A 55,052-nucleotide genomic window follows, 5' to 3' on the forward strand; every position below is an offset into this window, starting at 1 on the left:
TCGGTCTGACGGTTGATTACCAGATCGTCGACAACTTCTACGCCAAGGCTTCGGTTCAGTACCTCGATCCGGATGATGGCGACGACTCCACGACGGGCTACTTCCGTCTGCAGCGTTCGTTCTAATCCACGTAATGATGCTCCCGGTTTTCGGACCGGGAGCACTCAATCAGTTTCTGATCTGAGTGACCTCCGATCAGCTACGGGGACGTGTCCGGTCTTCCCTGCCGGACCGTCCTTGCGGCGTTTTTAGGTGTGTCGTCTTCAGAGTAACTTTCTGAATACCCTTTTCCACGTGAGCCCAACCGGCACGTTGCGTGTTGCACGCCGGTATCGTGTGTGTGTCTCTCTCCAGCGACATGGCGCTTTCTATTTTCAAGCGAACTGGTTCGACCGGCGGGTTTTGCGGCAACACGTCGTGAAAAGAAAATGCAATGCCGACAATGTGATCACAGCTTTTTTGGAGATGGCGATACAACCCTTGAAGGGGTTGGCATTCATTTCTGCTCTCGGATAGCTTGTTTTTCATGGATGATCTCAACGACTACATTATTTCGCCGCTGTCGTTTCCAGCGGCGGTTTTGCTTCCGCGAGTCGCGATCTCAAGATACCGCGTTCCAAACTGAGCAGGCGGGTCAGCCGGCTCGAGGAAGGGCTTGGCGCAAGGCTCATCGAACGCTCGACGCGTCACTTCCGGGTGACTGAAATAGGCCAGGCTTTCTACGAGAGATGCCAGACCATCCTTCAAGAGGCCGATCGCGCCAAGTCGATCGTCACCGAGGCTCAATCCGACCCGCAGGGTGTGGTGCGGATGGGTTGCCCGCTCGGCCTGGTCGATATCTCCGTCGGAGGCATCTTGCCCGAATTCCTGGAGCGCTATCCGAAGATCAAGCTGCAGATCATCGGCTCCGACCGGCGAGCCGACCTCATCAATGAACGCATCGATCTCGAGGTGAGGGCGACCAATGAGCCGGAGACGCAAACCAGCCTGACGATGCGCAAGCTCGACCGTGCGCGGCGCGTCCTTGTCGCCAGCCCGTCTCTCGTCGAGCGTGTCGGGGGCGTGAGCTGTGCGGATGATCTTGCCGATCTGCCGACATTGGCGATGACATCATGGGTGTCGTTTCATACTTGGGAATTGATCGGTCCGAACGGCGCCAAACAGGTGATTCGGCATCAGCCGCGCCTCACCTGCCGCAGCATGACCGCCATCCTCGATGCGGCTCGGGCCGGGCTCGGTTTCGGACTTCTGCTCGAAAGCGCCTGTGAGGCCGATCTTCAGGCCGGTAAGCTGGTGAGGGTGCTGCCGGAGTGGCAGTCGGAGGAAAGCCAATTCTATATCGTCTTCACGACGGCCAAGGGCATGCCGCCGGCCGTGCGGGTTCTCATCGATTTCCTGGTCGAAAAATCCAGGCATCATTGACGACAGAGCATGATGCCGAAAAGTGTAAGCGGTTTTCGGGCGACATCATGCTCTAACTCCTTAATTTAGAACGGGATTCAGATTTTAGGCCGACTCGGCCTAAAATCATTCGTTCTAGGGCGGGGAGCCTCGCCCTTCGTGCCTGACAGAGCGGTTTCCCGCGGGACGGCGTATCGGGAATGCGGCAATCCGGGGAGATTGCTTTCTCTATTTCAGCCGCTCCAGAAGTTTTTCACTGGCGAGTTCCCTGACGGCATCCTTGCCGATCCATCGGGCGGTTTTATCGTGGCTTTCCCCCAAACTCTTTGCGAGTGCCAGCGCCGGCGCATGGCAGGCGCGGTTGCGTTTGCCAATGTTGCGCAGCGCCCAGTTGACCGCCTTGCGCACGAAATTGCGGGGATCGCAGGAATGAGCTTCGATCAGCGGCAGCCAGGCTAGGTTGGCAGCGTCCGGGTCATTTTTCCGATGGAAAGCGGCGCCTGCTATCATGGCGAAGGCGGTGCGGCGGACGAATTCGCGCTCGTCGGCTGCGAATTCCCGGATGAGCTCGTCCAGCCCTGCCTCGACGAAGAGATCGGCAGCGCAATCGACGACCTCCCAGGAGTTGAAGTCATTGGCCCAATGGCGGGCTTCTTCCATCGTCAGCCGCTTCGGCTCTGTTGTAAAGAGGGCGAGCAGGCGGGCTTCGCGGATGTCGCTTTGCCAGAGTTCTCTAGCCCTGAGCTGATCTTTCTTCGCCCTCCTGGCCACCGCCTTGACATCGGGATTGGAGATGCCAAGAGCGCCTGAAGTGACGATACCGAAACGCGCCATGGCAGCGACGTTCTCCTCCGAGCGCAGCGTTTGCAGATGCGCGATCAATTCGGCTGCGCTGGAGGAGGGGCCGATCATCTTTCGAGGCGCGCGAGCAGCGAGGACGTGTCCCAGCGATTGCCGCCCATCGCCTGGACGTCGCCGTAGAACTGGTCGACAAGTGCGGTGACCGGCAGCTTGGCGCCGTTGCGGCGGGCTTCGGTGAGCACGATGCCGAGATCCTTGCGCATCCAGTCGACCGCGAAGCCGAAATCATATTTTCCGGCATTCATGGTCTTGTGGCGGTTTTCCATCTGCCAGGAGCCGGCAGCACCCTTGGAGATCACCTCGACGACCCTCTCGATGTCGAGGCCAGCGCTTTTGCCGAAATGCAGGGCCTCGGCAAGTCCCTGGACGAGGCCGGCGATGCAGATCTGGTTGACCATCTTGGTGAGTTGGCCGGAGCCGACCGGCCCCATCAGGCCGACCATGCGGGCATAGGCCTCGATTACGGGCCGGGCGCGTTCGAAAACGGCCTCGTCGCCGCCGCACATGACGGTCAAGATGCCGTTTTCGGCGCCGGCCTGTCCGCCGGAGACGGGAGCGTCGATGAAATCGACGCCTCTTTCCTTTGCTGCCGCATAAAGCTCGCGGGCGACCTCGGCGCTAGCAGTGGTGTTGTCGATCAGGACCGAACCCGGCTTCATGCCGTGCAGGGCGCCATTCTCACCCGATGTCACCGATCGGAGATCTTCGTCATTGCCGACGCAGACGAAGACGAAATCGGCCCCGGTGGCGGCCTCGGCCGGGGTAGTGGCCGATTTGCCCGAAAATTTCTCGGCCCAGGCGGCGGCCTTGTCGGCCGTGCGGTTGTAGACGGTAACATCGTGGCCGCCCTGAGTCTTCAGATGGCCCGCCATGGGAAAGCCCATGACGCCGAGACCGATGAACGCGACTTTTGCCATATGTCTATCCTTTTCCTCAAATGCAGTCCGAGGATTAACCGAAACGGTGGGAGCAGAAAAGCCCGGGAAGGCGGACTTCCTTTCGATTGCAGCATATGAGGTTTGCCGCTGCTGGCCGAGCCCCAGGCGTGTCGCGACCCTTCAGATTCGCCTGCCACGCTTTAGATCCCCGGTTTGAGCATGTCATGATCGCAAAACCGCTGCACATTTTTGCAAGACATGCTTTAGATTGCAAGAAGCCACAATGTTTCCGGGAGGTGACATGAGTGAGATTCCGACGATCAAGCCGCGGCGCAAAGGCCGCAGCGGCATGCAGGCAATGCTCATTCCATCGCAGAACATGGTCTCAGAGCAGATCCGATCGGCGCCGGAGGGCGTCTTCACCGACGCCGGCGTTCTTCGCCGTAGTCTCGCTGCCCAATATGGCGCGGATGCCTGTTGCCCCGTGACCGTACAGCGGCATTTGCGTGCGATCGCCGAACTGTCTTTCGGTGCGCTGGAGAAAGGGGAGCCGGTTTCGACCGTCACGCCCTATTGGCGCATGGTTGATCCTTCGAGCCTGTTTGCAAAACGTCTTGCAGGCGGTCCCGCCTTCATTCGCGAACGGCTGGCCGCCGAACGCCAGGAGGGATAGAGGGCCGATTGCGCGAGGCGGCATAGGGAGGGCCCTCGCAGCGCCGAACGGGGTAAATTATTCCTCGAAGCAGCTCATAATCGCAAATCGATATTATCGATATAATCGGTAGTCTATGTCAGTATTCCTGTGATCGAACCGGCTTCGGAGGGCGTTCGCCAACCGCCATCGATCGACAGGATATTTCAGATGCTGACGCCCAGACAGAGCCCCGGCTTTTCCACCGCCGCCACCGCGATCCTCCCAAGCATGCGGGCGGCGGCGGTGCACGGGCGGACGTTCTGTGTCAGCCGCGCGAGCTGATAATCGAATTTCGCAGCAAAGGACTGTTTTCCATGACCGCAACATCCGAAACCATCAATTTCCTCTGGTTCATCCCGACATCGGGCGACGGCACCTATCTCGGGTCCTCCGAACTCAACCGCGCGCCCGAGATCGGCTATCTCACGCAGATCGCCCAGGCCGTTGACCGGCTCGGCTATTCCGGCGTGCTGCTGCCGACGGGGGTTGCCTGCGAGGAATCCTTCGTGACAGCCGCCGCGCTCGCGGCCAAGACCGAGAAGCTGCAGTTTCTGGTGGCGATCCGCCCTGGCACGGCATCGCCTGCCTATTATGCGCGTCTCGCGACGACGCTCGATCGGATTTCCAACGGCCGCCTCTTGCTCAACATCGTCGTCGGCGGCAGCCCGGCGGAGCTTGCTGGCGACGGCATCCATCTCGAGCACGACGAGCGTTATGCCCATGCCGAAGAGTTCTTCACCGTCTTCGAGGAGTTGCTGGATAAGGGTACGGCGAGTTTCGACGGCAAATATATCAAGGCGACCAATGCGCGCCTCGGCTTTCCCTCGGTGCAGAACCCGCGCCCGCCGCTCTATTTCGGCGGTTCCTCGGATGCCGGCATCGATTTCTCGGTCGGCCGCGTCGACAAATACCTGACCTGGGGCGAACCGCCGGCGCAGGTGGCGGAGAAGATCACCAAGGTGCGCAAGGCCGCAGCCGAGCGCGGTCGCGAAGTGACCTTCGGCATCCGCCTGCACTTCATCGTGCGTGAGACCGACGAGGAGGCATGGGACGCGGCCGAGCGGCTCATTCGTCACCTCGACGACGAAACGATCCGCGAGGCGCAGGAGCGCTTCGTTCACGAATCCGACTCGGTCGGTCAGAAGCGCATGGCTGCCCTTCACGGCGGCCGCCGCGACAAGCTCGAGGTCTCGCCGAACCTCTGGGCCGGCGTCGGACTGGTGCGCGCCGGCGCAGGCACGGCGCTTGTGGGTTCACCAAAGACGGTGGCCGCGCGTCTGCGCGAATATCAGGAGATCGGCATCGACACCGTGATCGGCTCCGGCTATCCGCATCTCGAAGAGGCCTATCGCGTTGCCGAGCTGCTCTTCCCCGAGCTCGGCATCACCCGCGAACAGCAGCGCCTGGCCTTCAACAACGAGTTTGGCAGCAAACCGGTCTTCGCAGGCGGCAGCCATGGCGGCAATCTAAAAGTCGTCTCCGGCTCCTGAGTTCAAGCAAAGGCGCAGAGCAGCCGGAAGCCGCTTACGGCTTCCGGTGTTGTGGTGTTGCATGAGTAGATGGTGAGGCATCTTGCTGAGAATGTTCCCGGGTAGGGAGATAACTTCCCCATTCCCCAATATTCGATTTTAGATTCCCTGAAGATGAGCCGGCTATCTTTATGTGTTGAGAGGCCGTGAGCCTACGGAGGCGGGAGCGCATCGATGCATAGCCGAGGAGCTATACTCAATCCTAAGATGGTGTCTCGCAATCAGCGCATATTTCCTGTTCGGCAATGCTCCGACGACAGTCAGAACGTATTCTCGGCTTGACTTATCCATAGCTCGATGGCTATAGATTAACCCATAGTTGGATGGCTATGGATTTCGATGTCGAACGCTCAAGATATGCTCTTCAGAACGCTTGCCGATCCCACGCGGCGAGCCCTTTTCGAGCGGCTGTGCCGGGAAGGGGAGAAGACGGTCGGGGCGCTGACGGAGCGAGCCGGGGTTTCGCAGCCTGTTGTCTCGAAGCATCTCGGGATCCTGAAGCGGGCCGGGTTGGTGCGTGACCGACATGAAGGACGCCAGACGCATTATAGCGCGCAGCTCGGTGCGCTTGCGCCGCTCGTCGACTGGACAAGCGAGATGGCGAGCTTTTGGCAAAGCCGTTTCGACGCTCTCGAAGATTTGCTGAAGAGGATGGATCAATGAGCGATATCTCGACCGAAACACGTTCCGTCGTCATCGAACGGGAGATGCCTTTTCCCGCCGAGAAGATCTGGCGGGCGCTTACCCAGCCGCACCTGATCCAGGAGTGGCTGATGAAGAGCGACTTCAAACCGGCTGTCGACCACCGCTTCCATTTTAACGCCGATTGGGGCTCGGTCGACTGCCGCGTTCTGGAGGTCGAGCCGAACAAGACCCTTGCCTACAGCTGGGGTGCCTATGGTCTCGAAACCGTCGTCACCTGGACGCTCACTCCGACGGGCACGGGAACGCATCTGCGCATGGAGCAGGCGGGCTTCCGGGCGGATCAGCGGCAGGCTTATGGCGGCGCAAGGACCGGTTGGCCGCAATTCTTCGACAAGCTGGAACAGGTGCTGGCGCGGACAGAGTGAGAGTGCTCCGCGCACTCAGCCCGTCGTCGGGGCTCATTTTGAGGAGGAGGTCGCATTGAACTGGAACAACTGGTTTCGGCAGGTCCACCGTTGGCTGTCCATTGCCTTTACCGTGGCCGTTATAGTCAATATCATCGCCATGGTGCAGGAGAAATCGGCCGTCTGGGTAGGGCTCTTGGCGCTGCTGCCGCTCGGCCTGCTTCTCGTTACCGGTCTCTATATGTTCGTGCTGCCCTATGTAACGAAGCGGCGCGATGCGGGACGCACCGGCGGATAGGAGGAAACGCTATGGCGGGCGGAACGTCGACGACGGCGGGGAAGGTTACAAAGAAGACTGCCGCCAAACCGACCGCTGCGGAGCCAACCCTTCTTTCGGGAGGCAACCCTCAGATAGCCAAGGGTTACGGCGACGCTCCCGTGCAGGCCTATATCTCCGCCATGCCGGGCTGGAAAAGCGATATCGGACGCCGACTGGATGCGCTGATTACCCACGCCGTGCCCGGCGTCTCCAAGGCGGTCAAATGGAACTCGCCCTTCTATGGCATGGAAGGGCAGGGCTGGTTCCTCGGCATCCATTGCTTCACGAACTACGTCAAAGTGGCTTTCTTCAAGGGATCAGCACTCAATCCTCTGCCGCCGGGTGCGTCCAAACAGAAGGAAGTGCGCTATCTCGATATCCGCGAGGACGACCCGTTCGACGAGGCGCAGATAGCCTCCTGGGTGGAGCAGGCGAGCCAGTTTGCGAACGGATGTGAGAGAGTCGAGGCCGAGTGATGGGAGAGATAATGATGAAGAAGGCGACGGCAACCATGAAGAAGAACGATACTGGGGAAGAAAACGAGGAGGCCTCACCTTCTCGGTTGATCGATGCGAGGATCGAAGAACTCAGCGATTGGCGCGGCGAAATGCTCGCGCGTGTCCGAGCGCTCATCAAGCAGGCCGAACCTGATGTCGTCGAGGAATGGAAGTGGCGAGGGGTTCCGGTGTGGGAGCGCGGCGGCATCATTTGTACCGGCGAAACCTATAAGAGTGCGGTAAAGCTGACCTTCGCCAAGGGAGCATCGCTGGAGGATCCCGCAGGCCTTTTCAACGCCAGCCTCGAAGGCAACACCCGGCGTGCCATTGACTTCCATGAGGGTGATAAAATCGACGAAGAGGCGCTGAAAGTACTTGTTCGCGCCGCCGTTGCGCTGAACATGTCTGTGCGGAGCGCCGGCTCTCGGAAGAAATCAGGCGGTACTTGAGGCGATCCAGATCGCCTAGTGAATCGGGCTCGTCTCGCGCTCAAGAAAAAGTTCGAGATTGTTCAGGCCGATCTCGGTGCCTTGAAGGCGGGCGCCGTTGTCGGCGTAGCCGTCGAGGAAAACCACCTGCTCGGTGAAGACCATCCTGGTGCCGCCGCCGGGTTGGGCTTTGAAGGCGACGGTGGCGAGCGAGGCGGATATGCGGGTTTCGCCGAGCTTCATCTCATAGGCATAGATGATGCGGGAATCGGGCACGATATCGATGTAATGCGCGTCATAGGCATGCAGCAGTCCATCGGTATCGGCGACATAGTTCTTCTCCGCGCCGCCGGGACGAAAATCGAGCGCATATTCCAGCGACGCCCAGTCGCCGTGGCAGGCGAACCATTGGCGCTTGGATTCGGGGCTCGACCATGCGCGGAAAACGCGGGCGACCGGCGCCTTCAAGCGGCGCTCGATGACGAAGGTCGTATGTTCGGCGGATCGTATCGTCATTCGGGAAGGGCCTCCGTTTCATCGGCGAGAAGTTGGTCCATTCTGTCGAAGGCGGCGGTCCAGCGGGTCTTTCGCTGCTCCACCCAGCGTTCGACGGCGGCAAGCGCGTCCTGCTGCAGGCGGTAGGTTCGCACCCGCCCGGATTTTTCCGACAGCACGAGGCCGCTCTCCTCCAGTACCTGCAGATGTTTCATCACCGTCGGCAGGGCAACGGCGAGGGGCGCGGCAAGCTCGGTGACGGAGGCCGGGCCGCGGCCGAGCCGATCGATCATGCCGCGGCGGCTACGATCGGAAAGCGCGTGGAACATACGGTCGAGATGCACCTGGCTTTCGATCATTCCGCTGCATCCCGGAAGCGGGCAGGGAGCTTTTCATGGTAGGGATAGGACTTGAAATAGGGGCGGGCCTCATCCAGCACCCTTGCAAAGGATGGACGCGCTAGCAGCCTGTTGTAATAGGCGCGAAGCTTCGGCTGATCTGGAGAAAACGGAACAAGCGTCTCGGCATAGAAGAGGGCGGGAGCCGCGGCGCAATCAGCCATGGTGAAGTCCTCGCCCGTTATGTAAGGGCTTTCGCCCAGCTGCTTTTCGATCATCGCATAGGCGGTGGCGAGCGTCGTTCTGGAGGCCGTTATTTCGATCTCGTCCGCGGTGCCGTCAGGGCGTCGACGATTGCTGACGAGCGCCTGCATCGGCACCTGGACATAATGGTCGAAGAAGCGGTCCCAGAGGCGAACCTGGAGGGCCCGGTCGATTTCCAGCGGCAGCAGACGCACCGGTCCGGGATAATAGTGATCGAGATATTCGATGATGATCGACGTCTCGGGAATGGTTCTGTCGCGCGCCTCGTCCCTGAGCAGCGGCATCTTGCCGACCGGCCAGAAGCGGAAAAGATCGGCGCGCGACGTCTCATCTGAAAGATCGACGATGCGGTTTTCGAAAGGGGTCACGTTTTCATAAAGCGCGATCAGCACCTTGTGGCAGAAGGAGGCAAGCGGATGCCCATAGAACACGAGCGACATCAGGCGACCTTTCTATTGTTGCGAAAAACTTTACCGATCAACTAAGTATCAGGTCAGCCGATATTGCGCAACAAATACTTCGCCGAATGCGCAAGTATCGCCGTCAGCCGATGTGCCGGGCGAACACCAGATGGCCGGGCGTCGGCTGGCCGTCTTCCATGCGCACGTTGATATCCGATATCTCCAAGAGTTCGAAACCTGTGGCCGCCAGGCGCTCCCTCACATAAGCGTCGGCATGGGCGAAACGCTGGTGCGGACCGACCATGTAGGCGCGGCCGGCGAAACTTTCCTCAGGCAGGGTTTCGGAGGAGAAGATGAAGAGGCCGCCCGGCATCAGATTCTCGGCGGCGCCGAAGAACAGCGGTTCGAGCGCGCCGAGATAGGGCAGCACGTCGGTGGCGGTGATGATGTCGAAGGCTTCCTCGTCGTTGTCCTCAAGGAAGTCCTCGACTTCGGCGACGAAGAGCGTCTCGTAGAGGTCCTTTTCATGAGCGATCTCGACCATCTTCTCTGAAATATCGATGCCGGTCATATCAGCACAGAGATCGCGCAGTGCGCCACCGGTGAGGCCCGTGCCGCAGCCGAGATCGAGTAGGCGCTTGAACGGCCCGAGTTTCAACGCCTGCAGGCGCTGACGCACCAGCATCGGCACGTGATAGCCGAGCTGCTCGACGAGCACATCCTCGAAGACCTCGGCATGCTGGTCGAACAGGGTTTCGACATAAGCGTCGGGCGCCTTGACCGGGGTTTCGCCGCGGCCCATCGCGGCGATGCGCACGGCGGCACCGCCGTGATCGTCGGGATCGATTGCCAGGACTTCCTCATAGGCTGCCACCGCCGCGTCGACATCGCCGGCCTTTTCCAGCGCCAGCGCCCGGTTATAGGCTTCGCCAAGGGCTTCTTCGTCGATCTTCTTTGCCATCGCCGTCCATTGTCCTTCTGTTTCAGGGCATGGCTCTAAGGCGGCTTTCGATGTTTTGCAATGGCGTGGCGACAGGCGCAGAATGGCTGAAAAGAAGACGAAGGGAGGAAAAGCCATGAAAATGGAACAAGATGGAATGCTATCGGCAAGGGAAAGCGAGGGCGCGCGAACCTCGCTGCTACCCGGTACGCCGAGCGAGGTCACCAATACGCTCATTCATTATTACCGCGGCGAACTCGGACGGATGACGAGCTGGCGCGACCGCATCGACCGGACGTCCAACTGGGCAATTACCGTGGTGGCGGCGTTGCTTTCGGTATCGTTGTCGACGCCGAGCTCGCATCACGGCGTGCTCTTGTTCGGGATGATGCTGGTGACGCTGCTTCTGATGATCGAGGCACGGCGCTACCGCTTCTTCGATATCTATCGCGCCCGCATCCGGCAGATAGAGCGCTGCTATTTCGCACAGATCCTGGCGCCCGATGCCGCCGCCGGCAACGAATGGGCCGGGGTGATCGCCAACAGTCTGCGTCATCCGCGTTTTCTGCTCAGCTATTCCGAAGCGATGCACCGGCGCCTCAAACGGAATTACGGCTGGATGTATTTCATCCTGTTTCTCGCCTGGTGCCTGAAGATCTCGACGCCGAAACTGCAGACGGAGGGTGTGCTGGCGCTGCAGGCGCACTCATGGAGCTATGTCATCGACAATGCGGTACTCGGGCCGCTTCCCGGCCTTGCGGTCATTGCAATCGTCGTCGTCTTCTACCTCGGCATGCTCGGTTTCGCCCTGCGTCCGGATCGCGACGAAGGCGAATTCGGCCACGGCGAGGCGCATGTCTGATCAGAGCATGATGCCGGAAAGTGTGAGCGGCTTTCGGACGACATCTCCAGCGCTTTCTAGTGCAAGATGAATTCGCCCTTCAGCGCCCGCCACTCGCTTGCCGAGATCAGCTTGCGGTGGACGTAGCGCACCGAATGCAGCGGCCCGTCGAGCTTTTCCTGCCAGAACTTCAGGAAGCCGCGCATCTCGGGAAAGTCCGGGGCGAGGTCGTAATCCTGCCAGACGTAGGTCTGCAGAATCGCCGGGTGGTCCGGCAGGTGGTAGAGGATCTGGGCCGTCGTCAGACCATAGCCCTGCAATTGCTTTTCCATGTCCTTGTGCATCGTATTCAGCTTCTTCTCGTTCCCACTCGCGCTTTTATTAGCGCTACATGAAATGAAACCATGCGAGTGGTTAACGGAAGCTTAACAGATAGGTTGCAAAGGATATATTCTTTTTGTTTTCAATGGCTTGGCAGCATCGCTTGGCGAGTGCTGCCAGCCGGCTTTTGTCTAATAATGCGCGCCGTTATCCCGAACCGCGACACGCTTTTGGGCGTCATGCATCAGCGCTTCAGATGCCGGGTCAGGCGGCGCTCGATCCAGGCCCAGAGATGGCGCAGCGCCTCGACGATCGAGAGGTAGAAGATCGCCGCCCAGAGATAGGTCTGGTAGTCGAAGGTGCGGGAGAAGGCGTAGCGCGTCTCGCCCATCAGGTCGAGCACGGTGATGATGGCGACGACCGCCGAGCCCTTGATGAGCAGGATGATCTCGTTGCCGTACGGCCGCAACGCCACGATGAAGGCCTGCGGCAGGATGATCTTGCGGAAAGCGATGATCCTGTGGATGCCGAGTGAATCGGCCGCCTCGCGCTGGCCATACGGCACGCTTTCGATGGCGCCGCGCAGGATTTCCGCCTGATAGGCCGCGGTGTTGATGGTCATCGCGAAGACGCCGCAAAACCAGGCATCGCGGAAGAACCACCAGACACCGACCGATTCCAGCTGCGGCCGGAACGCACCGAGGCCGTAATAGACCAGGAAGAGCTGGGCCAGCAGCGGCGTGCCGCGGAAGAAATAGATGTAGCCGTAGGCGAGCCAGTTCAGCAGGCGATTTTTCGACATGCGCGCCATGGCGAGCGGCAGAGACAGCACGGCGCCGCAGACGACCGAAATGCCCACAATGCTGAGCGTCATCCACAGGCCATGCAGATAACGCGGCCCGTAGCGGGTGAATTTCTCCGGATCCCAGCCATTGATGACGGTGTAGATCAGGAGTGCGGCAAGCAGCGCCCAGAAGGCCACGAATATATAGCCGGCGAGGCGTGAGGCCGTCATCGGCTTTGCCACCGCACGGGGTGCCGGCTGCGGGGGGATCAATGTTTCAGCATAGCTCATCGACGGACCTCCGAGCGCTTGGCCCAGCGGTCGACATAGACGAGCAGGAAAGAGGAAAGGATGGCCAGCGCCAGGTAGAGACAGCAGGCGATACCGTAGAAGAAGAAGGGTTCCTTGGTCACGCGCACGGCGACACTGGTCTGGCGCAGGATATCGGCAAGGCTGATGATCGACACATAGGACGTATCCTTCAGCAGCACCATCCAGAGATTCGTCAGACCGGGCAGGGCAATTCGCACGAGCTGGGGCAGAACGATGAGGCGCAGCGTGCGGCCGCGATGCAGGCCAAGCGCGTCTCCCGCTTCATATTGTCCCTTGGGAATGGCGCGGAAGGCCGAGAGCAGCACTTCCGAGCAATAGGCGGAAAAGACGACCGACAGCGCGATGACACCGGCGAGGAAGGCGTTGATTTCGACCGGCGGACCGCTATAGCCGGCGAAATCCAGCAGATTCTGGATGAGGATCTGCATGCCGTAATAGATGATGAAGAGCGTCAGAAGCTCCGGCAGCCCGCGAAAGATCGTGGTGTAGACGCCGGCCGCCAGGCGCAACGACTTTTCTTCCGATTGCTGGCCGAGCGCCACCAGAAATCCGATGACGAGGCCGATCGGCAGGGTGACGATCGCAACCGATACGGTGATCTGAAGGCCGACCGCGATCTCATCGCCCCAGCCGGTGTCGCCACAGGCAAGAATCGTCGACTGACCTAACCAGGTGAAGATGCCGACGGGCCCGCATAGCGGATCGAATATGTGCACAAGTGAGCTCCAGAAGGAGCCAAGCGCGGAAAATAATCCGCCCATGCGAGAATTCCCCTCACGGCTTTTGCCGTTTTGATCTTGCCACCTTTGTCAGACAAAAATGGCGGAAGAGCAAGCCTCCCGCCATTACGTTCATCGGCCAGACACCGAATTTCTTATTCGCCGTAAACGTCGAAGTCGAAGTACTTGTCCTGGATCTTCTTGTACTCGCCGCTGGCGCGGATCGCGGCGATCGCCGTGTTGAGCTTTTCCTTCAGCGGGTCACCCTTGCGGATGGCGATGCCTGCGCCGTTGCCGTTGATTTCCTTGTCGACCGGCAGGGTCGTCAGGATCTTGCAGCAGGCGCCGGCATCGGACTTGACCCATTCGGAGAGAACGACGACGTCGTCGATGACGGCGTCGACACGGCCGCTGGAAACGTCGAGCTTGTATTCGTCAGCCGTGGGATAGAGCTTCAGTTCGGTGTCGGCGAGGTGCTTTTCGGCGTAGTTGGCATGCGTCGTGGAGGTCTGCGCGCCGATCACCTTGCCCTTGAGGCCGGCAACGTCAGTGATCTTGGAGTCCTTCGGCACGGCGATGGCCGGCGGGGTATTGTAGTACTTGTTGGAGAAGTCGACGAGCTTGAGACGCTCAGGCGTGATCGACATGGACGAGACGATCATGTCGAATTTCTTGGCGTTGAGCGCCGGGATGATGCCGTCCCAGTCGGTGCTGACGAAAGTGCATTCGGCCTTCATTTCGGCACAGAGCGCCTTGGTGATATCGATGTCGAAGCCCTGGATCGTGCCGCTCGCGTCGACGAATTCGAAGGGCGGATAGGTCGAATCGGTGCCGATCACATATTTTTCGCCGTCGGCCATGGCCGATCCGGCAAAGAGAGACATCGCTGCGAGCGAGGCTGCCGCGAAGATACGGGTGGAGATGTGCATGAGGATCCTCTCTGTTGGTAGCCGTCGCGCTTTTTTCTCTTGGGCTGACGGCTGCTGTTCAACGGTGACGAACACCGCCTTGCCTTGATAATCAAACTTTTTTTGGTGGAATTGCAACAGAAATTCCCGCGCAATTTGCGGTGCAAACAGCGGGCGAGATGAACGCCGGCAGACTGCAACATTCACGCGAGGTTAATCCCCGAATTCCTAGAACGGGAACAAATCGGCGGTTTGGCGATTGCCATTTCGCCGTTTCGCCTCAATGCAAAGCTAGGGGCGAAACCGGGGCCTGTTGGCCTTCAGGAAGCTCAAACAGGATCGAGGATACCCGATGGGCATGAAATCAAGATTGTTCGCAAGCGCGGCTTTTCCGCTGCTTTCCCTCTCGCTGGCTTTGCAGCCGGCAGCGGCGATGGCCGCCGTGCGCGGCGTTGAGACGCAGGCTGCGGCCGTGCGGCAAGTCGAACAGGGAAGCTTCGAGGTGGCGCAAGATGCGCCAGCCGAAGTGGCGCAGGATGCGCCTTCCGATGAAGAGCTGCTGAAGAAGAAAAAGCACAAGGAGCAGGAGGAAGCCCCGGCCGAAAAGGCGCCTGCCGCCGAACAGCCGGCGCAGAAGGAAGCGCCCGCGGAAAAGCCCAAGGCCGAGCGGAAGGAGCCCGCTGCGCCTGAGCCGAAGGCGGAGCCGGAAGCGCCGAAGGCCGAGGCACCCAAGGCTGAGGCACCCAAGGTCGAGGCGCCTAAGGCTGAGGCACCCAAGGCGGCGCCCGTGGAGCAGCCTGAAAGCAAGCCCGAGCGGAAGGTCAAACAGGAGGCCCAGCCCGAGGTAAAGCCTGAGGCCGCCCCGCAGCAGGAAGAGCAGCCGGTAACGCAGGAAAAGCCGAAGAAGCACAAGAAGCCTGAGGCCCAGCAGGCCGAACCGGAGGCGCAGCCGCAGCCCGAGCAGCAGCCTGCCGCGAAGGAGGCCCAGCCGCAGCCCGAACAGCAGCCCGCCGCGAAAGAGGTCCAGCCGCAGGTCGAGCAGGCTAAACCTGAAGCCAAGCCGGAAGGCGGCAAGCAGCGCCCGCGCGACAAAGGCAAGGGCAAGGCCGAGACTGCTGCTCCCGAGGCGGTGACGCCGACCGAGGAGCAAGCCAAGCCCGAAGCCAAGCCGGAGGCAAAACCTGCCGCCGAAGCGCCGGCCGAGAAAAAGCCGGCTGCTGGCGAGGCCGTGGCGCCTGCAGACAAGGTGACCCAAGACAAGGCGACCCAGGACAAGGCTGCTACCCCGGAAGCCGCACCCGTAGAGAAACCCAAGGAAGGCACGGCGGCAAAACCTGCCGGCGAACAGCCCGCCGGCACACAGCCCGCCGGTGTGCAGCCGGCTGCGCCGGCCACTGACACTGCCCAGCCGCTGCCGAATGCCAGCGGCGGCCAGCAGGTGGAGCAGGCTATTCCTGCGCCCGAGAAGGTTTCGCCTGAAGAACTTCAGCGCCGTAAGCAGATCGCGGCAGATCCGGCCAAGAGCAGCGAGACCGTCGTGCTGCCGGTCCAGAATGGCGCCGCCGTGCTCGACAGCGACAAGGATGCCGATCGCAGCAAGGGCCGCGAAGGCCGCCGCGACCGCGACAAACAGCGTGCCGACAGCAAGGACTTCAAGGTGCCGACCTCCGATGCCGAGGCGCAGGCCGTCACCGGTGGCGTAGCGGCGCCCGCAGTCAAGATCGAGGCGGTGACCAGCGAGAAGGGCACGAGGCTCGACGAGCGACCGCAATTTACCCGTCCGAACGAGGTGCGCATCGACAACCACACCGAAGACAACCGCGTGATCATCCAGTACAACAATCAGGTGATCGTGCGCGGCGACGACGATAGGCGGTTCCTGCGCGATGGCGAACGGCCGACCTATGAAGAGCTTTCTGGCGACCGTTATCGCGAGACGATCATGCGGCCGGAAGGCTATCGCATCGTCACGATCCGCAACCGTTACGGCGACATCATCCAGCGGTCGCGCGTCGATGCCCGCGGACGCGAGGACGTGCTCTATTATTCGCCGGAACTCTACAACGATCCGGACCGCGACTATTTCGAGGATCCGGGCGCCGACCTGCCGCCGATGCGCCTGCGCGTACCGCTCGATGACTATATCATCGACACTCGCAGTGACCCGAACCGGGACTATTATGAGTTCCTGAGCGAGCCGCCCGTCGAGCCGGTGGAGCGCGTCTATTCGCTTGACGAGGTGAAGTATTCGGCCCGTATCCGCGACAAGGTGCGCCGTATCGACCTCGACACGATCACCTTTGCCACTGGCAGCGCCGACATCCCGATGACCCAGGCGCGTACGCTGCGCAAGGTCGCCGACGCGATCAGCCAGGTGCTGAAGAAGGATCCGAGCGAGACCTTCCTGATCGAGGGTCATACGGATGCCGTCGGCTCCGAACAGAGCAATCTGGTTCTCTCCGACCAGCGCGCGGAATCGGTCGCCAATGTGCTCACAGACGTCTACGGCATCCCGCCGGAGAACCTGGCGACGCAGGGCTACGGCGAGCGCTATCTGAAGGTCAACACGGCAGGTCCCGAACAGGAAAACCGCCGCGTCACCATCCGCCGCGTCACTGCGCTTGTCCGGCCGGTGGCTTCGAACCGCTAATGATACGGCGCCCCTCTATTGTTGGGGGCGCCGTTTGCTTTTATTGGGTGGTCTGAAAGGAGCGTAGCTCCGTCTTGCGGTTCTACTCGCCGGCTTTTTGGGCAGCCTTTTCGATGATGTCGGCGACCTTTTCCGGTTGAGAGGCGAAGACGGCGTGGCTGGCCTTGATTTCGGTCACCTGGCTGCCAGCGCGTTTTGCCATGTCGCGCTCCAGGTCGGGGTTTATGGCGCGGTCTTGGGTGGCGACGATCGACCAGCTAGGCTTGGTCCGCCATGCCGGTTCCGTGATCTTGGCGGAGAAGGCCTCCTTGGAAGCAAAGACCTGCGACCTTGCCAGGAAATCTGCTTCGGCTTTCGGAAGGTCGGCTGCGAAATCGGCCGGAAAGGCGCCGGGATCGAGATAGAGGTACTTGCCGTCCTTCGTTTCCTTTATGTCCATGCTGCCGGCGGGCTTCGTGCTCGCGAGGCTCAGCAGGCTTTCGCCCTTGTCGGGCTGGAAGGCCGCGACATAGACGAGGCCCGCGACGGCGGGATCGTTACCCGCCTGCGTGATCACCATGCCGCCATAGCTATGCCCGACGAGCAAGCTCGGTCCTTCCTGGAGGTCGAGAACGCGCTTTGTCGCGGCGACATCATCGTCGAGCGACGTGATGGGCTCTTGGACGATCGTGACCTGGAAACCGCGCTTCTGAAGGATCTCCGTCACCCCACGCCATCCGGAGCCGTCGGCGAGTGCGCCATGGACGATCACGATGTTCTTGACCGGGGCAGCCTCGGCGGCAAATGCGACGGCACTGGCGGCAAGGGAAAGGGCTGCGATGAGAATGGGACGTCTGTTCATGGTATCACTCCTTTGGTTGGGATTGGTATTGATGCGTTTCGGGTTCAGCCGAACGTGAAGGCGTAGGCCTGGACGCCGGGATCGAGGAAGCGGATTTCGAAGTTGCGGGCCGCGACAGTGCCGGACTGGCGCACCAGCTGGTAAAGTCTTGTCGCGGTCACCGTGCCGTTGCCGTCGGCATCGATGTCTGAGCCGTGGTCCGCGCCTGGAGCCTTGCCGTCGATCTTCACCTGGAAGCGGACCGGTTTGCCGTCGTCGCCAGGTCCCAGAACGAGATGCAGGTCGCGGGCGCTGAAGCGATAGGTGATGCCGCCGCCCGGCTGGTCAAGTGTCGCCTGGTCCCGGCCGACAGTCCAGCTTCCCGACAGGCCCCATCCGTTGAGACCCGGTTCGCCGATCGAATAGTTCTGGGGCGTATCGGCCTGCAGCCGTTCGGGAGAGGCGAAATTCGCGGCCTGTTCGTAGCCGAGATAGGTCTCGCCCGACCGGATATTGCTGAGATCAGGACCGGCTTCTACGCCCTTGGCGTCGGGGGCAACCGTCGCGCTAGCCGACATTTCACTGCCGGCCTCGCGCAACAGATCCTGGATGGCCTTCTCGGTGTTGCTATAGTTGCCTTCGCCGAAATGTTGGTAGCGGATCTGGCCCTTGGCATCGACCAGGTAGGCGGCAGGCCAGTAGCTGTTCTCGAAGGCGCGCCAGATTTTGTAGTCATTGTCGATCGCGACGGGATAGCCGATCTTGAAATCGCCGACCGCCTTCTTGACGTTGTCGATCTTCTTTTCGAAGGCAAATTCCGGGGCGTGCACGCCGATGACGACAAGGCCCTGATCGGCATATTTCTCCGCCCAGGCCCTGACATAGGGAATGGTGCGAATGCAGTTGATGCAGGAATAGGTCCAGAAATCGACGAGCACGACCTTGCCGCGCAACTGCTCCGTGGTCAGCGGCTTCGAGTTCAACCACTCGACCGCGCCGTCGAGCGAAGGCGCATAGCCTTCGACCGGCAGATCGCTGCGGAACGGCCTCTTCGCATCTGCTGCGGCGATCACGGCATCGTTGCTCGCCACTTCCGACGAGACGCCGCCGAGGGGCTTTGCATGCAGCCGGTCGAGCACGGCCTGTTCCAGGGACGCGGTGCTGGCATAGGAGAGGCGGGCCAGCAGGCTGGTGTCGAGGCCGAGTGCGATGACGGCGACGCCTGCCAGCACGGCCGCGCCGAGCACCTGGCGGATCCGGTCGCCGAGGCCGAGAGAACGCTTCATGGCGGCGAAAATCTTTCCGCCGACAAGCAGGGCGGCGGCAAGAGAGGTTGCGGCACCTGCGGCATAGGCGATCAATAGGAAGGTTGTTTGCAGGTTGGCGCCCTGCAAAGCGGCGCCCGTCAAAACGAGGCCGAGGATCGGTCCGGCGCAGGGCGCCCAGAGTAGCCCGGTGGCGACGCCGAGGATGAGCGCGCTTCTGACAGTCGGCGCGGTGCGTCCGCCGCCGCTGGCGTTCACCAGATTGTTTCCGAGATCGACGATCGGGCGGGCAAGCGTGCTTGCGAAGCGCGACGACAGCAGGCTTGCGCCGAAGAGCGCAAGCAGGACGATCGCGGCAAGGCGGCCATATTCATTGGCGCGGATCGCCCAACTGCCGCCCACCGCGGCAAGCGTGGCGACGAGCGCGAAGGTAGCGGCCATGCCCGCCAGCATCGGCAGCGTGCTCTTGAGGAAGGGCTGTCCGGCGCGGGCGAAGACGAAGGGGAGGATGGGGAGGATGCAGGGGCTGAGGATGGTCAGCGCGCCTCCGAGATAAGCAATGATCAGAAGTGTCATCATCGTTTCCTTTGAAACCGATTGATCGGGCTCCGGACGGCGATGGGCCTGAACCAGGAACGATGCCGATGTAGTCCAGTGGACGTATCCGCGGTGTGTCCGGTTTTGCGGGAAAATGTATCGAACTATTGCGGCCGGAGGCGGCCGATACAAAGCGATACAAACTGCGGCTCTGGCAGCCGGCAATGACGAAAACGGTTGCAGCCGACACGATGCTTTGCCGGGGCAGGGCGATTGTATCAGAATGTATCCCGGCCGCCGAAAGCTACATCCGCATTCAAAAACCGGCCGCGTGCGACATACGGGTGATACAAGCGGAACGTCTTTTAAGCAGCGTAATTCATTCGACAGGAGAGACCGATGTCAGAGCAAATCAACCTTCCTCGCCGCCGCTTCTTCGGCATGACGGCAATCGCGCTTGCGGCCGTCGAATTCGGCGTTGCCGGCACGGCCGCCGCGCAGTCGGCGCCTGCCGCATCGCTGCCTGATGTGAAAGCCGGAACCAACACGTCGTTCGAAGCGCTGAAGCAGATCAAAACCGACGTGCTCGATATCGGTTATGCGGAAGCGGGGAAGGCGGACGGCCCGGTCGTGTTACTGCTCCACGGCTGGCCCTATGACATCTACAGCTTCGTCGACGTCGCACCTTTGCTTGCTTCGGCCGGCTACAGGGTAATCGTGCCTTATCTGCGCGGCTACGGCACGACGCGGTTTCTCGATGACAACACGCCCCGCAATGGCCAGCCGTCAGCGCTTGCCGCCGATATGATCGCCCTGCTCGACGCGCTCGACATCGAGAAGGCCGTGATTGCCGGCTACGACTGGGGCGGACGGACGGCCAATATCATGGCCGCCCTCTGGCCGGAGCGCTGCAAGGCGATGGTGTCGGTGAGCGGCTACCTGATCGGCAGCCAGGAGGCCAACAAGAAGCCGCTTCCGCCGAAGGTCGAACTCGCCTGGTGGTACCAGTTCTATTTCGCCACGGAGCGCGGACGCCTCGGCTACGAGGCCAACCGGCATGATTTCGCAAAGCTCATCTGGCAGACGGCTTCTCCGAAGTGGAACTTCGACGATGCGACCTTCGACAGATCCGCCGCCGCCTTCGAAAATCCCGATCACGTGGAGATCGTCATCCATAATTACCGCTGGCGTCTGGGGCTCGTCGAGGGCGAGGCCAAATACGATGCCTATGAGAAGACGCTCGCCGCACTGCCGATGATCTCTGTGCCGACCATCACGATGGAAGGCGATGCAAACGGTGCGCCGCATCCCGAGCCCTCCGCCTATGCCGGAAAGTTCTCCGGCAAGTACGAGCACCGCACCATCGGCGGCGGCATCGGCCACAATCTTCCGCAGGAGGCGCCGCAGGCATTTGCGCAGGCGGTCATCGACGTCGATCGCTTCTGATCAGGGTACAGGCTGTCGAGCCTCGTTGCCCGGGCCGACAGAATATGCGTAGGTCGCGTCTGACGTCTCGACATTATGAACGAGGCGATGGGCGCGGCCATATCGTTGAGGAATAAGCAAATATGGATCATGTCGATCACGTCCTGATCGTCGACGACGATCGCGAAATCCGCGAATTGGTCTCGGGCTATCTGCAGAAGAACGGCCTGAGAACCAGCGTTGCCGCGGACGGGCGCCAGATGCGCAGTTTTCTGGATGCCAATGCCGTCGACCTGATCGTGCTCGACGTGATGATGCCCGGCGACGACGGGCTGGTGCTGTGCCGCGAATTGCGCTCCGGTCGGCACAAGGCGATCCCGATCCTGATGCTGACGGCCCGCACCGACGAGATGGACCGGATCCTCGGGCTGGAGATGGGCGCCGACGACTATCTGGCCAAGCCCTTTGCCGCACGCGAGCTTCTCGCCCGGATCAAGGCGGTGCTGCGGCGCACGCGCATGCTGCCTCCAAACTTGCAGATCAGCGAGGCGGGGCAATTGCTGACCTTCGGCGACTGGCGTCTCGATACGGTCGCCCGTCACCTTCTCGACAAGGAAGGGACAGCGATTGCGCTGAGCGGCGCCGAATACCGCCTGCTTCGCGTCTTCATCGACCACCCGCAGCGGGTGCTCAATCGCGACCAGCTTCTGAGTCTGACACAGGGCCGCGACGCCGAACTCTTCGATCGCTCGATCGATCTCCTGGTCAGCCGACTGCGGCAACGGCTGGGGGATGATGCGCGCGAACCGATCTATATCAAGACGGTGCGCAGCGAAGGTTATGTGTTTTCGGTTCCGGTCGAAATCTCGGAGCCGCGGCAATGAGGGCGGCGACTTCCATCTTGTCCGGCCTGATGTGGCCGAGCACGCTGCGATCGCGGATCTTTCTCATCCTCTTGATCGGCTTGGCCTTTGCCTACGGGCTCTCCTTCAGCGTGCTCTACATGGAGCGCTATATGTCGGCCAAGGCTGTGATGCTCGGCACGCTGGAGCATGATGTCGCAACGTCGATCGCCGTTCTCGATCGGCTGGCGCCAGACCAACGCGTCGATCTGGTGGATCGGCTGGGCCGGGGCAATTACAGCTTCGTGCTCGGGCCTGGCCTTCCCGGCGTGCCCGACACGTCGAGCAAGGGGGTGGAGATCCTGGGAAAGATAGAGGAGGCGGTCGGGCACCGCTTTCCGATCCGCATCGAACGGATCCCGGGCGAGGTGAGCCGGTTGCAAGCGCATCTGACGCTGAGCGATGGAAGCCCGCTGACGATCGACGTCACGCCGAAAGGCGTCATGCCGATTGCCGCTTGGCTGCCCTACGTCTTCGCCGTGCAGATGGCGCTCCTCGTCCTCTGCGCCTGGTTTGCGGTTCGCCAGGCGATCCGGCCGCTCGGCGAGCTGGCCGCCGCCGCCGATGCGCTCGATCCCAACAACAAGGACGGTCCCGCCTTGAGCGAGACTGGGCCGAGCGAGGTCGCGCATGCCGCAAGGGCGTTCAACGCCATGCGGGGAAGGATCGCGCACTATCTCGAAGAGCGCGTTCAGATCCTTGCAGCCATTTCGCATGACCTGCAGACGCCCATCACCCGCATGCGGCTGCGCGCCGACATGGCCGAGGATTCGCCGGAGAAGGACAAGCTGGTGCACGACCTCGGCGAGATCCAGCGCCTCGTCCAGGACGGCATAGCCTATGCGCGCAGCGCTCACGGCAGCGGCGAAAAGAACGCCCGCATCGATCTCGCCTCATTCATCGACAGCATATCCTACGACTACCAGGATATCGGGAAGGCGGTCACAGTCGTCGGGCTTGTGCAAGGCGCTGTTATCACCAAGCCGCATGCCCTTCGCCGCATCCTGTCGAACTTCATCGACAATGCGTTGAAATTTGCCGGCGCCGCCGAAATCAGCGTCGGGCGCGGCGCGGCAGACGATATCGTCATCACCGTCATGGATCGCGGGCCGGGAATCCCGGACGACATGCTCGAAGCCGCCATGCAGCCTTTCTTCCGGCTCGAGCAATCCCGCAACCGGGAGACAGGCGGGACCGGCCTCGGTCTGGCGATCGCCCAGCAACTGACGGCCAAGATCGGGGGATCGCTCCGGCTCTACAATCGCACCGGCGGCGGGCTGGCGGCTGAGGTCACCATCCGGTGATGGCTGGAGCCACCGGAAAATTTCGCGATGTTTTGTATGGGAAAATGTCTGGGATACCGGATGCTACGTTTTGTGACATTTCGGCCGAATCCGGAAACATGCCTGAAATATCAGCGGGTCAAACCACACTCCGTCAACCCGGCCGCGGACCGCGGCCAGTCGCTGATAGCGACGCAAATAAGGAGTGTTCCATGACCAAGATCGACAAGGTTCTCTATACCGGCAAGACCCGCACCACCGGCGGACGCGACGGCGCTTCGCAGAGCGACGACGGCCAGCTCGATATCAAGCTCTCGCCTCCCGGCAGCACCCGGCCGGGCACCAACCCGGAACAGCTTTTCGCAGCCGGCTGGTCGGCCTGCTTCATCGGCGCGATCGGCATTGCCGCGGGCAAGCTGAAGATCAGGCTTTCGGCGGAAACTGCTGTGAATGCCGAAGTCGATCTCGGGACCACCGACGGCGACTATTTCCTGCAGGCCCGGCTCAAGGTTAGCCTGCCCGGTATCGAAGGGGATGTTGCAAAGGCGCTGGTAGATGAGGCGCACCGGACCTGCCCCTATTCGAAGGCGACGCGCGGCAATATCCAGGTCGAATTGACTGTTGTCTGATGGATGGCGAGGCTGGTCTGGCCTCGCAATGGAGGATTTGATGAGATTGATGATCATCTGCATTCTTGGAGCGGCGGTTTTCGCCGCCCCCTGCATCTACGACATAAGCTCGCTAGAGCCTTCGCCGCTTACGGGCCTCGTGACGGCGGCCTCGGCAACGTCTTCCCCGGACGGGCAGCCGCTCCTTCGGGACTATCTGGGAGAAAGACTGTGAAACTCTATCAGAACGAAATTTCCTCGGCGACATCGAGAGTCCGGATCGCGCTTGCGCTGAAGGGACTGACGGCGGAAGTGCTGCCGGTCACCATTCTCGGCGAAGAGGCCGAGAGCCGGCAGGCCGGATATCGCAGCGTCAACCCGCAGGGGCTAGTGCCGGCCTTGCTGACGGATGGCGGCGTGCTCATCACCCAGTCGCTGGCGATCGTCGAATATCTCGATGAGGTTCAGCCTGAGCCGCCGCTGCTGCCCGATACGGCTGAAGACAGGGCGCATGCCCGCTCCATCGCGCTGGCAATCGCCGCCGAGATCCACGCGCTGCTGCCGCCGCGGATCGGCCTGCATCTGCGCGCCGCCTTCCAGGCCGATGCCGATGCCATTGCCGCCTGGAGCCGTCACTGGGTCGGCGAGGGCATGGCCGCGGTCGAGACGATGATCGCCGGCCGCAGGCAAGGGGCTTATGCCGTCGGCGACCGGCCCGGCATTGCCGACATCTTCCTCTTCCCGCAGGCGATCAGCGCCCGGCGGCTGGGCTTCGATCTCGCAAGGTGGCCTCATATCGCGGAGATCGTCGCGAAGCTCGAGACGATACCGGCTTTTCAGGAGAACGCGCCGGCCCCCAGGAAATAATGCGACCGGTGAAGAAGCGGCCGCAAATGACGGCGGCCGCTTCCTTTATCAACGATTGACCCTTGCCTGCAAATGCGCGGGATAACGATCGCCTTCCACCTTGATCGTGGCGAGCGCGCTTTCGATGCTGGCGAGGTCATTGGCCGTCAGTTCGACTTCGGCGGCACGAATGTTCTCCTCCAGGCGATGCAGTTTGGTGGTGCCGGGGATCGGCACGATCCAGGGCTTCTGCGCCAGCAGCCATGCCAGCGCGATCTGGGCGGAGGTGGCCCGCTTGCGCGTGGCGATTTCCGCCAGGAGATCGACGAGGGCTTGGTTGGCCTTTCGCGCTTCTTGCGAAAAGCGCGGCACGATGTTGCGGAAATCCTTGCTGTCGAAGGTGGTCGTCTCGTTGATCGCTCCGGTGAGGAAGCCCTTGCCGAGCGGGCTGAAGGGAACGAAACCGATGCCGAGTTCTTCGAGTACCGGCAGGATTTCCTGTTCCGGTTCGCGCCACCACAGCGAATATTCGCTCTGCAGCGCCGTCACCGGCTGAACGGCATGGGCGCGGCGGATCGTCTGCACGCCTGCTTCCGAGAGACCGAAATGCCGGACCTTGCCTTCTGTGATCAGCGCCTTAACCGTGCCCGCGACGTCCTCGATCGGAACATCCGGATCGACACGGTGCTGATAGAACAGATCGATGACATCGGTCTTCAAGCGCTTCAGCGCCTGATCGGCAACCGCGCGGATCTGTTCCGGCCGGCTATTCATGCCGCTCTGGCCGCCATTGGCATCGAAGTTGAAGCCGAATTTCGTGGCGACCACTACCTCATCACGGAAGGGGGCAAGTGCCTCTCCCAGAAGCTCTTCGTTCTTGTAGGGGCCATAGGCCTCGGCCGTGTCGAAGAAAGTGACGCCGCGTTCGAAGGCCTGGCGGATCAGCGCAATGGCTTCCTGAACACCGGTCGCCGGCCCGTAACCGTAACTCAGCCCCATGCAGCCGAGGCCGATGGCCGAGACTTGAAGTCCGCTCCTTCCGAGTTCACGCTTCTGCATTGCCGCTTCCTTTTCTAACCTTGGTATTGAGTGTCGGTGACATGTTCCATCCAGGTGACGACCTTGCCGTCGAGCTGTTCCTGGATGGCGATATGGGTCATCGCCGTCGTCGGCGCTGCGCCGTGCCAATGGCGTTCGCCCGGTTCAAACCGGATGACGTCTCCGGCGCGGATCTCCTCGACGGGGCCGCCTTCGCGCTGGACGCGGCCGCAACCCGATGTGACGATCAGCGTCTGGCCAAGGGGATGGGTGTGCCAGGCGGTGCGGGCGCCGGGCTCGAAGGTGACGCTGGCACCGGCCGCGCGGGCCGGACCGGTCACCTGAAACAGCGGGTCGACACGCACGCTGCCGGTGAACCAGTCTGCCGATCCCTTGGCCGAAGGCTGCGAGCCGCTTCGCTTGATGTCCATGTGTCGTCCTTTCAAATGTCGCGCGGCGCGGACGCGTCCGATTGGGCGGGCATGTCCGCCCGGGCAGGACACGTCCGCCCGTCATGACAGCGTATTTAGCGCGTGGGCTCGATTTCGATTAGATGGTATAAACGGCAAGAACCTATGAGAGGGATTCATGAATGCCGCGTTCGTCCGTCAACGACCTCATTGCCTTCCTTGCCGTTGCGCGCGAGCAGAGTTTCACCAAGGCGGCAGCAAAGCTCGGTGTTTCCCAATCGGCGCTCAGCCACACAATTCGGGGGCTTGAAGAGCGGCTTGGACTGCGCCTCTTGACACGCACGACGCGCAGTGTCTCGCCGACGGAGGCCGGCGAACGCCTGCTCGTCTCGATCGGCCCACGCTTCGACGAGATCGAGAGCGAGCTGGCCGCCTTGAGCGCCTTCCGGGAGAAGCCGGCCGGCACCATCCGCATCAATGCCGGCGAGCATGCGGCCAATTCCGTTCTGTGGCCCGCCCTGGAAAAGCTCCTGCCTGAATATCCCGATGTCAAGGTCGAGATCGTCGTTGACTACGGTCTGACCGATATCGTCGCGGAGCGCTACGACGCCGGTGTAAGGCTGGGCGAACAGGTGGCGAAGGATATGATCGCGGTGCGTATCGGCCCCGATATGCGCATGGCTGTGGTCGGCGCTCCCGCCTATTTCGACGGAAGGCCGAAGCCTCTGACACCCCAGGACCTCACGGATCACAATTGCATCAATCTGCGTCTGCCGACTTATGGCGGCGTCTACGTCTGGGAGTTCGAGAAGGATGGGCGCGAGCTGAATGTTCGCGTCGAAGGACAGTTGGTGTTTAACAATATAGCGCTGCGGCTGAACGCGGTGCTGGCCGGGATGGGGATTGCCTACCTGCGGAGGATCTTGTCGAGGCGCATCTTGCCGATGGGCGGCTGGTGCGCGTTCTCGAGGACTGGTGTCCGCCATTTTCAGGTTACCATCTCTACTATCCAAGCCGCCGGCATGCCTCACCGGCCTTCGCCCTCATCGTCAACGCGCTTCGCTATCGGGGATAGCGGCTCGCTGTTTTGGGGCGGCTCGTGATAAGCCGCATGCTCAGCAGGCTTCCGATGCCGGAAAGGGCGATGACCCATGCCATCGGCCAGGGTGTACCGTCGGCGAAGGTGCTTGATACGGCCGAGCCGATGATCCCGCTGCCATACTGGATGGCGCCGAGCAATGCCGATACGGCGCCGGCGCGCTTGGGGAAATCCACAAGCGCGCCGGAGATGGCGTTGGCGGCGATGAAACCGTTCATGGCGACGTAAAGGCAGAGCGCCGCAGCAAGGCCGAAGAGACCGGCAAAGTCCGTTGCGCCCACCAGCGCCACGATCACGCCGGCGAGTGCCGCTCCGATCGTTCCGATGAGCAGCAGCCGGTCGCTGCCGAAGCGCGTCACCAGCCGTGCATTGACCGTGTTCGAGACCATCAGCCCGATGATGCCGACCGCAAACAGCACGCCGTAAAGCTGCGGCGAGAGGCGATGATAGTCGATATAGGCGAAGGGCGAGCCGGCGATATAGGCAAAGACGCCGCTGTAGAAGAAGCCGACCGCGCCTGCATAGCCAAGAAGCCGGCGATTTCCAAGCAGCGAGGTATAACCCAGGAATGCACGACTGAGCGGCTCGGTGTTGCGCCTTTCCGGCGGCAGCGTTTCCTGGAGCGTGGAGAGAGCGGCAAGCGTCGCCAGGCCGATCAGCACCAGCGTCCAGAATATGGCCTGCCATGATGCGACTTTCAGGATCAGCGCGCCGACGCTCGGCCCGAGCAGCGGCGCAATCGCCATGATCGTCATCAGTGTCGAAAGCAGCCTGGCGGCGCGATCGCGCTCGAAAAGGTCCCGCACAATCGCCCGAGCGAGCACGACACTGGCGCAGGCGCCGAGCGCCTGGACGACCCGCCAGCCGATCAATTGCCACGCATCCGTCGACAGGGCGCAGCCGGCCGAGCCGATCACGAAGACGATCAAGCCGAGCGCGACCGGTCCGCGACGGCCATAGCGATCGCCGACCGGTCCCCAGAACAACTGGCCGAGGGTGAAGCCGATAAGATATCCGGTGATGGTGAGTTCGAGCGTGCCCTGGCTTGCGCCAAGCGCGGCACTCATCCGTGGCAGCGCCGGCAGATAGAGGTCGGTAGAGATCGCCGCGAAGGCCATCAGCGTGCTGAGAACGACCAGAAGCCGAAGATCGGTTTTCATGACTTCCTGGCGCGGCTGGGAAATGCTGTCGATATTCTGGTCCACGGGTGCTCCGATTGTGATGGGAGTGAGCAGTCGCGCGCAGCCAAAACGCTCGGTTTTTTAGACGAAGGCGATCGCTGTTTCCAAGGCGTCGCTTTTGCATTCCCGGCCGGGTGCGAGAGCGGCGGAGAGTAGGTTCGTTACTGTTCTTTGAATAGCGGGTGGAAACGGCATGCACTTATGAGCGGAGCTCACGAATGCTTCTGGAACGTTCGTTACCCCCGGCCGGCGCTCAGTCTCTCATCCGCCTACCGGCAAAGCCGGGAGGGGACATAGGCGGGAACATTTGCTCCCTGTCATACCAGTGGAGGGTTCGTTCGGGACTGCCTATCCCGTCACATCAAGCCCGACGATATCAGCGATGAAATCGGCGATGGCTTTGGTGTCATCAAGGTCGAAGACCGGCAGGGTGGTGTCCGTAACGGGATGATCGGCGGCGATGGCGGCGATGTGGGGATCGCTTGGTGCCAGCGGTTCGCGGTTTGCGGCCTCGAGGCGACGTGCCTCGATCTTGGGGATCGGCTCACGCTTGTAACCTTCGATCAACACGAGATCGCAGGGGGCGAGGCGGGCGAGGATTTCCTCGAATTCGGGTTCGGGGGCGCCGCGGAGTTCGTGCATGATGGCGTAGCGGGTGCCGGAGACGATGGTGACTTCATGGGCGCCGGCCTGGCGATGGCGGTAGCTGTCGGCCCCGACCTTGTCGATGTCGAAATCATGATGGGCATGCTTGATCGTCGAGATCCTGTAGCCGCGGCTGGTGAACTCGGTCACCAGTCGGACGGCGAGCCCGGTCTTGCCTGAATTTTTCCAGCCGGCGATGCCGAAGACTTTCGGTGCGGTCATGCGCGTAGGGCCTCCAGCCAGCGTTCCGCCACGACGAGATCATCAGGCGTGTTGATGTTGAAGAAAGGGTCGAGCAGACTGGCGCGGGTCGGATGCAGCGGAAACGACACTTCCGTTACGTCATGTCGTAACAGGAAGTCGCGCACGCGGCGCTTTTCATCGGTGGCGATCCAGGCTTCGAGATCGGCGGCGAGCGTCACCGGCCAGAGACCGAAGACGGGATGGCTGCGGCCCTCGGAGGCCGCAATGGCGATCTGCGACGGGCGCTCGACGGCCGCCGCCAGCCGGGCGACGAGATCGGCCGGGAAGAACGGGCAATCGACCGAGACGGTGACGACATGGCTGACCTTGGGAAGGCCGGCGGCATAGGTCATGGCCGCATGGATGCCGGCCATCGGCCCGGCCTTGCCGGGAATACGGTCTGGAATGGCGGGCACGTTTTCGGCTGTGGCATCGGCATTGACGGCAACGGAAAAAACCTGCGGCGAGAGCCGGTCGAGCACATGGTGGAGCAGGCTTTCGGCCCCGAGCATCACGCCGGCCTTGTCGCGGCCCATGCGCTGCGAACGGCCGCCGGCGAGCACCACGCCTGCTATATCGGACCTGTCGAGCGAGAATTCAGCCATCGTCCTGCCTCGGAACCTTCGTCAGACCGGCGCGCGGGGTGCCGATTCCTGCGCAATCGGCGACACGCGGCGCTTGGCCTCACGATAGAACGTATAGAGGCCGGAGGCGATGACGATTGCGGCGCCGACGAGCGTCCAGCCGTCGGGAACCTCGGCGAAGAAGAAAAAGCCGAGCAGCGAGGAGAAGATCAGGCTGGTATAGCGGAAGGGCGCGACGAAGGAGATTTCGCCGGTTCGCATGGCGAGGATGACCGACTGATAGCCGACGAGCACCAGCACCGAGGCGAGCAGGAGATGCCCGAGCGAGGTGGCGCTGACCGGCTGCCAGCCGCCGAGCACGGGGATGAGCAAGGCGCCGAAGAAGGAGATGGAGGTCGCGGTGATGACGGTGATCATCAGCGAGGGAATCTCCGGGTCGATCGATCGGGTGGCGAGGTCGCGGCCGGCCGTCGTCAGCACCGCGGCAACGCAGAGGAGGGCGGCGGCGGTGAAGCCTTCCGGGCCGGGGCGGATGATGATCATCACGCCGACGAGGCCGACGAGAATCGCCGACCAGCGCCGCCAGCCCACGGGCTCGCTGAAGAACAGCGCGGCGCCGAAGGTGACGACCAGCGGCAGCGACTGCAGGATTGCCGAGGCATTGGCGATCGGCATCATGCCGAGGGCGGTAATGTAAGTGACGGCCGACAGCATCTCGCAGATGATCCTGAGGAGGATGATCGGCTTCAGCACGGTGCGCCAGGAGCGCAACGCGCCCATCTGCCGGGCGATCAGATAGACGAGCAAGCTGGTGAAGAGGCCGCGCAGGAACATGATCTCGCCGGCGTTCATATGGGCAACCACCGATTTGGAGAGAGCGTCGCTCGCGGAAAAGCCGGCCATCGCCATGCTCATATAGATGGCGCCCTCAGTATTGCGTGACCGCGGCATGAAGAGATTCCCGTTACCTGTGCGCCCCTTCTTAGTCGGGAAGATACATGAAGGGAATCGAATGAATGTCACACCCGGGATAAATCGATGATGCAACGCACAATGGCGCTGACGTTACGGCAGGCGTGCCGGCTGGGATTGCGGCAAGTCACCGTTTTACAAAGAGAATTCGATATTTCCCGACGTGGCGATGGAGGCTTTCGACCTCTGTCGGCCGCGGGCGGATCGCCGGCGGAAATCATCGTCTACAGGTGGATTTTCTGTTGCCGCGCGGGAAACGGGTGGCTGCATCATGGCTTGTCTGAGATCTGAGATGCCTCGACAACAGAGGAGAAACGGACATGACACTTCTGAACGACAAGATCGCAATCGTCACCGGCGCAAGTTCCGGCATCGGCCGCGCGGCGGCGAAGGTTTTTGCACGGCAAGGTGCAAAGCTCGTGATTAATGGCCGGCGACAGCACGCGCTCGACGCCGTCGTCGCCGAAATCGAGGCGGACGGCGGACGGGCCATCGCCATATCAGGCGACATTACGGACGAGTCGCTGCAGGAACGGCTGGTCGAGACGGCGGTCTCGCGCTTCGGCAGGCTCGACATCGCCTTCAACAATGCCGGCGTCCTCGGTGAGATGGGCCCGGTCGCCGGCTTGTCGCTCGAGGGCTGGCGCGAGACGATCGAGATCAATCTGACCGCCGCCTTCCTCGGGGCCAAGCACCAGTCGGCGGCGATGGGAGAGGGCGGCGGGTCGCTGATCTTCACCTCCACCTTCGTCGGCTACACCGCCGGCATGCCCGGCATGGGCGCCTATGCGGCCAGCAAGGCGGGGTTGATCGGTCTCGTGCAGGTGCTCGCCGTCGAACTCGCTTCCAGGAACATCCGCGTCAACGCCCTGCTCCCCGGCGGCACCGACACGCCCGCCAGTATCACCAACGCGCCTGATGCCACGCCGGAGCTGCTTGCCTTCGTGAACGGTCTGCATGCGCTGAAACGCATGGCGCAACCGGAAGAGATCGCCAATGCGGCGTTGTTCCTGGCATCCGACCTGTCGAGTTTCGTGACGGGGACGGCGATGCTGGCGGATGGCGGGGTGTCGATCAGCCGAACATAGGCGGGTGATGGGCTGTGTGCCTGTGACGTGATCAGGCCCAACCTCAATGCGCCGTCCCATCCACAATTACATGGTTGTGGTCCAGCGAGCATTTCTCCACCCGGGCCTCGACCCTGTAGATCTCCCGCAGCATCTCGGCGGTGACGACATCCCCCGGGGCGCCGCAGGCGCGCATGCGGCCGTTGGCGATGACGAGGACTTTGTCGGCGAAGCGCAGGGCCTGGTTGAGGTCGTGGATGGCGATCAGGACGAGCATGCCTTTGGCGCGGGCCTGGCGGCGCATGAAATCGAGGACTTCGACCTGGCGGTGGAGGTCGAGCGCGCTGGTTGGTTCGTCCATCAGCATGATTTCGGGCTCGCGGACGAGCGCCTGGGCGATCGAGACGAGTTGGCGCTGGCCGCCGGACAGCGCGCCGAGATCGCGGAAGGCGATGGCGGTGATATCAAGCGCCCTCATGATCTCGTCGATGAAGTGCAGGTCGCTGTCGCCGACCGCCCAGGACTGACCCTGCTTGCGGGCGAGCAGGATGGATTCGTAGACGGTCAGCACCGCATTCGCCGACGTATCCTGCGGCATGTAGCTGATGGCATTCTTCGCCTTCGAGCCTTCGACGACGACATGGCCCGGACCCTTCAGCAGGCCGGTGATGCGCTTGAAGAGCGTCGACTTGCCGGCGGCGTTCGGGCCGATCACCGCGACGACCTCGCCTGATGTCATCACCGGCGTTGTCACGTTCTCGACGAAGAGCTTGCGGCCGTGATAGGCGCCGACCGACTGCAATTGAAGCGCTACCACGATCGGCTCCTGTTCGAGAGGATGAGCGAGAAGAAGAAGGGCACGCCGACGAGCGCCGTGATGATGCCGATCGGGAAGACGACGCCTGGGATGATCGACTTCGAGACGATCGAGGTCAGCGAAAGCAGCAGGGCGCCTGAGAGGATCGAACCCGGCAGGAAGAAGCGCTGGTCCTCGCCGAGGATCATGCGCGCGATATGCGGCCCGACGAGGCCGACGAAACCGATCGTGCCAACGAAGCTCACGGGGACCGCGGCAAGCAGCGAGATGACGAGCATGGTTTCCAGCCGGATGCGGCGGACATTGACGCCGAAGCTTGCGGCCTTGTCCTCGCCGAGGCGGATGGCTGTCAGCGCCCAGGCATTGCGGGCAAAGAGCGGAAGTGCGGCGAGCAGAACGGCGAGCGTCACCCAGATCTTCGGCCAGGTGGCCTTGGTGAGGCTGCCCATCGTCCAGAAGACCACCGCCGACAGCGCCTGTTCGGAGGCGAGATATTGCAGGAATGCGAGAGCTGCATTGAAGGTGAAAACAAGCGCGATGCCGAGTAGCACCACCGTCTGCACCGAGGCGCCGCGGGCCTGCGAGATGAAATGAATGAAGAGGGTGGCGATCAGCGCCATGACGAAGGCATTGACCGGCACGAGCAGGCCAGCGGCCACAGGCAGAAGCGGAACGCTGGTGACGATTGCAAGGGCGGCGCCGAAGCTTGCTGCCGCCGAGATGCCGAGCGTGAAGGGGCTGGCGAGCGGATTGGCGAGGATCGTCTGCATCTGCGCGCCGGCGACGGAGAGCGCCGCACCGACCACGATCGCCATCACGGCAACCGGCATGCGGATGTTCCAGACGACGGCCCGCACCTGATCCGAGACGGAAGACGGATCGAAGAGAGCGGCGACGACCTCACTGAGGCTGTAGCGAGCCGGCCCCCAGGCGAGATCGACGGCAAAAGACAAGCAGAGTGCTGCCGTCATGACGGCAAGGATCAGCAGCTTGCGCCGGGCAAGAGCGCGGTAGCGCTCCCTCCCGGCTTCCACTTCGATCGATAGTGCGGCGATCTCGGCCATCGCTGAATTACTCACCCGCCTTGGCGTCGACCCAGTAGCCCGGCTGATAGGCGACCGGCAGGAATTTTTCGTGGAATTCCTTGAAGGTGGCATCCGGATCGAGATCGGCAAAGAGGTTCGGGTGGAACCATTTGGCCAGTTGCTGGACGGCGACGAACTGGTAGGGGCTGGTGTAGAACTGGTGCCAGATCGCATGGACATTGCCGCCGGCGACGGCCCGGGAGCCGGTGAAGGCAGGGTTTTCCATCAGCGCAATCAGGGCCTTGCGGCTGTCGCCGAAGGTCGCGGCGGCATTCGGGCCGACAGTCACGAAGTCCTTGGCATCCTTGGTCTGGCTCCAGTTGGAGCCGGTGACGACGATGACGTCGGGATTAGAGGCGACGACCTGCTCGGCATTGATCGAGCCGGTATAACCGGGGAGGAAATCAGAGCCGAGATTGTGGCCACCGGCCCAATCGACCATCAGGCCGAAATTGTCGGGGCCGAATGTGCCGCAGCATTCCACCAGACCGGCGGCGCGGTACATGAAGACATTGGGCTTTGGCGGATTGGCGGCTTTCAGTCTGTTGGTCACCCGCGCCATCTGCTCTTTCCAGAAGGCGGCGACCGCTTCGGCGCGGTCCTCGTGGCCGAAGATCTTGCCGAGGATTTTCAGGCTCGGTTCGGTGTTGGTGAGAATGTGCTCGCGGAAATCGATATAGACGATCTTCGCGCCGATGCCGGCAAGCATCTCTTCGAGCTTCACCTCGTCGGCTGCCGTCTTGTTGCCGATCGGCAGCAGCAGCACGTCGGGATGAAGCTTGACGACCGTCTCGGTCTGCAGCGTGCCGTCTGTGAGGTTGCCGAGGAAGGGCAGGTCCTTGCCCTTCGGAAACTTCTCGACATAGGCGTTGAAGCCGTCCTTGTCGGTGGTCCAGAGATCGTTGCGCCAGCCGACGATCTTGGCGAAGGGATCTTCCTTCTCGATGGGAGCGACGGCGTAGAGCATGCGGCCTTCCCCAAGGATCACGCGCTCCACCGGCTTGTCGAAGGTCACTTCGCGGCCGGCCACGTCCTTGATTGTGAAGGATTGGGCAAGCGCCGAAAGCGGCATCAGGCTCGCAACCGCAGCAGCGGAGACTGCGAGCATTTTCATGAAATTCATCTGGAAATTCCCCCGAGGTCTGAATAATTTCCGCAGGCATAAGAAATATGACTTTATGAATCAAGTTATATGTTTTAGAGCATTTCCAAACTGATGCCAGGCCGGGATGCCCATGATGAATTCCATGAACACGAACTACTCCATCCGCGACGAAATCCGCGACTTCTGGTCGGAAAGGGCCGCGACCTTCGACCAGAGTGTCGGCCATGAAATTTTTTCGGAGGCGGAGCGAAAGGGCTGGCGGCGACTGATCCGAAAGCATCTCGGCGAGGGGCAGGGGCGCGCTGCCCTGGATCTCGCCTGCGGCACCGCCGTCATCTCGCATCTGATGAACGATGCCGGCTTCAAGGTCACCGGCCTTGACTGGTCCGATGCGATGTTGGCGCAGGCGCGCGCCAAGGCGAAGAAGCGCGGCACCGATATCCGCTTCGTGTCCGGCGATGCCGAAAACACGATGGAGCCGAGGGACAGCTACGACGCCATCACCAACCGGCATCTCGTCTGGACGCTGGTCGACCCGGCTTCCGCCTTCAAGGAATGGTTCGCGGTGCTGAAGCCGGGCGGCAAGGTGCTGATCCTCGACGGCAATATGGGCAAGGAGACCTGGGTCAAGGGGCTGCAGAAGCTCTGGACTGAGGTGACCGGCAAGCCGACGGCGAGCCACATGTCGCCTGAGATGATGGCGCGGCACCAGAAGATCCGCTCGCGCGTGCATTTCTCGAAGCAAATGCCGGCGGAAGCGGTGGTCGATCTTCTGCGCGAGGCCGGCTTTACCGATATTGTGGTCGATCGCAAGCTCGGCGACATCCATTGGGCGCAAGCGCGCAAGATGCCGTTTTTGCGGGGGCTGGAGCGGATGGTGCAGGATCGGTTTGCGATTTGTGCGCGTAAGCCTGGGTGATGGGTTGGCGTCGCTGTGTCGATGCTGGGAGCGATCGGTCCTACGGCAGGCGAGGTTCACCCCATTCTACGACAGAAAATCTGGCGACGGTATCGACCCACCCACCCTCATTCCTGTGCTCGTCACAGGAATCCAGCCACGGCGTGTCCGCGCCGTGAATGACTTCCGTACTGGCAAGGGCGTTTTCCGCGCCCAAGGACTTGGGCGCACTGGATTCCTGTGACGAGCACAGGAATGAGAGGGGGTGGGTGGGGCAGGCGTACCGCCCTATTTTTCACCCACCGGTGACACTCATATGGCGCGCCACCGCCGGGCGGTTATGCGTGCGGTCGATGATGAAATCGTGGCCTTTGGGTTTGCGGGTGATGGCTTCGTCGATCGCGGCGTGGAGGAGGGCATCGTCTACGGTGGCGCGCAGGGCCGCGCGCAGGTCGGCGGCGTCGTTCTGGCCGAGGCACATATAGAGTGTGCCGGTGCAGGTGAGGCGCACGCGATTGCAGCTTTCGCAGAAATTATGGGTCATCGGCGTGATGAAGCCGAGGCGGCCGCCGGTTTCTTCGACCTTGACGTAACGCGCCGGGCCGCCTGTGTGGTAGTCGATCTCGGTCAGTGTGAACTGACGTTCGAGATCGGCGCGCAGCTGGGACAGCGGCAGGTACTGGTCGGTGCGGTCCTCGTCGATCTCGCCCATCGGCATGGTTTCGATAACGGTGAGATCCATGCCGCGGCCATGGGCGAAGCGCAGGATCTCAGGCATCTCGACGTCGTTGAAATCCCTTAGCGCCACGGCATTGAGCTTGATCTTAATGCCGGCCTTCTGGGCGGCATCAATGCCTTCCATGACCTTGTCGAAATCGCCCCAGCGGGTGATCTTGCGGAATTTGTCGGGATCGAGCGTATCGAGCGAGACGTTGATGCGGCGCACGCCGCAATCATAAAGCTCCTCGGCATGGCGGGAAAGCTGCGAGCCGTTGGTCGTCAGGGTTAGCTCGTCGAGGCCGGAACCGATCTTTTCGCCGAGACGGCGCACGAGATACATGATGTTCTTGCGCACCAGAGGCTCACCACCGGTCAGCCTGATCTTGCCGACACCCTTGGCGATGAAGGCGGAACAGAGCCGCTCGAGCTCCTCGAGCGTCAACAGATCCTTCTTCGGCAGGAAGGTCATGTTTTCCGCCATGCAATAGGTGCAGCGGAAATCGCAGCGGTCGGTGACGGAGACGCGGAGATAGGTGACGGCCCGGCCGAAAGGGTCGACCATCGGATGCGCACCTGCCACCAGCGGCGATGCATTGCCTATCGTTCCAACTCTGCTGTTCACCTGTATCTCCGTACTCCAGTGAATGTGGGCATATGCTATTGTCACGTCAAGGGAAACAGCCTGCTTGCATGCCGATTTCAGCTTGCGCTGAAAAAGATCAGCGCCTACTCCTCGCAATAGAAGAGGACAAAATGATGAGCGATATCTGGCCGAGCGAACTCCGCGTTTCGAAAGACCGGCAGCGGCTGGTGGTGACCTTCAACGATGGCCAGAGCTTCGAGCTTTCGGCCGAACTCTTGCGCGTGCTTTCCCCCTCGGCCGAGGTGCAGGGCCACGGGCCGGGGCAGAAGGTAACGGTGCCGGGCAAGCGCAACGTCGCGATCATCTCGATGATACCGACCGGCAATTATGCGGTCCGGATCGGCTTCGACGACATGCACGATACCGGCATCTATACCTGGATCTATCTGCGCGAACTCGGCGAACGCGGCGTTGAGCTATTTTCGGCCTATGAGGACGAGCTGCGCGAAAAGGGCATGAACCGCGACACCGCGGAAAAGCCGCGCTGAATTTCCAAGTCACAGCCATCGGGGGACATATGGCGAAAGCGAATAACAAGAACTGGCTGCGCGGCAAGGGCAGCGCCGCCGGCAGCAAGGTGACCTTCCTCGAGCTGTTCTTCGACCTGGTCTTCGTCTTTTCGATCTCGCAGCTTTCGCATGCGCTCGCCGCCCATTACACGCCGCTGGGTGCGGCCGAAGCGGGCCTGATGACCTTCGCCGTCTGGTGGGTGTGGATCTTTACCGCCTGGGTGACGAACTGGCTCGACCCCGACAAGATGCCGGTGCGCGGCATGCTGGTGGTGCTGATGATGCTCGGGCTGGTGCTGTCTGCTTCCATCCCCGAGGCCTTCGGCGACAAGGGATTGCTCTTTGCCGGCGCCTATGTGGCGATGCAGGTCGGGCGCTCGCTATTTACGACCTATGCGATGACGCGGGTCGACCGGGCCAACACGCTGAATTTTATCCGCATCACGACCTGGCTTGTTGTCGCGGCCATCTTCTGGATCGCCGGCGGGCTGCTTGAACACGAAGCCCGGCTGATCGCCTGGGTGATTGCGCTGGCGATCGAGTATGTAGGACCGGCCGCTGGCTTTGCCGTGCCGGGACTCGGCCGTTCCACTCCGAGCGACTGGGACGTGTCGGGCGCTCATATGGCCGAGCGCTGCGCGCTCTTCGTCATCATCTGCCTTGGCGAAGCGATCCTCGTTTCCGGCCGCACCTTTTCCGAGTTGCCGATCTCGGGTCTGACCAGCCTTATCTTCGTGACCGCCTTCATCGGCAGGGTCGCCATGTGGTGGCTCTATTTCCGCTTCGGTCACGGGCGTGCCGCTCACCGAATAGAGCATGAGGAGACGCCGGGAGCTTTGGCGCGGCAGGCCTTCACCTATGGGCATATTCCGATCCTGGCCGGCATCATCGTGCATGCGGTGGCGGTGGAATTCATGTTCTCACATCCGCATGAGACGGGCGACGTCGGCATTGCTGCGGCGGTGCTCGGCGGTTCCGGTCTGTTCCTGATCGGCAATCTCTGGTTCAAGGGTGCGACCAGCGGGCAGCTGCCGCTGTCGCACCTCGCCGGCCTCGTGCTTTTGATCCTGCTCGCCTTTGCCGCGCCCTTCATCGAAATCTATCTGATGGGCATTCTCGCGACGCTGGTGCTGATCATCGTCGCCGCCTGGGAATATCGCTCTCTGACCGGCACATCGGCGGCGCCGACGCTGCATTGATCATCAGTCGTCGTCGCGCAGATCCTTGAGTAGCATGGTGATGATCCGCTCCATCGAGGAGGCGGTCGCCATGCATTGCTCGATCGGCTCGTCGGAGAGTGTGCGTTCGATGAGATCGGTCTGGATCGTCATCGCAGATTCGGTCAGCCTGCGGCCTTCTCCGGTGAGGTAGAGGCGCAACACACGCTTGTCGCGCTCGTCGCCGCGCCGCTCGATCAGCCCGCGTTTTTCCATCTGCGGCAAGAGCATGCTCATGTTGGAGCGGCCGACCAGCAGCTTGCGCGCCAGCTCCTGCTGCGAGATGCCTTCGAAGCGGTAAAGGTTGACCAGAATATCGAGATGCGGGGGTTTGATGTCGAGATCGGCAAGCGAGCGGGCCAAGGATTGCTGCATGAGCTGGCAGGCGCGCGCCACTGCGATCCAGCTGCGGAAACGCGGATGATCCCAGGGAAGGGATTGATTTTTGTTCATCGTTGTACTTTATTGTTCAGTGTTGAACAGATTTTGGATTCCCACTATGGCAAATTTCGCGCTCAAGGTCATCCGCCTGGGGTTCTCGGCTCTGCAGGCGGTTTCGCCGCGGCTGGCGGGCCGGGCGGCATTCCTGATGTTCTGCCGCACTCCATCGCCGCGGCCGAAAGGCACGAGAGCGAAGGCGGCGCATGCAGCGGGTGCTGCGCGGCTTGCCGGCGCCGAGCCCTTCGTCCTCAGGCTTGCGGGCGGGGCCAAGGCGCATGCCTACCGGCTGAACGGTGGGGCGATCGGCCCGCGGAAGCGCTATCTCGTCACTCATGGCTGGGGTTCCAGCACCGAATATATGGCCGATCTCGTTTCGATGCTTTCGGCAACGGGCGCGGAGGTCATTGCGCTCGATTTTCCAGGACATGGCCGCGCGGGCGGCCGCTTCCTGCATATGGGACTTGCGGTCGAGACGATCGCGGCCGCAGGGGAGCGGTTCGGCGCGTTCGATGCGGCGATCGGCCATTCTTTCGGCGGCGCGGCGCTCATGGTCTCGATGGCAGGCCTGCTGCCCGGCGTTGCGCCTGCCACCGGCGAGCGATTGGTGCTGATCGGTGCGCCGAGCGAGATGGGCTGGCTCTTTACCGATTTCGGCCGGATGGTCGGCCTTCGCCCCGCTGCGCAAGCCGCACTTGAGAATGAGGTTCACCGAGTCACCGGGCGGAGACTCGAGGATTTCGACGCCGGCGACGCGGCGAGCGGCATCGGAAGGCCGGTGCTCGTCATCCATGCCGAGGACGACAAGGAAGTGTCTCCAGCCCATGCCAGGCGTTACGGCGCAGCGGGCAAGCGCGTCCGGCTGTTCTGGGCTAACGGCTTCGGGCACCGGCGCATCGTCGGTGCCGCGCCGGTGCTTGCCGCGATCGCGGCATTTCTCGAAGGCGACCGCAGTGAAGAAGACGTCCCCGCAGAAAGCATCAAAAAAGATGCGGAGATCATTCCATTTTTTGAACTTCCGGCAAGGCGCGCGGCATTGTAGCGTCCGTGGCGAAGATCAAGCCGCGGCGGGACGCCTCATGAAAATCATCAGCAGTATCGAAGAGCTCAATAGGATCTATAGCGCCGGGCTGTCGCAGGCTTCGGTCGACAAGGTGACCAAGCGCTTGACGCCGCTCTATCGTGAGATGATTGAGATTTCGCCTTTCGCGGCGCTTGCGACCGTCGGGCCGGAGGGGCTCGACTGTTCCCCGCGCGGCGATCTCGGCGGCGTGGTGCGCGTCGTCGACGACGAAACACTGCACCTGCCGGACTGGCGCGGCAACAATCGCGTCGATTCGCTCTCCAACATCGTGCGCGATCCGAGGCTTGCCCTGATGTTCCTGATCCCGGGCTCGAATACGACGATGCGCATCAATGGCCGTGGCGTTGTCTCCGACGACGAGGCGTTGCTTTCAAGCTTCGAAATGGATGGTAAGCACCCCCGCACCGTCATCGTCATCTCGATCGACGAGGTCTATTTCCAGTGCGCCCGCGCCGTGATGCGGGCCGAGCTCTGGAATGCCGAGCATTTCGCCGATCCGGCAGGCCTGCCGACGCCTGGGCAGCTGTTGAAGGCGGCCGTTGGCGATTTCGACCAGGAAACCTACGATCGGGAATGGCCTGGACGCGCGGCGAAGACGATGTGGTAAGCCGCCGTCACCTTGGTGACAGCGGTGGAGACGTGACAGGGCGGGCAGCCGTCAAGCCTTGTAGATCAGCCAGCTCTTGGTGAAATCCTTCTGCATGCCGTCCTCATAGAGGATGGTGCAGTTGCGCCCGGCGTTCTTGGCGCCGTAGAGCGCGATGTCGGTCTTGCTGTAGAGTTCGCCGGCATCCTCGGCGCTGGAGGCCATGCAGACGCCGATCGAGACGGTGACCGGGCCGTAGTTCACCCGCGTGCGGGAATTCTTGAAGGGCGTTGTCTCAAGCGTGCGGCGGATACGCTCGGCGATCGCCATCACTTCCTCAGGCGTATTGCCCTCGATGATGAGCGCGAATTCCTCGCCACCGGCGCGGGCGACGAAGACGTCGCGCCGGACGTTGCTGCGGATGACGGAGGCGACGGTGGCAAGGATCTTGTCGCCGACCGGATGGCCGTAGGTGTCGTTGATCTTCTTGAAATTGTCGATGTCGGCGAGCAGCAGCGCCGTCACCGGCCGCATGCCGGGACTGTTGAAGACGGCGGCGAGGCGATCGTCGAAGGCGCGGCGGTTGGAAAGACGCGTCAGCGAGTCCGTATTGGCGATGCGCTTGTATTCGTCGAGTTCCTTGCGGACCTGATCCATCTCCTGCGAACGCTGGACGACGTCTTCGACGGTGCGCTCGCCGTGCGCCATGGTGTCGCCTGTCGCCTTGCTCAGGAGTTCGATGGCGTTTTCGATCAGTTCGACGCTGGCATTGCTTTTGGAGGTGATGCGCTTGTGGGTTTCGCCGAGCAGCCTAGTATAGCTTTCGAGCGAGTTCTGCTCCTGTCTCAGGATCCGCAGCAGTCCGTCGAGTTCGCCTGATATGCGCGAATGGGCATCGTCAAAGACGCGGGCAGGGCTATTGGTGAAATATTGCGAGCCGAGGGCGTCGAGTTCGGCCTGGGTCGCCTGGCTGCCGAGGGCCGCAAGCTCACGGGTCAGTGCCGGATTGGAGCCGATATAGGCTTCATAGAAGAGTTCGTAGTTGCGGGGTATCGGCGCAACGCCCATCGAGCGCATGGCATAGGTGATCTGGCCCGCTACGTCGGGAACCTGCACCTTAGGCGCGACAGCCGTATTCATCCGGCGAACTCCTCATATATTCGAAGGCAATAATTTATCTGTTAGCTTAAATTTCTTGGGAAAAGATTAAAGCGACATATACCAAAGATTACATACGACAACTTCCTATCCGAGCAATACTTCGATCAGGCCTATGATTCTGCATCAAAAAACGTATCTTTACCAGGACAGTGCATACCCGTTGAACGGGAATGGCGTCAGAAAAACTTACAGTTCTTTTCGTGATTTCATGCAAACATCTCGTCATATTTCTTTCGCTATCCTCGCCGTCACCCTGATCGCAGGCAGCACCATACTGTCGCAGCACGCTGGTCTCTTCGCCGGAGCTTTCCGCACGGAGATCCTTGCGAGGGTGGATAACGGGGATGTGGTGAGTGCTGCGGACATTGCGGCCGTGGCGCATGATGCCGGCCCGTTGGACAGGGCGTCGGCGCGGTAGGCAGTTTGCCTACTTCGTTTCGAATGCCTGAAAGAGTTCCGCTGGGGAGAAGAGGGAGCAAGCGGCCGGCTCGCCCACTCCCTCGGACCTGTATCGGCGCGGCCCCGCCTTAATCATCCCAAATTCAATTCCTGGAAGAAATCATTGCCCTTGTCGTCGATGACGATGAAGGCCGGGAAGTCTTCGACTTCGATCTTCCAGACCGCTTCCATGCCGAGTTCGGGATATTCGAAGACCTCGACCTTGCGGATGCAGTCCTGCGCGAGGCGGGCGGCGGGGCCGCCGATCGAGCCGAGATAAAAGCCGCCATGCTTCTTGCAGGCCTCGCGCACGGCGCGTGAGCGGTTGCCCTTGGCAAGCATCACCATCGAGCCGCCGAAGGACTGGAACTGGTCGACGTAACTATCCATGCGGCCGGCCGTCGTCGGGCCGAAGGAGCCGGAGGCGTAACCGACAGGCGTCTTGGCGGGGCCGGCATAATAGACCGGGTGGTTCTTCAGGTAGTCGGGCATGCCTTCGCCCTTTTCCAGCCGTTCGCGGATCTTGGCATGGGCGAGGTCGCGGGCGACGATGATCGTGCCGGTCAAGGACAGCCGCGTCTTGACGGGATGCCTGGAAAGCTCGGCAAGCACCTCGGCCATCGGCCGGTTGAGGTCGATATGAACCGTCGATTCCGACAGTTTCGCCTCGTCGATCTCGGGCATGTACTTGGACGGGTCGGTTTCGAGCTGCTCGATGAAGATGCCGTCGCGGGTGATCTTGCCCTTGGCCTGGCGGTCGGCGGAACAGGAGACGCCGAGGCCGATCGGCAGTGAGGCACCGTGACGGGGCAGGCGGATGACGCGGACGTCATGACAGAAATACTTGCCGCCGAACTGGGCGCCGACGCCCATCTGTTGCGTCAGCTTGTGGATTTCCTTCTCCATTTCGACGTCGCGGAAGGCGTGGCCGCTCTCGGAGCCCTCGGTCGGCAGTTCGTCGAGATAGCGGGTCGAGGCGAGCTTGACCGTTTTCAGGTTCATCTCGGCAGAGGTACCGCCGATGACGATCGCCAGATGGTAGGGGGGACAGGCTGCCGTCCCTAACGTCAGGATCTTCTCCTTGAGGAAGTCGATCATCCGATCGTGCGTCAAAAGCGAGGGCGTGCCCTGGTAGAGGAAGGTCTTGTTGGCCGAGCCGCCGCCCTTGGCGACGAAGAGGAATTCATAGGCGTCGGTGCCTTCCTCATAGATATCGATCTGGGCCGGCAGGTTGTTCTTGGTGTTCTTCTCCTCGAACATCTTGACCGGCGCGAGCTGCGAATAACGCAGGTTCTTCTTCTCATAGGCGTCCATGACGCCGCGGGCGAGCGCTGCCGTATCCCCGCCCTCGGTCCAGACCCTGCGGCCCTTTTTGCCCATGATGATCGCCGTGCCCGTGTCCTGGCACATGGGCAGCACGCCGCCGGCAGCGATATTGGCGTTCTTCAACAGGTCGTAGGCGACGAAGCGGTCGTTGTCGGTCGCCTCCGGATCGTCGAGGATCGAGGCGAGCTGCTTCAGATGGCCGGGGCGCAGCAGATGGTTGATGTCGGCAAAGGCGGTTTCGGCAAGCAGGCGGATGCCTTCCGGCTCGACGGTCAGGATTTCCTGGCCCTTGAACGTGTCAACCGAGACATGGTCGCCACTGATCTTGCGATAAGGGGTGGCATCCTTGCCGAGGGGGAAGAGATCGTCAGCCATCGAAGTGACCTTTCTGCTGGGCGTGCGTCGCTAGATTGGAACCGGTCTAAATCCGCCGTGGGGCAAATGCAATCGGGATGCGGCCGGAGTTTGGCCGGTTGAGACCATGGTCGCATGTGCTTTCGCAGCCGGTGCGGATGAGGCGAAGTAGTGAAATCGGCGTGAGCCGCGATAAAGGACGACTCAAAGTTGCCTTCGGTTCGCTGCCAGTCCATATTTCCGGCCGCGTTAACTTGCTGGAGCTTCCGATGACGAATGCAAAGCCAACTGCTAACGACGACCTCCGCATTTTCTTCGAGCATGACTGGATCAGGGGCGATTTGCTGTCCAACGACAGCGATCCCGAGGGATCGGCCCTTTATCTCCGTTCTTTCGACGGTGTCCGGGTCGATGCGAAACACGGTCTGACGCAGGAAACGATCATAAGAGGGGACTACGGGACCTTCACCGTGCGGCCCGACGGTCATTTCGAATATGAGCTAGATTACACGCTTGACGTGGTGAAGAACCTGCGGGCGCACGAACAGCTGATCGAAGAGATCCGCTATAAGATCTCCGATGGCGCAGGCGGGACGGATGTAGGGGTTCTTACGCTGGCGATCGACGGCGTCAATGAAGAGGACAAGTACCACGAAGTTCTGGATTTCGACGATATGGGTGTCACATCGAGGGCGGACAATTTCTCTCTGCCCAATTACCGGGGCTTTGCGCTCCGTGAACGGCAGCCACGAAGTGACGCTTCTGAACGGTTTCGTCTATGACACCATCCCGGGCGTTAATGCCATCACCGAGGACGGTTTCAGCGATACCGTTCTATCGCCGGGTTCGGCGCCCGTGACCTTGAAAATGGTCGATGGCGGGGATTTCACCTTTCAGGGCGTTTCAATCGCCGAATTGTCGGCATCGTCATTTCACCTGACGCTTACCGCGCTGAACGACGGGCAGATCGTCTATCAGCAGGAGCTTGAGGTCACTGGTCCCAATCTCGAGGTTGATATCGAAGACATCGATGAGATTCGTTTTGATTTCATGGGCAATTCTGTCGCGATGGACAATTTTTCGTTGTTGGTTTGAGGCTTGCCGGGTGTGTGATGGGTTGCCCCGGCCGGTGCCGGCAGGCGGGTGGCTTTATTCGTGTCGGTTGGAAGTTTCGCGAGACGGCTACCGCAATCTCCCTCATTCCTGTGCTCGTCACAGGAATCCAGTGCGCCCAAGTCCTTGGGCGCAAAAGACTCTTTTCTTGAGGTATTGATTCATTCACGGCGCGGACGCGCCGTGGCTGGATTCCTGTGACAGGCACAGGAATGAGGGAGCAAGTGGCCAGCTCGTCCGTTCCCTCTTGCTCCGAACGTGGAGAAGAGGGAACAAGTGGAGAAGCGGGGCAGCGCGCCCACGACCGTCCTACTTCGGCCCGATCATCGTCTCAGGCCGCACGATCTCGTCATACTCCTCCGACGTCACCAGGCCGCTGGCGAGCGCCTCTTCCTTCAGCGTCGTGCCGTTCTTGTGCGCTGTCTTGGCGATCTTGGCCGCGGCGTCGTAGCCGATCTTGGGGGCGAGTGCTGTCACTAGCATCAGCGAGCGTTCGAGGCCGGCCTTGATGTTGTCCTCGCGCGCCTCGATGCCGACGACGCAATTGTCGGTGAAGGAGATGGCGGCGTCGGCAAGCAGTTGCACCGACTGCAGGAAATTATAGGCCATCATCGGATTGTAGACGTTGAGTTCGAAATGGCCTTGGCTGTCGGCGAAGGTGAGAGCCGCGTGGTTGCCGAAGATGTGGATGCAGACCTGTGTGAGGGCTTCGCACTGGGTGGGGTTCACCTTGCCGGGCATGATCGAGGAGCCGGGCTCGTTTTCCGGCAGCGCTAGCTCGCCGAGGCCAGAGCGCGGGCCGGAGCCGAGCAGGCGGATGTCGTTGGCGATCTTGAAGAGGGCGGCGGCAGCGGCATTGATGGCGCCGTGGCTGAACACCATGCTGTCATGCGAGGCGAGCGCCTCGAACTTGTTCGGCGCGGTGACGAAGGGCATGCCGGTGATGTTGGCGATCTCCTGGGCGACCTTTTCGGCAAAACCAACAGGCGCATTGAGGCCGGTGCCGACGGCGGTGCCGCCCTGGGCGAGTTCGCAGAGGCCGGGCAGGGTCATCTCGATGCGCTTGATGGCGGAGCCGACCTGGGCGGCATAACCGGAGAATTCCTGGCCGAGCGTCAGCGGCGTCGCATCCTGGGTGTGGGTGCGGCCGATCTTGATGATGTGGCTGAACTCGGTGACCTTCATGTCGAGGGCGGCATGCAGGTGTTTCAGCGACGGCAGCAGGTGATGGGCGATCCGTTCGGCGCATGCGATGTGCATGGCCGTCGGATAGGTGTCGTTCGACGACTGACTCATATTTACATGATCGTTCGGATGCACCGGCTTCTTGGAACCCATGACGCCGCCGAGCATTTCTATTGCACGATTGGAGATCACTTCATTGGCGTTCATGTTCGACTGCGTACCCGAACCGGTCTGCCAGACCACCAGCGGAAAATGGTCGTCGAGCTTGCCGTCGATCACTTCCCGGGCGGCGTCGACGATGGCTTTGCCGAGGGCCGGATCGAGCTGGCCGAGAGACATGTTGGCGCGGGCGGCGGCCTGCTTGACGATGCCGAGCGCACGCACGATCGACAGCGGCTGCTTTTCCCAACCAATCTTGAAATTGCCGAGCGAACGCTCGGCCTGGGCGCCCCAATATCGGTCGGCGGCAACGTCGATGGGGCCAAAAGTGTCTGTTTCGGTGCGGGTTGCGGTCATGAGCTTTGCCTTCCCTTTACATGCTGTTTTCTGGCATCTTCCAAAGATGGGGTTTTATAGGTCGGAAACCCCGACAAGAAAACCGTATGCCACGTTAAATATTGAGAGATTATGTCATGTTTTTACCGGCCCGGCGGCGTGCTTTTTCGGCCACTTTCGAAATTTTATGTGCCGGGAGGTTTTTGCCGCACTGGTCCGCCGGCGAAAATTCGGTAAAAAATTAACTAATAATTTCATAATTTTGTGTGAACTGCTGCGCGGCGCCGTGCAGGCTTTCCCTCACATAAAAATGAGTCCGCCGGCGCTGGCGGCGAAGGCCGGTTTCTGATGAATGAGCCGGACGCTCTTGAGCTTCGCGGATTTGAGTTTGAGCCTTGCGCTCGTGACAAACACAGCATGACACCGGGACTGGAAGATATATGACGTTCGTTTTGAAAAGCGCGGTATCCGCAATGGCACTCTCCTGCGGCTTGGCAGTGATGAGTGCCGCGCCCGCGCATGCCTATACGCTGATGGATATGCTGCGCGGCGACAGGCAGCGGACCCAGAGCACCATCTTCATGGATCAGGCGCCCGGCCGGCCGGTGCCGCGCGGCCCTGGCGGGTCGCTCGGCGGGCTGGACCCGGAGGCGCCGCTGCCGAAGGTGAGCGGTCCGCGTTATTACACCTACAAGACCGAGACGCTGCAGTTCGTCGACACCAGTAAATTCGCCGACCCCGTTGTCACCGGCGCGGTCGCCGATGTTTCGTCGAGCGGCGATGCCGGCGCCGAACCTGCGGTGCAGCGCCGCTTCCTGGCGCAGGCCAAGGTTCGCGCCAATGCCGATGTTGCCAAGGCGCTCGAGGCTTATTACGGCGATAGCCGCAATCCGCTTGTCTGGATCGACGGCAGCCAGATCAACGAGCGCGCCAAATCGGCACTGGCCGCACTTGCTGATGCGGCCTCAGTCGGCCTCGATCCGGCCGACTACGCCCTGCAGGCGCCCAATATCGATCCGGCCAATCCCGATCCCGCCGTCCGCGACCGGGCGTTGACCCAGTTCGAGCTCGATCTTTCGGCCAAGGTGCTTGCCTTCGTGCAGGACACGGTGCGCGGCCGCATCGATCCGAACAAGATTTCGGGCTATCACGACTTCCAGCGCAAGGCGGTCAATCTGGCGCCGGTGCTGAAGCTTGCTCGAATGAGCCCTGACGTCGGGGCCTACCTTGCCAACCGCTCGCCCGACAGCCCGCAGTTCCTGGCGTTGAAGGCCGAGCTTGCCAAGCTTCGCGCCGCCGACGGCGGCAGCGACGAGCGAATCGTCATTTCGCTCGACCGGTCGCTGAAGCCCGGCGACAGCTCGCCGGAGGTCGCCAATATCGTGAAGGCGCTCCAGAAGCATGGTTCCGAGACGCTGCGGACCGATCATGCGGCGACGCTTTCCGCCTATGCCGGCAGCAGCGACTATTCGCCCGACATCGTCTCGCTGGTCGAGGATTTCCAGAAGGAGCGCGGCCTGAAGTCCGACGGTGTCATCGGCCAGGCGACGGTGCGCGCCATGATCGGTGGCGATACCAACGCCTCGAAGATCGACAAGCTCGTCGTCGCCATGGAGCAGGCGCGCTGGCTGCCGGAAGATCTGGGCTCCCGTTACGTGATGATCAACCAGCCGGCCTTCATGGCCTACTACCACAATGACGGCAAGGAACAGCTGTCGATGCGCGTGGTGGTCGGCGGCAAGAACAACCAGACCTTCTTCTTCGACGACGAGATCGAGACCGTGGAATTCAACCCGTTCTGGGGTGTGCCGCAGTCGATCATCATCAACGAGATGCTGCCGAAGCTGCGCTCGGACCCGAACTATCTCGATCAGCTCGGCTACGAGGTCGAAGTCAACGGCCATGCCGTCGCCTCATCCAGCGTCGACTGGTACGGCTCGACCGATAACGTCTCGGTGCGCCAGCCGCCGAGCAGCGACAATGCACTCGGCGAACTGAAGATCCTGTTCCCGAACAGCCACGCGATCTACATGCACGACACGCCGTCGAAGAGCTTCTTCAAGCGTGACATGCGTGCGCTCAGCCACGGCTGCGTGCGCCTTTCCGAGCCGCGCGCCATGGCGGCGGCCGTGCTCGGCACGACCGTCGACGAGGTTGCCAAGCAGATCGCCACCGGCCAGAACCATGCCATAAAGGTGCCGCAGAAGATCCCGGTCTACGTCTCCTATTTCACCGCCTGGCCGAACAAGGACGGCGTGGTGGAATATTTCGACGACGTCTATGGCCGCGACGCCTACGTCGACAAGGCTTTCGACGCGACGACCAAGGCGCGTGGGGCGCAGATCTGATTTAGGTTTTTATGATTGTGCGGGGCGGGCGGTCTTCGGGCCGCCCGTTTTGTTTTTGGGGTGGCGAGCACGGAAAAAAGTGGAGAGAGGGTGTGACCTTCCGGCCCATCTTCCGGAAGCCGGTGCGCTATTTCGGGCCACTGGCAGAAAGTCTGGCTGAGGCGCTAACCCCACATTCCGTCATCCTCGGCCTTGACCCGAGAATCCATGCCACGACAACTTGTGAGTGCCGTGTGGATGCTCGGGTCAAGCCCGAGCATGACGGAGGGCGGGGCGGGCGAAGGAGCCATTCACGGCGTAGAAACCAGACAATGCCGACCCCGGACTGAACTGACTTGGTGAGGGCAGAGAAGTCGAGCAGACAGCCTCAGACCGCAACCTTAGCCGCATAATCGCGCATCAGCGTCTCCACCAGCTCCGGCGTCAGCTCATCGAAATGCGTGATGATATGGTCCGGAGCGAGCGTGCTCACCGGCACATCCGAATAACCGAAGGGCACGGCAATCGATGGCACGGCAGCGTTTCCCGCCACGGCGATGTCGTTGACGCTGTCGCCGATCATCACGGTGTGAGAAATATCGCCGCCGGCGCGGGTGATCGTGCCGGTGAGGTGGCGGGCGTCGGGCTTGCGGTATTCGAAGGTATCGCCGCCGGTGACAGCGTCGAAATAGCCGGTGAGATCAAGTTTTTCGAGGAGGCCGAGCGCCAGCTTCTCCATCTTGTTGGTGCAGACGGCAAGCCGGTAGCCCGCTGATTTCAGCCGGTCCATCGCGGCGACCAGGCCGGGATAGGGCTGGGTGTGGCCGGGCATGCCGGCAGCATAATGGGCGACGAAGCGCTCGACCAGCGCCGGCATGGCCTCGCTTTCGAGCGGATGGCCGCGCAGCCGGCAGGCGCGCTCGATCATCACGCGTGCGCCCTGGCCAACGAGATGGGTCAAGTCGTCATAGCTGACCGGTTCGAGGCCGAGTATCGCGATCGTATGGTTCAGGCTTTCGACCAGGTCGGCATGCGTATCAAGAAGGGTGCCGTCGAGATCGAAGACGACGAGCGGAGCGGGGGCAGGGATCAAGGGCTTGCCTCTTTGAGCGATGGGTCCTCTTGGCGGGCGACGTCCAGGAGAACGACTGCGTCGTCCCGGGAGCGGCTGCGTCGTTCCTGAGGTAGGCGATCGCGTTGCGGAAAGCAACGCCCCGCGATGGCAGGGGAGGCCGCAGGCATTTGTTTCGGCTTTTCATTTTGCGTGATGATTTTGACTTTCGTTTGCCAGGCGAGCCGTGTAAACAGCACATCCAACGCAATATCAGGAGCTGGCGGCGCATGGATGCCCGCGAAATGAAGATCAAGGCCGCCGAGGCTGCACTCGCCCATGTCGAAAGCGGCATGCGTCTTGGGATCGGTACCGGAAGCACGGCGGAAGAATTCGTCCGGCTGCTGGCGGAGAAGGTGGCCGGCGGCTTGAAGGTCGAGGGTGTTCCGACGTCCGAAAGGACGGCGCGGCTCTGCGTCGAACTCGGCGTGCCGTTGAAATCGCTCGACGAACTGCCGGCGCTCGATCTGACGATCGACGGCGCCGACGAGGTCGATGCGGCTCTCCGGCTCATCAAGGGCGGCGGCGGCGCGCTGTTGCGCGAAAAGATCGTCGCTGCCGCCTCCGAGCGGATGATCGTCATCGCCGACGAGAGCAAGCTGGTCGATACGCTCGGCGCCTTTGCGCTGCCGATCGAGGTCAATCCGTTCGGTCTCGTCTCGACGCGGATCGCGATCGAAAAGGTTGCGGGCCGGCTCGGCCTTTCAGGCGAACTTCGTCTGCGCCAGTCCGGTGACGGAGACTTTACCACGGATGGCGGCCATCACATCATCGATGCATCTTTTGGCCGCATTCCTGATGCAGAGGCGCTTTCGAGCGAGCTGAATTCCATACCCGGCGTCGTCGAACACGGGCTCTTTATCAATATGGCGGCACTTGCGATCATTGCCGGTCCTGCGGGTGCGCGCACGCTGCAGGCAAACAGATAACAGGAGCATACACTCATGATGAACATTGCAGGTCTTGGCCGTTTCGCCGCTGCGACCATCGTCCTTTCCGGGCTTGCCTTCGGCTCCGCCGTCAAGGCGCAGGAAGTTTCTGAGGAGCAGCTGAAGGCTTCTCGCGCGGCGATCGACGCCATCGGCGCTACGGCCCAGTTCGACAACATCCTGCCCGGCCTGGCCGAGCGCCTGAAGGCCGGCCTGATCCAGGATTCGCCGAACTACCAGGACATTATCTCCTCGACGGTCGACTCGCAGGCGCTGGCGCTGGCGCCGCGCCGCGGCGATCTGGAGAAGGAAGCAGCACTCACCTATGCCAAGACCTTCACGGTCGACGAACTGAAGGCGATCGCTGCCTTCTACAGCTCCGACATCGGCAAGAAGCTGCTGCGCGACGGCCCGGTTGCCTCACGCGAGACGGCGAAGGCTGCCGACATCTGGGCGCAGGGCATCTCCCGCGATCTGGAAAAGCAGAGCAACGCCATCCTTTCCAAGGTCATCAAGGCGCCGCCGGCTGCACCCGAGACCCCCGCTGCTCCGGCTCCGGCCCCGACCGCCCAGCAGTAAGGCCTGCCCGTCAAATTTCGCGAAAGCCCGGCATTGTCCGGGCTTTTTTGCTATGATGCAGCAAAAGCCGGCGACGAGATTTTGGATGAGGCATACATGTCTGATCGTTACGAGGCTGTGCAAGTCCTGATATCAGGCAGGGTCCAGGGCGTCGGTTTTCGCGTCTGGACGCGCAATGAGGCGATGCGGCTCGGGTTAACGGGCTGGGTTCGCAACCAGGACGACGGGTCTGTCGCCGCTTTGATCGCCGGGTCCGATAACGCGATCTCGACGATGGTCGAGCGTTTGAAACGCGGGCCTGCGGGTGCCTCGGTTTCACGCGTCGCGACGGAAACGACCCTGCTTGAGAAGGTGCCCACGGATTTTCGTATCACCGGCTGATGGCCGCGCCGATGCGCCGGATGCTCAGCCCCAGTCTTTCGAGCTTTTTGCCAGCTGCCACACGCCCGTCTCATCGGGCTCCACGCGCTTGTTGCCGCGGTAGAAGATCGGCAGTCCTGTTTTCTTGTCCATCGCAAAGCGGCTCGGCGTGAATTTCTCGTCCTCATGGCCCTGGATGGCGAGATTGAGCGCTTCCTTGAACTTGCCGGCCTTGCACAGGTTGGCGAAGAGAGTGTGATCCATCTTTTGCTCCGGCATCTTTTATCCCGCGGATTGCCTGCCAGTCTCAGTCGGCCAGGTCAACCGTCAATGAAGATTCGGCAAAAGAGAACGGCATGATGCGGGAGCGGGCTTTTGTTTTCATGACGATCGCTCCTATATCAGGAGCGTCCTTCCTGCGATTCCCTTCCGGAGCTCATGATGTCTTCCTATGATTACGACCTCTTCGTCATTGGCGGCGGTTCCGGGGGGGTGCGCGGCGCGCGCGTCGCTGCCTCGCTCGGCAAGAAGGTGGCGATCGCCGAGGAATATCGCTATGGCGGAACATGCGTCATCCGCGGCTGCGTGCCGAAGAAGCTCTTCGTCTACGCCTCGCAGTTCCATGAGCATTTCGAGGATGCCGCGGGCTTCGGCTGGACGGTCGGCGAAAGCAGCTTCGACTGGAAAAAGCTGGTGGCGGCTAAGGATATCGAGATTGCCCGGCTGGAAGGCCTCTACAAGAAGGGGCTCGCCGGCGCCAATGCCGAAATCCTGGAAACGCGCGCCGAGCTCGTCGATGCCCATACGGTGCGCTTGGTGAAAACAGGACAGACGGTGACGGCAAAGACGATCGTGATCGCTACCGGCGGACGGCCGAACCCGCATGCCGCACTTCGCGGTCACGAGCTTTGCATCTCCTCCAACGAAGCCTTTCATCTCGAAGAACTGCCAAAATCGATCGTGATTGCGGGCGGCGGCTATATCGCCGTCGAATTCGCCAACATCTTCCACGGCCTCGGCGTCGAGACGACGCTGATCTATCGCGGCGCCGAAATCCTGTCGCGCTTCGACGAGGACCTCCGGCGCGGGCTGCATGAGGCGATGGTCGCCAAGGGCATCCGCATTCTCTGCCACGACACGCTCCAGAAGGTCTCGAAGGGCGAAGACGGGCTTGTCGTGGAGACGCTGAAGAGCGGAGCGCTCCATGCCGGCGTCGTGATGCTGGCGCTCGGGCGCGATCCGAACACCGAGGGCCTCGGCCTCGAGACGGCGGGCGTCGCCGTCGACGAGCGTGGCGCGATCATCGTCGACGATTATTCCCGCACCAATGTGGAAAATATCTACGCGCTCGGCGATGTCACCAACCGGGTACAGCTGACGCCGGTGGCGATCCACGAGGCGATGTGCTTCATCGAGACCGAGTATAAGAACAACCCAACCCGGCCGGATTACGAGCTGATCCCGACCGCCGTCTTCTCGCAGCCGGAGATCGGCACCGTCGGTCTCTCGGAAGAAGAGGCGGGCAGGCGCTACGGTGAGCTCGAAGTCTACCGTGCTCAGTTCCGGCCGCTGAAAGCGACCCTTTCGGGCCGGTCCGAACGGATGATCATGAAGCTGATCGTCGATGCTGCTAGCCGCAAGGTGGTCGGCGCCCATATCCTCGGCCATGATGCCGGCGAGATGGCGCAGCTGCTCGGCATCACGCTGAAGGCCGGCTGCACCAAGGACGATTTCGACCGGACGATGGCGTTGCACCCGACAGCAGCCGAAGAGCTCGTCACCATGTATGCGCCGAGCTATCGCATCCGCGACGGCAAGCGTATCTGAGTGATATTCTTCAGCTGGTGATGCGCGGCGAGCGGATGACCTTGAGGAAAAGCGCCTTCATCGCCTCGGCAATGCCGTCGGTCGGCGTCACCTCGAAGTAGAGGCCGGGCGAGGCGCATGCCTGCATCTTCGTCGGGATCTCGCTCTGGAAGGGTTTGATCCAGGTATTGTACCAGCTGTTCTTCGGCAGCGGCAGATAGGTGGTGTAGAGCACTGCGACCCTGATGCCCTTGTCCTTCAGCGGCTGGCAGAAAGAGGTATCGATCGGCTCCTGGCAGCGGTTGCCGGTGAGTTTCTTGGTGCAGCCCTTCGGCTTCTCGCTATCGCCGACGCCGTCCGAAACGAAAAACAGGATCTTCTGCGGAGTCGCGGACGTGCTGCCGTCGCCGGGGGTGGTGATGATGGTTTTCATCTGCGTCAGCGCGCTGTCGAAACTCGTCTGCTGATCGTTATTGTAGCCCTGATACGGAATGGTCATCAGATCGACGGCATCGGTATAGCTGCGCACCTTGTCGAGGTCGGTGGTCGGGTCGGAGATGGTGGTCAGCTTGGCATCCTCGGCCTTGGTGCCGAAGGTATAGACGCCCATGCGAAATTGGTTGTCGGAGGCGCGTGTTGTCTTGGCTGTCTGCGTCAGTTCCTTAGTCGCCTGGCGCACGACGTCGATGCGCATACTGACGCCGAGTTTCTTGGCAAGATTGTAATAATTGTTGTTGTTCTGGGTTTCATGGCAGGCAAATGCACAGCTGTCGCTGGTGTTTTTTTCCATCGTCGAGACGTCTGTCGCGGTGGCGCCGACGCCCATGGAGGGTGTGTTGTCGAGCAGGATGTAGAAATCCATGAAGGAGGCGGTCTGGTATTCGGCCGTCGCCGTGCCGGAGATGGAGATCGAATCCCGGCCGAGAACGCGCATGAAGGTGGTCGGCACGGTCGCGGTGAAGGAAACCTGCGAATTCAGCTTGTTGGCGGCCTTGGTGACGTCGATGCCGAGATCGACCGGAACATCGGACAGCTCTCCCGAGATCTGGGACATGAAGATGCTGCGGGCATCGGCCTTGCCGAGCGAGATCGTGCCATCGCCAGTCATGCTCATCGCGGCAGCGACCGCGCCGGATTTTTCGGAGATCGAACCGACGGCGGCAGCGTCAGCGGCGGCGTAGAGCTGCGTCC

General features: G+C 61.7%; 56 protein-coding genes and 4 pseudogenes (1 of these 60 running past the window's edge). 31 read left to right on the forward strand and 29 right to left on the reverse strand.

The genetic code is table 11. From position 1 onward, the window contains the following. Positions 1-125 (forward strand): annotated as a pseudogene (locus tag EFB14_RS03055) (porin); the annotation flags it as partial. A gap of 401 nt (positions 126-526) precedes the next feature. Further along, positions 527-1,422 (forward strand): annotated as a pseudogene (locus EFB14_RS03060) (LysR substrate-binding domain-containing protein). A 207-nt stretch (positions 1,423-1,629) separates the two neighbouring features. On the opposite strand, the gene EFB14_RS03065 reads toward EFB14_RS03060, so the two are convergent. Beyond that, positions 1,630-2,313, reverse strand: coding sequence for a DNA alkylation repair protein (locus EFB14_RS03065; protein WP_126822624.1), 684 nt, complete (start codon positions 2,311-2,313; stop codon positions 1,630-1,632). Further along, entirely contained in the window at positions 2,310-3,305 is a 996-nt protein-coding gene (locus EFB14_RS03070) for an NAD(P)-dependent oxidoreductase (protein WP_281413628.1), read from the reverse strand. Before EFB14_RS03070 ends, EFB14_RS03065 begins: the two co-directional genes overlap by 4 nt. 136 nt (positions 3,306-3,441) lie before the next feature. Between EFB14_RS03070 and EFB14_RS03075 the strand changes: the two genes are divergently transcribed. The 7 genes from EFB14_RS03075 (at position 3,442) to EFB14_RS03105 (ending at position 7,677) form a co-directional block, all read left to right on the forward strand. Then, entirely contained in the window at positions 3,442-3,813 is a 372-nt protein-coding gene (locus EFB14_RS03075; RefSeq protein WP_126822628.1) for a hypothetical protein, read from the forward strand. Between the two features lie 335 nt (positions 3,814-4,148). Beyond that, positions 4,149-5,324: an FMNH2-dependent alkanesulfonate monooxygenase gene (ssuD, locus tag EFB14_RS03080; RefSeq protein ID WP_126822630.1), complete on the forward strand. Its 1,176-nt coding sequence runs from the start codon at positions 4,149-4,151 to the stop codon at positions 5,322-5,324. Positions 5,325-5,702: 378 nt separating this feature from the next. Then, positions 5,703-6,026 carry an ArsR/SmtB family transcription factor gene (locus EFB14_RS03085; protein WP_126822632.1) on the forward strand — a complete coding sequence of 108 codons (324 nt, stop codon included), beginning with the start codon at positions 5,703-5,705 and terminating at the stop codon, positions 6,024-6,026. Continuing rightward, complete coding sequence (locus EFB14_RS03090; RefSeq protein WP_126822634.1) at positions 6,023-6,433, forward strand: SRPBCC family protein; 411 nt, start codon at positions 6,023-6,025, stop codon at positions 6,431-6,433. The genes EFB14_RS03085 and EFB14_RS03090 overlap by 4 nt, the downstream gene beginning before the upstream one ends. A gap of 55 nt (positions 6,434-6,488) precedes the next feature. Then, positions 6,489-6,710 (forward strand): hypothetical protein, encoded by a 222-nt coding sequence (locus EFB14_RS03095; RefSeq protein WP_125845864.1) that lies wholly within the window; start codon positions 6,489-6,491, stop codon positions 6,708-6,710. 11 nt (positions 6,711-6,721) lie between these two features. After that, positions 6,722-7,207, forward strand: coding sequence for a DUF1801 domain-containing protein (locus EFB14_RS03100; protein WP_126822636.1), 486 nt, complete (start codon positions 6,722-6,724; stop codon positions 7,205-7,207). A gap of 14 nt (positions 7,208-7,221) precedes the next feature. Beyond that, positions 7,222-7,677: a DUF1801 domain-containing protein gene (locus tag EFB14_RS03105; RefSeq protein WP_125845878.1), complete on the forward strand. Its 456-nt coding sequence runs from the start codon at positions 7,222-7,224 to the stop codon at positions 7,675-7,677. A gap of 15 nt (positions 7,678-7,692) precedes the next feature. On the opposite strand, the gene EFB14_RS03110 is transcribed toward EFB14_RS03105, so the two are convergent. The 4 genes from EFB14_RS03110 to EFB14_RS03125 form a co-directional block, all read right to left on the reverse strand. Further along, positions 7,693-8,172, reverse strand: a complete 480-nt coding sequence (locus tag EFB14_RS03110; protein WP_126822637.1) for an SRPBCC family protein — start codon at positions 8,170-8,172, stop codon at positions 7,693-7,695. After that, the gene (locus EFB14_RS03115; RefSeq protein ID WP_125845861.1) at positions 8,169-8,510 is read right to left on the reverse strand and encodes an ArsR/SmtB family transcription factor; all 342 of its coding nucleotides are present in this window, start codon (positions 8,508-8,510) and stop codon (positions 8,169-8,171) included. Before EFB14_RS03115 ends, EFB14_RS03110 begins: the two co-directional genes overlap by 4 nt. Beyond that, on the reverse strand, positions 8,507-9,193 hold the full coding sequence (locus EFB14_RS03120) for a glutathione S-transferase family protein (RefSeq protein WP_126822639.1): 687 nt from the start codon (positions 9,191-9,193) through the stop codon (positions 8,507-8,509). Before EFB14_RS03120 ends, EFB14_RS03115 begins: the two co-directional genes overlap by 4 nt. A gap of 103 nt (positions 9,194-9,296) precedes the next feature. Next, positions 9,297-10,115: a class I SAM-dependent DNA methyltransferase gene (locus EFB14_RS03125; RefSeq protein WP_126822641.1), complete on the reverse strand. Its 819-nt coding sequence runs from the start codon at positions 10,113-10,115 to the stop codon at positions 9,297-9,299. Between the two features lie 115 nt (positions 10,116-10,230). On the opposite strand from EFB14_RS03125, the gene EFB14_RS03130 reads away from it, so the two are divergent. Beyond that, positions 10,231-10,956 (forward strand): DUF2270 domain-containing protein, encoded by a 726-nt coding sequence (locus EFB14_RS03130; protein WP_126822643.1) that lies wholly within the window; start codon positions 10,231-10,233, stop codon positions 10,954-10,956. Between the two features lie 56 nt (positions 10,957-11,012). Here the strand turns inward: EFB14_RS03130 and EFB14_RS03135 are convergent, their stop codons facing one another. The 4 genes from EFB14_RS03135 to EFB14_RS03150 form a co-directional block, all read right to left on the reverse strand. After that, on the reverse strand, positions 11,013-11,279 hold the full coding sequence (locus tag EFB14_RS03135) for an usg protein (protein WP_125845857.1): 267 nt from the start codon (positions 11,277-11,279) through the stop codon (positions 11,013-11,015). A gap of 221 nt (positions 11,280-11,500) precedes the next feature. After that, positions 11,501-12,331, reverse strand: a complete 831-nt coding sequence (locus EFB14_RS03140; RefSeq protein ID WP_126822645.1) for an ABC transporter permease — start codon at positions 12,329-12,331, stop codon at positions 11,501-11,503. After that, entirely contained in the window at positions 12,328-13,134 is an 807-nt protein-coding gene (locus EFB14_RS03145) for an ABC transporter permease (RefSeq protein ID WP_126822646.1), read from the reverse strand. The genes EFB14_RS03140 and EFB14_RS03145 overlap by 4 nt, the downstream gene beginning before the upstream one ends. Positions 13,135-13,247: 113 nt before the next feature. Continuing rightward, positions 13,248-14,021, reverse strand: coding sequence for a transporter substrate-binding domain-containing protein (locus EFB14_RS03150; RefSeq protein WP_125845854.1), 774 nt, complete (start codon positions 14,019-14,021; stop codon positions 13,248-13,250). 331 nt (positions 14,022-14,352) lie between these two features. Here EFB14_RS03150 and EFB14_RS03155 point away from each other — a divergent pair, with 331 nt between their 5' ends. Continuing rightward, complete coding sequence (locus EFB14_RS03155; RefSeq protein ID WP_126822648.1) at positions 14,353-16,650, forward strand: OmpA family protein; 2,298 nt, start codon at positions 14,353-14,355, stop codon at positions 16,648-16,650. 82 nt (positions 16,651-16,732) lie between these two features. Here EFB14_RS03155 and EFB14_RS03160 read toward each other — a convergent pair whose 3' ends face one another. Continuing rightward, positions 16,733-17,491, reverse strand: coding sequence for an alpha/beta fold hydrolase (locus EFB14_RS03160; protein WP_126822651.1), 759 nt, complete (start codon positions 17,489-17,491; stop codon positions 16,733-16,735). Between the two features lie 44 nt (positions 17,492-17,535). Continuing rightward, entirely contained in the window at positions 17,536-19,311 is a 1,776-nt protein-coding gene (locus tag EFB14_RS03165; protein ID WP_126823522.1) for a cytochrome c biogenesis protein DipZ, read from the reverse strand. A gap of 360 nt (positions 19,312-19,671) precedes the next feature. Between EFB14_RS03165 and EFB14_RS03170 the strand changes: the two genes are divergently transcribed. From EFB14_RS03170 to maiA, 5 genes are all read left to right on the forward strand, one after another. Continuing rightward, positions 19,672-20,718, forward strand: coding sequence for an alpha/beta fold hydrolase (locus EFB14_RS03170; protein ID WP_126822653.1), 1,047 nt, complete (start codon positions 19,672-19,674; stop codon positions 20,716-20,718). Between the two features lie 122 nt (positions 20,719-20,840). Next, positions 20,841-21,581 carry a response regulator gene (locus tag EFB14_RS03175; RefSeq protein WP_125845849.1) on the forward strand — a complete coding sequence of 247 codons (741 nt, stop codon included), beginning with the start codon at positions 20,841-20,843 and terminating at the stop codon, positions 21,579-21,581. Continuing rightward, complete coding sequence (locus tag EFB14_RS03180) at positions 21,578-22,903, forward strand: sensor histidine kinase (RefSeq protein WP_126822655.1); 1,326 nt, start codon at positions 21,578-21,580, stop codon at positions 22,901-22,903. Before EFB14_RS03175 ends, EFB14_RS03180 begins: the two co-directional genes overlap by 4 nt. A gap of 191 nt (positions 22,904-23,094) precedes the next feature. Then, positions 23,095-23,511, forward strand: coding sequence for an organic hydroperoxide resistance protein (locus tag EFB14_RS03185; protein ID WP_126822657.1), 417 nt, complete (start codon positions 23,095-23,097; stop codon positions 23,509-23,511). Between the two features lie 210 nt (positions 23,512-23,721). Further along, positions 23,722-24,357 (forward strand): maleylacetoacetate isomerase, encoded by a 636-nt coding sequence (gene maiA / locus EFB14_RS03190; RefSeq protein ID WP_126822659.1) that lies wholly within the window; start codon positions 23,722-23,724, stop codon positions 24,355-24,357. A gap of 48 nt (positions 24,358-24,405) precedes the next feature. On the opposite strand, the gene EFB14_RS03195 is transcribed toward maiA, so the two are convergent. Next, entirely contained in the window at positions 24,406-25,395 is a 990-nt protein-coding gene (locus tag EFB14_RS03195; RefSeq protein WP_126822661.1) for an aldo/keto reductase, read from the reverse strand. Positions 25,396-25,409: 14 nt separating this feature from the next. Beyond that, positions 25,410-25,805, reverse strand: a complete 396-nt coding sequence (locus tag EFB14_RS03200) for a (R)-mandelonitrile lyase (protein ID WP_125845845.1) — start codon at positions 25,803-25,805, stop codon at positions 25,410-25,412. 161 nt (positions 25,806-25,966) lie between these two features. Here EFB14_RS03200 and EFB14_RS03205 point away from each other — a divergent pair. Further along, positions 25,967-26,859: pseudogene (locus EFB14_RS03205) on the forward strand (LysR family transcriptional regulator). Here the strand turns inward: EFB14_RS03205 and EFB14_RS03210 are convergent. The 4 genes from EFB14_RS03210 to EFB14_RS03225 all read right to left on the reverse strand — a co-directional run bounded on the left by EFB14_RS03210 (position 26,847) and on the right by EFB14_RS03225 (position 30,487). Continuing rightward, entirely contained in the window at positions 26,847-28,088 is a 1,242-nt protein-coding gene (locus tag EFB14_RS03210; RefSeq protein ID WP_245438201.1) for a multidrug effflux MFS transporter, read from the reverse strand. The pseudogene EFB14_RS03205 and the gene EFB14_RS03210 sit on opposite strands and share 13 nt — an antisense overlap. Before the next feature lie 324 nt (positions 28,089-28,412). Next, a complete protein-coding gene (gene mobB, locus EFB14_RS03215; protein WP_126822663.1) occupies positions 28,413-28,931 on the reverse strand; it encodes a molybdopterin-guanine dinucleotide biosynthesis protein B in 519 nt (172 codons plus the stop codon). Further along, positions 28,928-29,557 carry a molybdenum cofactor guanylyltransferase MobA gene (mobA, locus tag EFB14_RS03220; RefSeq protein ID WP_126822665.1) on the reverse strand — a complete coding sequence of 210 codons (630 nt, stop codon included), beginning with the start codon at positions 29,555-29,557 and terminating at the stop codon, positions 28,928-28,930. The genes mobB and mobA overlap by 4 nt, the downstream gene beginning before the upstream one ends. Positions 29,558-29,578: 21 nt before the next feature. Then, on the reverse strand, positions 29,579-30,487 hold the full coding sequence (locus EFB14_RS03225) for a DMT family transporter (protein ID WP_126822667.1): 909 nt from the start codon (positions 30,485-30,487) through the stop codon (positions 29,579-29,581). A 341-nt stretch (positions 30,488-30,828) separates the two neighbouring features. Between EFB14_RS03225 and EFB14_RS03230 the strand changes: the two genes are divergently transcribed. Further along, positions 30,829-31,596, forward strand: a complete 768-nt coding sequence (locus tag EFB14_RS03230; RefSeq protein WP_126822670.1) for an SDR family oxidoreductase — start codon at positions 30,829-30,831, stop codon at positions 31,594-31,596. Between the two features lie 43 nt (positions 31,597-31,639). Here EFB14_RS03230 and EFB14_RS03235 read toward each other — a convergent pair whose 3' ends face one another. From EFB14_RS03235 to EFB14_RS03245, 3 genes are read right to left on the reverse strand one after another with little or no spacing between them, the layout of a single operon-like run. Further along, entirely contained in the window at positions 31,640-32,392 is a 753-nt protein-coding gene (locus EFB14_RS03235) for an ABC transporter ATP-binding protein (RefSeq protein ID WP_126822672.1), read from the reverse strand. After that, the gene (locus EFB14_RS03240; protein ID WP_126822674.1) at positions 32,386-33,456 is read right to left on the reverse strand and encodes a FecCD family ABC transporter permease; all 1,071 of its coding nucleotides are present in this window, start codon (positions 33,454-33,456) and stop codon (positions 32,386-32,388) included. Before EFB14_RS03240 ends, EFB14_RS03235 begins: the two co-directional genes overlap by 7 nt. A gap of 7 nt (positions 33,457-33,463) precedes the next feature. Then, a complete protein-coding gene (locus EFB14_RS03245; RefSeq protein ID WP_126822676.1) occupies positions 33,464-34,600 on the reverse strand; it encodes an ABC transporter substrate-binding protein in 1,137 nt (378 codons plus the stop codon). A gap of 115 nt (positions 34,601-34,715) precedes the next feature. Here EFB14_RS03245 and EFB14_RS03250 point away from each other — a divergent pair, with 115 nt between their 5' ends. Then, positions 34,716-35,501 carry a class I SAM-dependent methyltransferase gene (locus EFB14_RS03250; protein WP_126823526.1) on the forward strand — a complete coding sequence of 262 codons (786 nt, stop codon included), beginning with the start codon at positions 34,716-34,718 and terminating at the stop codon, positions 35,499-35,501. Positions 35,502-35,775: 274 nt separating this feature from the next. Here EFB14_RS03250 and moaA read toward each other — a convergent pair whose 3' ends face one another. Further along, positions 35,776-36,822, reverse strand: a complete 1,047-nt coding sequence (moaA, locus tag EFB14_RS03255) for a GTP 3',8-cyclase MoaA (RefSeq protein ID WP_126822678.1) — start codon at positions 36,820-36,822, stop codon at positions 35,776-35,778. A gap of 131 nt (positions 36,823-36,953) precedes the next feature. On the opposite strand from moaA, the gene EFB14_RS03260 reads away from it, so the two are divergent. After that, positions 36,954-37,331 (forward strand): gamma-butyrobetaine hydroxylase family protein, encoded by a 378-nt coding sequence (locus EFB14_RS03260; protein ID WP_183604816.1) that lies wholly within the window; start codon positions 36,954-36,956, stop codon positions 37,329-37,331. Between the two features lie 29 nt (positions 37,332-37,360). After that, positions 37,361-38,551, forward strand: a complete 1,191-nt coding sequence (locus EFB14_RS03265; protein ID WP_126822680.1) for a low temperature requirement protein A — start codon at positions 37,361-37,363, stop codon at positions 38,549-38,551. Between the two features lie 3 nt (positions 38,552-38,554). Here the strand turns inward: EFB14_RS03265 and EFB14_RS03270 are convergent, their stop codons facing one another. Then, positions 38,555-39,022, reverse strand: coding sequence for a MarR family winged helix-turn-helix transcriptional regulator (locus EFB14_RS03270; protein ID WP_125845832.1), 468 nt, complete (start codon positions 39,020-39,022; stop codon positions 38,555-38,557). 46 nt (positions 39,023-39,068) lie between these two features. Between EFB14_RS03270 and EFB14_RS03275 the strand changes: the two genes are divergently transcribed. Both EFB14_RS03275 and EFB14_RS03280 read left to right on the forward strand, forming a co-directional pair. Beyond that, the gene (locus EFB14_RS03275; protein WP_126822682.1) at positions 39,069-40,049 is read left to right on the forward strand and encodes an alpha/beta hydrolase; all 981 of its coding nucleotides are present in this window, start codon (positions 39,069-39,071) and stop codon (positions 40,047-40,049) included. A 37-nt stretch (positions 40,050-40,086) separates the two neighbouring features. Further along, a complete protein-coding gene (locus EFB14_RS03280) occupies positions 40,087-40,698 on the forward strand; it encodes a pyridoxamine 5'-phosphate oxidase family protein (protein WP_126822684.1) in 612 nt (203 codons plus the stop codon). 51 nt (positions 40,699-40,749) lie between these two features. On the opposite strand, the gene EFB14_RS03285 is transcribed toward EFB14_RS03280, so the two are convergent. Then, the gene (locus EFB14_RS03285) at positions 40,750-41,817 is read right to left on the reverse strand and encodes a GGDEF domain-containing protein (protein ID WP_126822686.1); all 1,068 of its coding nucleotides are present in this window, start codon (positions 41,815-41,817) and stop codon (positions 40,750-40,752) included. A gap of 133 nt (positions 41,818-41,950) precedes the next feature. Between EFB14_RS03285 and EFB14_RS03290 the strand changes: the two genes are divergently transcribed. Beyond that, complete coding sequence (locus EFB14_RS03290; RefSeq protein ID WP_376772299.1) at positions 41,951-42,256, forward strand: hypothetical protein; 306 nt, start codon at positions 41,951-41,953, stop codon at positions 42,254-42,256. Positions 42,257-42,369: 113 nt separating this feature from the next. Here EFB14_RS03290 and EFB14_RS03295 read toward each other — a convergent pair whose 3' ends face one another. Further along, positions 42,370-43,977: a fumarate hydratase gene (locus EFB14_RS03295; protein WP_126822688.1), complete on the reverse strand. Its 1,608-nt coding sequence runs from the start codon at positions 43,975-43,977 to the stop codon at positions 42,370-42,372. A gap of 248 nt (positions 43,978-44,225) precedes the next feature. Between EFB14_RS03295 and EFB14_RS03300 the strand changes: the two are divergent. Further along, positions 44,226-45,051: pseudogene (locus EFB14_RS03300) on the forward strand (Ig-like domain-containing protein). 327 nt (positions 45,052-45,378) lie between these two features. Here EFB14_RS03300 and fumC read toward each other — a convergent pair. Then, entirely contained in the window at positions 45,379-46,770 is a 1,392-nt protein-coding gene (fumC, locus tag EFB14_RS03305) for a class II fumarate hydratase (RefSeq protein WP_126822690.1), read from the reverse strand. Between fumC and EFB14_RS03310 the strand changes: the two genes are divergently transcribed. Further along, the gene (locus tag EFB14_RS03310) at positions 46,769-47,098 is read left to right on the forward strand and encodes a hypothetical protein (RefSeq protein WP_126822692.1); all 330 of its coding nucleotides are present in this window, start codon (positions 46,769-46,771) and stop codon (positions 47,096-47,098) included. The two genes, fumC and EFB14_RS03310, sit on opposite strands and share 2 nt — an antisense overlap. 91 nt (positions 47,099-47,189) lie before the next feature. Then, positions 47,190-49,097 carry a L,D-transpeptidase family protein gene (locus EFB14_RS03315; RefSeq protein ID WP_126822694.1) on the forward strand — a complete coding sequence of 636 codons (1,908 nt, stop codon included), beginning with the start codon at positions 47,190-47,192 and terminating at the stop codon, positions 49,095-49,097. Positions 49,098-49,464: 367 nt separating this feature from the next. Here EFB14_RS03315 and EFB14_RS03320 read toward each other — a convergent pair whose 3' ends face one another. Further along, entirely contained in the window at positions 49,465-50,169 is a 705-nt protein-coding gene (locus EFB14_RS03320; protein ID WP_126822696.1) for an HAD family hydrolase, read from the reverse strand. A 248-nt stretch (positions 50,170-50,417) separates the two neighbouring features. Between EFB14_RS03320 and rpiA the strand changes: the two genes are divergently transcribed. The 3 genes from rpiA (at position 50,418) to EFB14_RS03335 (ending at position 52,076) form a co-directional block, all read left to right on the forward strand. Next, on the forward strand, positions 50,418-51,116 hold the full coding sequence (gene rpiA, locus EFB14_RS03325; RefSeq protein WP_126822698.1) for a ribose-5-phosphate isomerase RpiA: 699 nt from the start codon (positions 50,418-50,420) through the stop codon (positions 51,114-51,116). 15 nt (positions 51,117-51,131) lie between these two features. Beyond that, positions 51,132-51,695, forward strand: coding sequence for a DUF2059 domain-containing protein (locus EFB14_RS03330; RefSeq protein ID WP_126822700.1), 564 nt, complete (start codon positions 51,132-51,134; stop codon positions 51,693-51,695). 96 nt (positions 51,696-51,791) lie between these two features. Beyond that, entirely contained in the window at positions 51,792-52,076 is a 285-nt protein-coding gene (locus EFB14_RS03335; protein ID WP_126822703.1) for an acylphosphatase, read from the forward strand. Positions 52,077-52,100: 24 nt separating this feature from the next. On the opposite strand, the gene EFB14_RS03340 is transcribed toward EFB14_RS03335, so the two are convergent. After that, a complete protein-coding gene (locus tag EFB14_RS03340) occupies positions 52,101-52,319 on the reverse strand; it encodes a hypothetical protein (protein WP_126822705.1) in 219 nt (72 codons plus the stop codon). Positions 52,320-52,496: 177 nt separating this feature from the next. Here EFB14_RS03340 and gor point away from each other — a divergent pair, with 177 nt between their 5' ends. After that, on the forward strand, positions 52,497-53,882 hold the full coding sequence (gene gor / locus EFB14_RS03345; RefSeq protein ID WP_126823530.1) for a glutathione-disulfide reductase: 1,386 nt from the start codon (positions 52,497-52,499) through the stop codon (positions 53,880-53,882). Between the two features lie 10 nt (positions 53,883-53,892). Here the strand turns inward: gor and EFB14_RS03350 are convergent, their stop codons facing one another. Next, positions 53,893-55,052: the 3' portion of a VWA domain-containing protein gene (locus EFB14_RS03350; protein ID WP_125845817.1), read on the reverse strand. 130 nt of this gene lie beyond the right edge of the window; 1,160 of the gene's 1,290 nt are visible here — the last part of the coding sequence; its start codon lies off the right edge, out of view — the gene reads right to left on this strand; it ends in the stop codon at positions 53,893-53,895.

This window comes from Rhizobium fabae, assembly GCF_003985135.1.
In the GTDB taxonomy this organism is placed as follows: Bacteria; Pseudomonadota; Alphaproteobacteria; order Rhizobiales; family Rhizobiaceae; genus Rhizobium; species Rhizobium pisi.

Excerpts from the sequence above, each read along its gene's own strand:
- EFB14_RS03065 (WP_126822624.1), bottom strand. The coding sequence starts at position 2,313 with ATGATCGGCCCCTCCTCCAGCGCAGCCGAATTGATCGCGCATCTGCAA.
- EFB14_RS03075 (WP_126822628.1), top strand. The coding sequence starts at position 3,442 with ATGAGTGAGATTCCGACGATCAAGCCGCGGCGCAAAGGCCGCAGCGGC.
- ssuD (WP_126822630.1), top strand. The coding sequence starts at position 4,149 with ATGACCGCAACATCCGAAACCATCAATTTCCTCTGGTTCATCCCGACA.
- EFB14_RS03085 (WP_126822632.1), top strand. The coding sequence starts at position 5,703 with ATGTCGAACGCTCAAGATATGCTCTTCAGAACGCTTGCCGATCCCACG.
- EFB14_RS03090 (WP_126822634.1), top strand. The coding sequence starts at position 6,023 with ATGAGCGATATCTCGACCGAAACACGTTCCGTCGTCATCGAACGGGAG.
- EFB14_RS03100 (WP_126822636.1), top strand. The coding sequence starts at position 6,722 with ATGGCGGGCGGAACGTCGACGACGGCGGGGAAGGTTACAAAGAAGACT.
- EFB14_RS03105 (WP_125845878.1), top strand. The coding sequence starts at position 7,222 with ATGAAGAAGGCGACGGCAACCATGAAGAAGAACGATACTGGGGAAGAA.
- EFB14_RS03110 (WP_126822637.1), bottom strand. The coding sequence starts at position 8,172 with ATGACGATACGATCCGCCGAACATACGACCTTCGTCATCGAGCGCCGC.
- EFB14_RS03115 (WP_125845861.1), bottom strand. The coding sequence starts at position 8,510 with ATGATCGAAAGCCAGGTGCATCTCGACCGTATGTTCCACGCGCTTTCC.
- EFB14_RS03120 (WP_126822639.1), bottom strand. The coding sequence starts at position 9,193 with ATGTCGCTCGTGTTCTATGGGCATCCGCTTGCCTCCTTCTGCCACAAG.
- EFB14_RS03125 (WP_126822641.1), bottom strand. The coding sequence starts at position 10,115 with ATGGCAAAGAAGATCGACGAAGAAGCCCTTGGCGAAGCCTATAACCGG.
- EFB14_RS03130 (WP_126822643.1), top strand. The coding sequence starts at position 10,231 with ATGAAAATGGAACAAGATGGAATGCTATCGGCAAGGGAAAGCGAGGGC.
- EFB14_RS03135 (WP_125845857.1), bottom strand. The coding sequence starts at position 11,279 with ATGCACAAGGACATGGAAAAGCAATTGCAGGGCTATGGTCTGACGACG.
- EFB14_RS03140 (WP_126822645.1), bottom strand. The coding sequence starts at position 12,331 with ATGAGCTATGCTGAAACATTGATCCCCCCGCAGCCGGCACCCCGTGCG.
- EFB14_RS03145 (WP_126822646.1), bottom strand. The coding sequence starts at position 13,134 with ATGGGCGGATTATTTTCCGCGCTTGGCTCCTTCTGGAGCTCACTTGTG.
- EFB14_RS03150 (WP_125845854.1), bottom strand. The coding sequence starts at position 14,021 with ATGCACATCTCCACCCGTATCTTCGCGGCAGCCTCGCTCGCAGCGATG.
- EFB14_RS03155 (WP_126822648.1), top strand. The coding sequence starts at position 14,353 with ATGGGCATGAAATCAAGATTGTTCGCAAGCGCGGCTTTTCCGCTGCTT.
- EFB14_RS03160 (WP_126822651.1), bottom strand. The coding sequence starts at position 17,491 with ATGAACAGACGTCCCATTCTCATCGCAGCCCTTTCCCTTGCCGCCAGT.
- EFB14_RS03165 (WP_126823522.1), bottom strand. The coding sequence starts at position 19,311 with ATGACACTTCTGATCATTGCTTATCTCGGAGGCGCGCTGACCATCCTC.
- EFB14_RS03170 (WP_126822653.1), top strand. The coding sequence starts at position 19,672 with ATGTCAGAGCAAATCAACCTTCCTCGCCGCCGCTTCTTCGGCATGACG.
- EFB14_RS03175 (WP_125845849.1), top strand. The coding sequence starts at position 20,841 with ATGGATCATGTCGATCACGTCCTGATCGTCGACGACGATCGCGAAATC.
- EFB14_RS03180 (WP_126822655.1), top strand. The coding sequence starts at position 21,578 with ATGAGGGCGGCGACTTCCATCTTGTCCGGCCTGATGTGGCCGAGCACG.
- EFB14_RS03185 (WP_126822657.1), top strand. The coding sequence starts at position 23,095 with ATGACCAAGATCGACAAGGTTCTCTATACCGGCAAGACCCGCACCACC.
- EFB14_RS03195 (WP_126822661.1), bottom strand. The coding sequence starts at position 25,395 with ATGCAGAAGCGTGAACTCGGAAGGAGCGGACTTCAAGTCTCGGCCATC.
- EFB14_RS03200 (WP_125845845.1), bottom strand. The coding sequence starts at position 25,805 with ATGGACATCAAGCGAAGCGGCTCGCAGCCTTCGGCCAAGGGATCGGCA.
- mobB (WP_126822663.1), bottom strand. The coding sequence starts at position 28,931 with ATGACCGCACCGAAAGTCTTCGGCATCGCCGGCTGGAAAAATTCAGGC.
- mobA (WP_126822665.1), bottom strand. The coding sequence starts at position 29,557 with ATGGCTGAATTCTCGCTCGACAGGTCCGATATAGCAGGCGTGGTGCTC.
- EFB14_RS03225 (WP_126822667.1), bottom strand. The coding sequence starts at position 30,487 with ATGCCGCGGTCACGCAATACTGAGGGCGCCATCTATATGAGCATGGCG.
- EFB14_RS03230 (WP_126822670.1), top strand. The coding sequence starts at position 30,829 with ATGACACTTCTGAACGACAAGATCGCAATCGTCACCGGCGCAAGTTCC.
- EFB14_RS03240 (WP_126822674.1), bottom strand. The coding sequence starts at position 33,456 with ATGGCCGAGATCGCCGCACTATCGATCGAAGTGGAAGCCGGGAGGGAG.
- EFB14_RS03245 (WP_126822676.1), bottom strand. The coding sequence starts at position 34,600 with ATGAATTTCATGAAAATGCTCGCAGTCTCCGCTGCTGCGGTTGCGAGC.
- EFB14_RS03250 (WP_126823526.1), top strand. The coding sequence starts at position 34,716 with ATGAATTCCATGAACACGAACTACTCCATCCGCGACGAAATCCGCGAC.
- EFB14_RS03260 (WP_183604816.1), top strand. The coding sequence starts at position 36,954 with ATGATGAGCGATATCTGGCCGAGCGAACTCCGCGTTTCGAAAGACCGG.
- EFB14_RS03265 (WP_126822680.1), top strand. The coding sequence starts at position 37,361 with ATGGCGAAAGCGAATAACAAGAACTGGCTGCGCGGCAAGGGCAGCGCC.
- EFB14_RS03270 (WP_125845832.1), bottom strand. The coding sequence starts at position 39,022 with ATGAACAAAAATCAATCCCTTCCCTGGGATCATCCGCGTTTCCGCAGC.
- EFB14_RS03275 (WP_126822682.1), top strand. The coding sequence starts at position 39,069 with ATGGCAAATTTCGCGCTCAAGGTCATCCGCCTGGGGTTCTCGGCTCTG.
- EFB14_RS03280 (WP_126822684.1), top strand. The coding sequence starts at position 40,087 with ATGAAAATCATCAGCAGTATCGAAGAGCTCAATAGGATCTATAGCGCC.
- EFB14_RS03285 (WP_126822686.1), bottom strand. The coding sequence starts at position 41,817 with ATGAATACGGCTGTCGCGCCTAAGGTGCAGGTTCCCGACGTAGCGGGC.
- EFB14_RS03290 (WP_376772299.1), top strand. The coding sequence starts at position 41,951 with ATGATTCTGCATCAAAAAACGTATCTTTACCAGGACAGTGCATACCCG.
- EFB14_RS03295 (WP_126822688.1), bottom strand. The coding sequence starts at position 43,977 with ATGGCTGACGATCTCTTCCCCCTCGGCAAGGATGCCACCCCTTATCGC.
- EFB14_RS03310 (WP_126822692.1), top strand. The coding sequence starts at position 46,769 with ATGAGCTTTGCCTTCCCTTTACATGCTGTTTTCTGGCATCTTCCAAAG.
- fumC (WP_126822690.1), bottom strand. The coding sequence starts at position 46,770 with ATGACCGCAACCCGCACCGAAACAGACACTTTTGGCCCCATCGACGTT.
- EFB14_RS03315 (WP_126822694.1), top strand. The coding sequence starts at position 47,190 with ATGACGTTCGTTTTGAAAAGCGCGGTATCCGCAATGGCACTCTCCTGC.
- rpiA (WP_126822698.1), top strand. The coding sequence starts at position 50,418 with ATGGATGCCCGCGAAATGAAGATCAAGGCCGCCGAGGCTGCACTCGCC.
- EFB14_RS03330 (WP_126822700.1), top strand. The coding sequence starts at position 51,132 with ATGATGAACATTGCAGGTCTTGGCCGTTTCGCCGCTGCGACCATCGTC.
- EFB14_RS03335 (WP_126822703.1), top strand. The coding sequence starts at position 51,792 with ATGTCTGATCGTTACGAGGCTGTGCAAGTCCTGATATCAGGCAGGGTC.
- EFB14_RS03340 (WP_126822705.1), bottom strand. The coding sequence starts at position 52,319 with ATGGATCACACTCTCTTCGCCAACCTGTGCAAGGCCGGCAAGTTCAAG.
- gor (WP_126823530.1), top strand. The coding sequence starts at position 52,497 with ATGTCTTCCTATGATTACGACCTCTTCGTCATTGGCGGCGGTTCCGGG.